At 41.1% G+C, this 57,368-nt stretch carries 57 protein-coding genes, 1 tRNA gene and 2 pseudogenes (2 of these 60 cut by a window edge); 48 read left to right on the top strand and 12 right to left on the bottom strand.

Annotation, left to right across the window (positions count from 1 at the left end):
* Positions 1–26: the 3' end of a YdcF family protein gene (locus FD735_RS07420; RefSeq protein WP_125414433.1), read on the top strand. The gene continues 997 nt to the left of window position 1, outside the view; only the last 26 of its 1,023 coding nucleotides appear in the window; the start codon falls outside the window, past its left edge; it ends in the stop codon at positions 24–26.
* Positions 27–312: 286 nt separating this feature from the next.
* On the opposite strand, the gene FD735_RS07415 is transcribed toward FD735_RS07420, so the two are convergent.
* The 5 genes from FD735_RS07415 to FD735_RS07395 form a co-directional block, all read right to left on the bottom strand.
* On the bottom strand, positions 313–1,095 hold the full coding sequence (locus FD735_RS07415; protein ID WP_125414432.1) for a DUF4037 domain-containing protein: 783 nt from the start codon (positions 1,093–1,095) through the stop codon (positions 313–315).
* 129 nt (positions 1,096–1,224) lie between these two features.
* Positions 1,225–1,884: an amino acid ABC transporter permease gene (locus tag FD735_RS07410; protein ID WP_139658861.1), complete on the bottom strand. Its 660-nt coding sequence runs from the start codon at positions 1,882–1,884 to the stop codon at positions 1,225–1,227.
* A 9-nt stretch (positions 1,885–1,893) separates the two neighbouring features.
* Positions 1,894–2,571 (bottom strand): amino acid ABC transporter permease, encoded by a 678-nt coding sequence (locus tag FD735_RS07405; protein WP_139658860.1) that lies wholly within the window; start codon positions 2,569–2,571, stop codon positions 1,894–1,896.
* Positions 2,572–2,584: 13 nt separating this feature from the next.
* The gene (locus FD735_RS07400) at positions 2,585–3,379 is read right to left on the bottom strand and encodes a transporter substrate-binding domain-containing protein (RefSeq protein WP_139658859.1); all 795 of its coding nucleotides are present in this window, start codon (positions 3,377–3,379) and stop codon (positions 2,585–2,587) included.
* A gap of 10 nt (positions 3,380–3,389) precedes the next feature.
* Positions 3,390–4,148 (bottom strand): amino acid ABC transporter ATP-binding protein, encoded by a 759-nt coding sequence (locus FD735_RS07395; RefSeq protein ID WP_139658858.1) that lies wholly within the window; start codon positions 4,146–4,148, stop codon positions 3,390–3,392.
* A 177-nt stretch (positions 4,149–4,325) separates the two neighbouring features.
* Between FD735_RS07395 and recJ the strand changes: the two genes are divergently transcribed.
* The 15 genes and pseudogenes from recJ (at position 4,326) to brnQ (ending at position 21,559) form a co-directional block, all read left to right on the top strand.
* Positions 4,326–6,545, top strand: a complete 2,220-nt coding sequence (recJ, locus tag FD735_RS07390) for a single-stranded-DNA-specific exonuclease RecJ (RefSeq protein WP_176553075.1) — start codon at positions 4,326–4,328, stop codon at positions 6,543–6,545.
* Positions 6,546–6,712: 167 nt separating this feature from the next.
* Complete coding sequence (locus FD735_RS07385) at positions 6,713–7,360, top strand: CHAP domain-containing protein (RefSeq protein ID WP_139658857.1); 648 nt, start codon at positions 6,713–6,715, stop codon at positions 7,358–7,360.
* A 505-nt stretch (positions 7,361–7,865) separates the two neighbouring features.
* On the top strand, positions 7,866–9,527 hold the full coding sequence (locus FD735_RS07380) for a ribonuclease J (RefSeq protein WP_139658856.1): 1,662 nt from the start codon (positions 7,866–7,868) through the stop codon (positions 9,525–9,527).
* Positions 9,528–9,595: 68 nt separating this feature from the next.
* Complete coding sequence (locus tag FD735_RS07375) at positions 9,596–10,375, top strand: alpha/beta hydrolase family protein (protein WP_049477615.1); 780 nt, start codon at positions 9,596–9,598, stop codon at positions 10,373–10,375.
* A gap of 103 nt (positions 10,376–10,478) precedes the next feature.
* Positions 10,479–11,177, top strand: coding sequence for a M57 family metalloprotease (locus FD735_RS07370; RefSeq protein ID WP_139658855.1), 699 nt, complete (start codon positions 10,479–10,481; stop codon positions 11,175–11,177).
* 235 nt (positions 11,178–11,412) lie between these two features.
* Positions 11,413–12,627, top strand: a complete 1,215-nt coding sequence (locus tag FD735_RS07365) for an aminoacyltransferase (RefSeq protein WP_139658854.1) — start codon at positions 11,413–11,415, stop codon at positions 12,625–12,627.
* 4 nt (positions 12,628–12,631) lie between these two features.
* Positions 12,632–13,864, top strand: coding sequence for an aminoacyltransferase (locus tag FD735_RS07360; protein ID WP_139658853.1), 1,233 nt, complete (start codon positions 12,632–12,634; stop codon positions 13,862–13,864).
* Between the two features lie 142 nt (positions 13,865–14,006).
* A pseudogene (locus tag FD735_RS09950) lies at positions 14,007–14,133 on the top strand (peptidase); the annotation flags it as partial.
* Positions 14,134–14,234: 101 nt separating this feature from the next.
* The gene (gene uvrC / locus FD735_RS07350) at positions 14,235–16,082 is read left to right on the top strand and encodes an excinuclease ABC subunit UvrC (protein ID WP_139658852.1); all 1,848 of its coding nucleotides are present in this window, start codon (positions 14,235–14,237) and stop codon (positions 16,080–16,082) included.
* Complete coding sequence (locus tag FD735_RS07345) at positions 16,072–16,926, top strand: metallophosphoesterase (protein WP_139658851.1); 855 nt, start codon at positions 16,072–16,074, stop codon at positions 16,924–16,926. The genes uvrC and FD735_RS07345 overlap by 11 nt, the downstream gene beginning before the upstream one ends.
* A gap of 176 nt (positions 16,927–17,102) precedes the next feature.
* On the top strand, positions 17,103–17,708 hold the full coding sequence (locus tag FD735_RS07340) for a nitroreductase family protein (protein WP_000670152.1): 606 nt from the start codon (positions 17,103–17,105) through the stop codon (positions 17,706–17,708).
* A gap of 12 nt (positions 17,709–17,720) precedes the next feature.
* A complete protein-coding gene (gene pepV / locus FD735_RS07335; protein WP_139658850.1) occupies positions 17,721–19,121 on the top strand; it encodes a dipeptidase PepV in 1,401 nt (466 codons plus the stop codon).
* A 53-nt stretch (positions 19,122–19,174) separates the two neighbouring features.
* The gene (locus FD735_RS07330; protein WP_139658849.1) at positions 19,175–19,765 is read left to right on the top strand and encodes a uracil-DNA glycosylase family protein; all 591 of its coding nucleotides are present in this window, start codon (positions 19,175–19,177) and stop codon (positions 19,763–19,765) included.
* A complete protein-coding gene (locus FD735_RS07325) occupies positions 19,762–20,049 on the top strand; it encodes a rhodanese-like domain-containing protein (protein WP_139658848.1) in 288 nt (95 codons plus the stop codon). Before FD735_RS07330 ends, FD735_RS07325 begins: the two co-directional genes overlap by 4 nt.
* 184 nt (positions 20,050–20,233) lie before the next feature.
* Positions 20,234–21,559, top strand: coding sequence for a branched-chain amino acid transport system II carrier protein (gene brnQ / locus FD735_RS07320; RefSeq protein WP_176553064.1), 1,326 nt, complete (start codon positions 20,234–20,236; stop codon positions 21,557–21,559).
* Positions 21,560–21,605: 46 nt separating this feature from the next.
* Here the strand turns inward: brnQ and FD735_RS07315 are convergent, their stop codons facing one another.
* Together FD735_RS07315 and FD735_RS07310 are read right to left on the bottom strand one after the other, a co-directional pair.
* Positions 21,606–22,145, bottom strand: a complete 540-nt coding sequence (locus tag FD735_RS07315) for a DUF1307 domain-containing protein (RefSeq protein ID WP_139659113.1) — start codon at positions 22,143–22,145, stop codon at positions 21,606–21,608.
* A 318-nt stretch (positions 22,146–22,463) separates the two neighbouring features.
* Positions 22,464–23,014, bottom strand: a pseudogene (locus FD735_RS07310) (DUF1307 domain-containing protein).
* A gap of 139 nt (positions 23,015–23,153) precedes the next feature.
* Here FD735_RS07310 and FD735_RS07305 point away from each other — a divergent pair.
* The 16 genes from FD735_RS07305 to FD735_RS07230 all read left to right on the top strand — a co-directional run bounded on the left by FD735_RS07305 (position 23,154) and on the right by FD735_RS07230 (position 35,276).
* Positions 23,154–24,191, top strand: coding sequence for a M42 family metallopeptidase (locus FD735_RS07305; protein ID WP_139658845.1), 1,038 nt, complete (start codon positions 23,154–23,156; stop codon positions 24,189–24,191).
* 1 nt (position 24,192) lies between these two features.
* Positions 24,193–24,654 (top strand): HIT family protein, encoded by a 462-nt coding sequence (locus FD735_RS07300; RefSeq protein WP_139658844.1) that lies wholly within the window; start codon positions 24,193–24,195, stop codon positions 24,652–24,654.
* A 14-nt stretch (positions 24,655–24,668) separates the two neighbouring features.
* Positions 24,669–25,385, top strand: coding sequence for an LD-carboxypeptidase LdcB/DacB (gene ldcB, locus FD735_RS07295; protein ID WP_139658843.1), 717 nt, complete (start codon positions 24,669–24,671; stop codon positions 25,383–25,385).
* 122 nt (positions 25,386–25,507) lie between these two features.
* Positions 25,508–25,933 carry a 50S ribosomal protein L11 gene (gene rplK / locus FD735_RS07290; protein ID WP_001085808.1) on the top strand — a complete coding sequence of 142 codons (426 nt, stop codon included), beginning with the start codon at positions 25,508–25,510 and terminating at the stop codon, positions 25,931–25,933.
* A 97-nt stretch (positions 25,934–26,030) separates the two neighbouring features.
* Complete coding sequence (rplA, locus tag FD735_RS07285) at positions 26,031–26,720, top strand: 50S ribosomal protein L1 (RefSeq protein ID WP_001085675.1); 690 nt, start codon at positions 26,031–26,033, stop codon at positions 26,718–26,720.
* 175 nt (positions 26,721–26,895) lie between these two features.
* Positions 26,896–27,408 carry an adenine phosphoribosyltransferase gene (locus FD735_RS07280; protein ID WP_001049316.1) on the top strand — a complete coding sequence of 171 codons (513 nt, stop codon included), beginning with the start codon at positions 26,896–26,898 and terminating at the stop codon, positions 27,406–27,408.
* Positions 27,409–27,594: 186 nt separating this feature from the next.
* Positions 27,595–28,539 (top strand): homoserine O-succinyltransferase, encoded by a 945-nt coding sequence (gene metA, locus FD735_RS07275; RefSeq protein ID WP_001122730.1) that lies wholly within the window; start codon positions 27,595–27,597, stop codon positions 28,537–28,539.
* Positions 28,540–28,547: 8 nt separating this feature from the next.
* Complete coding sequence (locus FD735_RS07270; RefSeq protein ID WP_061426933.1) at positions 28,548–29,225, top strand: DnaD domain-containing protein; 678 nt, start codon at positions 28,548–28,550, stop codon at positions 29,223–29,225.
* 96 nt (positions 29,226–29,321) lie between these two features.
* Positions 29,322–30,080 carry a triose-phosphate isomerase gene (tpiA, locus tag FD735_RS07265; protein WP_049490291.1) on the top strand — a complete coding sequence of 253 codons (759 nt, stop codon included), beginning with the start codon at positions 29,322–29,324 and terminating at the stop codon, positions 30,078–30,080.
* A 188-nt stretch (positions 30,081–30,268) separates the two neighbouring features.
* Positions 30,269–30,787, top strand: coding sequence for a Dps family protein (locus tag FD735_RS07260; protein ID WP_061426935.1), 519 nt, complete (start codon positions 30,269–30,271; stop codon positions 30,785–30,787).
* A 209-nt stretch (positions 30,788–30,996) separates the two neighbouring features.
* Complete coding sequence (locus FD735_RS07255; RefSeq protein ID WP_001061600.1) at positions 30,997–31,335, top strand: zinc ribbon domain-containing protein YjdM; 339 nt, start codon at positions 30,997–30,999, stop codon at positions 31,333–31,335.
* Positions 31,336–31,337: 2 nt separating this feature from the next.
* The gene (locus FD735_RS07250; protein WP_061426937.1) at positions 31,338–31,961 is read left to right on the top strand and encodes a Pr6Pr family membrane protein; all 624 of its coding nucleotides are present in this window, start codon (positions 31,338–31,340) and stop codon (positions 31,959–31,961) included.
* Positions 31,962–32,073: 112 nt separating this feature from the next.
* Positions 32,074–33,225 (top strand): MFS transporter, encoded by a 1,152-nt coding sequence (locus FD735_RS07245; protein WP_049505236.1) that lies wholly within the window; start codon positions 32,074–32,076, stop codon positions 33,223–33,225.
* Positions 33,226–33,324: 99 nt separating this feature from the next.
* A complete protein-coding gene (gene truA / locus FD735_RS07240; RefSeq protein WP_139658842.1) occupies positions 33,325–34,074 on the top strand; it encodes a tRNA pseudouridine(38-40) synthase TruA in 750 nt (249 codons plus the stop codon).
* The gene (locus FD735_RS07235; RefSeq protein ID WP_139658841.1) at positions 34,064–34,837 is read left to right on the top strand and encodes a bifunctional hydroxymethylpyrimidine kinase/phosphomethylpyrimidine kinase; all 774 of its coding nucleotides are present in this window, start codon (positions 34,064–34,066) and stop codon (positions 34,835–34,837) included. The genes truA and FD735_RS07235 overlap by 11 nt, the downstream gene beginning before the upstream one ends.
* Complete coding sequence (locus FD735_RS07230; RefSeq protein ID WP_139658840.1) at positions 34,815–35,276, top strand: ECF transporter S component; 462 nt, start codon at positions 34,815–34,817, stop codon at positions 35,274–35,276. The genes FD735_RS07235 and FD735_RS07230 overlap by 23 nt, the downstream gene beginning before the upstream one ends.
* A 40-nt stretch (positions 35,277–35,316) precedes the next feature.
* Here FD735_RS07230 and FD735_RS07225 read toward each other — a convergent pair whose 3' ends face one another.
* From FD735_RS07225 to FD735_RS07205, 5 genes are all read right to left on the bottom strand, one after another.
* Positions 35,317–36,399, bottom strand: a complete 1,083-nt coding sequence (locus FD735_RS07225) for a Xaa-Pro peptidase family protein (RefSeq protein ID WP_139658839.1) — start codon at positions 36,397–36,399, stop codon at positions 35,317–35,319.
* A 127-nt stretch (positions 36,400–36,526) separates the two neighbouring features.
* Positions 36,527–37,309: a lipid II isoglutaminyl synthase subunit GatD gene (gene gatD, locus FD735_RS07220; protein WP_139658838.1), complete on the bottom strand. Its 783-nt coding sequence runs from the start codon at positions 37,307–37,309 to the stop codon at positions 36,527–36,529.
* Entirely contained in the window at positions 37,309–38,652 is a 1,344-nt protein-coding gene (gene murT, locus FD735_RS07215) for a lipid II isoglutaminyl synthase subunit MurT (RefSeq protein WP_139658837.1), read from the bottom strand. The genes gatD and murT overlap by 1 nt, the downstream gene beginning before the upstream one ends.
* 291 nt (positions 38,653–38,943) lie before the next feature.
* Positions 38,944–39,699, bottom strand: a complete 756-nt coding sequence (locus FD735_RS07210) for a hypothetical protein (protein ID WP_033686809.1) — start codon at positions 39,697–39,699, stop codon at positions 38,944–38,946.
* A gap of 602 nt (positions 39,700–40,301) precedes the next feature.
* Positions 40,302–41,618, bottom strand: coding sequence for an FAD-containing oxidoreductase (locus FD735_RS07205; protein WP_139658836.1), 1,317 nt, complete (start codon positions 41,616–41,618; stop codon positions 40,302–40,304).
* A gap of 192 nt (positions 41,619–41,810) precedes the next feature.
* Here FD735_RS07205 and FD735_RS07200 point away from each other — a divergent pair, with 192 nt between their 5' ends.
* From FD735_RS07200 to FD735_RS07115, 16 genes are all read left to right on the top strand, one after another.
* Entirely contained in the window at positions 41,811–43,037 is a 1,227-nt protein-coding gene (locus FD735_RS07200) for an OFA family MFS transporter (RefSeq protein ID WP_139658835.1), read from the top strand.
* Positions 43,038–43,232: 195 nt separating this feature from the next.
* Positions 43,233–44,810 carry a DEAD/DEAH box helicase gene (locus FD735_RS07195; RefSeq protein WP_139658834.1) on the top strand — a complete coding sequence of 526 codons (1,578 nt, stop codon included), beginning with the start codon at positions 43,233–43,235 and terminating at the stop codon, positions 44,808–44,810.
* A gap of 282 nt (positions 44,811–45,092) precedes the next feature.
* Positions 45,093–45,881, top strand: coding sequence for a GTP-sensing pleiotropic transcriptional regulator CodY (gene codY, locus FD735_RS07190; protein WP_042902566.1), 789 nt, complete (start codon positions 45,093–45,095; stop codon positions 45,879–45,881).
* Complete coding sequence (locus FD735_RS07185; protein ID WP_084943806.1) at positions 45,881–46,456, top strand: cysteine hydrolase family protein; 576 nt, start codon at positions 45,881–45,883, stop codon at positions 46,454–46,456. The genes codY and FD735_RS07185 overlap by 1 nt, the downstream gene beginning before the upstream one ends.
* An 80-nt stretch (positions 46,457–46,536) precedes the next feature.
* Positions 46,537–46,622, top strand: a tRNA-Leu gene (locus FD735_RS07180).
* Between the two features lie 272 nt (positions 46,623–46,894).
* Positions 46,895–47,506 carry a CPBP family intramembrane glutamic endopeptidase gene (locus FD735_RS07175; RefSeq protein ID WP_084849468.1) on the top strand — a complete coding sequence of 204 codons (612 nt, stop codon included), beginning with the start codon at positions 46,895–46,897 and terminating at the stop codon, positions 47,504–47,506.
* Between the two features lie 122 nt (positions 47,507–47,628).
* Positions 47,629–48,906: an ABC transporter permease gene (locus FD735_RS07170; RefSeq protein ID WP_139658833.1), complete on the top strand. Its 1,278-nt coding sequence runs from the start codon at positions 47,629–47,631 to the stop codon at positions 48,904–48,906.
* A 12-nt stretch (positions 48,907–48,918) separates the two neighbouring features.
* Entirely contained in the window at positions 48,919–49,566 is a 648-nt protein-coding gene (vex2, locus tag FD735_RS07165; protein WP_000173735.1) for an ABC transporter ATP-binding subunit Vex2, read from the top strand.
* A gap of 161 nt (positions 49,567–49,727) precedes the next feature.
* Complete coding sequence (gene vex3 / locus FD735_RS07155) at positions 49,728–51,107, top strand: ABC transporter permease subunit Vex3 (RefSeq protein WP_000903002.1); 1,380 nt, start codon at positions 49,728–49,730, stop codon at positions 51,105–51,107.
* Positions 51,108–51,249: 142 nt separating this feature from the next.
* Positions 51,250–51,906 (top strand): response regulator transcription factor VncR, encoded by a 657-nt coding sequence (gene vncR, locus FD735_RS07150; protein WP_139658832.1) that lies wholly within the window; start codon positions 51,250–51,252, stop codon positions 51,904–51,906.
* Positions 51,903–53,225, top strand: a complete 1,323-nt coding sequence (gene vncS / locus FD735_RS07145) for a sensor histidine kinase VncS (protein WP_139658831.1) — start codon at positions 51,903–51,905, stop codon at positions 53,223–53,225. Before vncR ends, vncS begins: the two co-directional genes overlap by 4 nt.
* A 145-nt stretch (positions 53,226–53,370) precedes the next feature.
* A complete protein-coding gene (locus FD735_RS07140; protein WP_001018995.1) occupies positions 53,371–54,252 on the top strand; it encodes a class II fructose-bisphosphate aldolase in 882 nt (293 codons plus the stop codon).
* 128 nt (positions 54,253–54,380) lie between these two features.
* Entirely contained in the window at positions 54,381–55,313 is a 933-nt protein-coding gene (locus FD735_RS07135) for an alpha/beta fold hydrolase (RefSeq protein ID WP_176553063.1), read from the top strand.
* 51 nt (positions 55,314–55,364) lie between these two features.
* The gene (locus FD735_RS07130; protein WP_045613970.1) at positions 55,365–55,910 is read left to right on the top strand and encodes a histidine phosphatase family protein; all 546 of its coding nucleotides are present in this window, start codon (positions 55,365–55,367) and stop codon (positions 55,908–55,910) included.
* Between the two features lie 319 nt (positions 55,911–56,229).
* Positions 56,230–57,222: an ATP-binding cassette domain-containing protein gene (locus FD735_RS07120; protein ID WP_125328097.1), complete on the top strand. Its 993-nt coding sequence runs from the start codon at positions 56,230–56,232 to the stop codon at positions 57,220–57,222.
* Between the two features lies 1 nt (position 57,223).
* Positions 57,224–57,368, top strand: partial view of an ABC-2 family transporter protein gene (locus FD735_RS07115; RefSeq protein ID WP_125417886.1) — the 5' portion only. The gene runs 674 nt beyond the window's last position; 145 of the gene's 819 nt are visible here — the first part of the coding sequence; it begins with the start codon at positions 57,224–57,226; its stop codon lies off the right edge, out of view.

Below are 57,368 nucleotides of genomic sequence, written 5' to 3'. Positions count from 1 at the left end.
TCTCCTATAGAGGTGTTCTATGGTAATATGTAAAATTCATATTGTAATTCTTGTTAGAATCTCTAAAAAATCTTGTAGTAACCCTAAGGGAAAAATTGTCACTAGTAATGAAAGAGCAGGGTAAGTGATTGTGAGTGCGGTTTTTGGAACGGTTTCATAATTGCTCGTCAATCAATTGAACAATTTCCAACCTAGCTGCAGATTTTCAGAGAGAGTCAAAAATAGGCAACTGAATATGAGTAGACTAGAATTTTACAGTCAACGACAAATAAAAATGTGAACAGCAACAGAGGTTCACATTTCATTTTTTACTTATGGCAAAATGGCCTTTAGTTGGTTCAGGATGGTTTGTAAGGTCACGACCGCTTGTTCTCCTTGTTGTGGTTGGTAGAGTAGTTGGAAATACTTGCGAATAGTTTCTTCAAATTGTTTAGGGAGGAGAGTACAATGGGCCTTTGCGTACTCCAGCATTCGTTTTTCACCAGGATGGGTTTGCTCATTGAGCGCAAATAACAAGTCAAAGTAGGAAGCAAAAAACTCACTCGTACGATGATTCATGCTGAGTAGATCTTGACGCTTGATAGCTTTTTCTATTTGGTGAGAGAAGGCAGGCATGGCCTGGTCTAGCAAAAGGAGTTGCCTTTCGATGATATGCTTTTTGAGTTCCTGTGGATAGGGAATCTGGTAGGTTCTTTGGAGAGAAGCATAGTGTCCATTCGGGTCATATAGAATCTTGCTGTGGAGTAGATTATGCCACATGCAAGTTGTATAGGCATTTTGGGCTTGATGCTGAAAAACGGTTGAGTTCAATTCCTGTTCAAATGATTCTAGCGAACGATAAATCAACTCGATTTCGATACCGTTGTTTAGTACGCAGTCGTCCTCTAACTCCCAAAACTGGTTTCCAATTTCCATATAGGAGCAGTATTTGCTCAAAATTTTGAGGCGAGTCGCCTCATCAATAGAAGCGTTGAGATAGACATAAACGTCATAGTCAGAATTTTGATCGTAGGTTTGTCCTGCACGAGAACCACTAAGAGCAATAGCTTCTACTTGTTCCAGTTGAGAGAATTCTTTGAAAAGTTCGTGGATCATGATTTTTCTCCTTGCTTTATGGTTTTAAAGTCATTTTACCAAAAAGTAAAACGTTTGCATAGCATTGAGTTACTCTTTTTCATTTATAGCAAAAAATGTGAACCCTTGTTTTGAGTTCACATTTCGTTTTTATTCTGCGGCTTGTTGCCAATGTTTTGCTAGCTTATGAGAAAGGCTGGAAATGGCAAAGTTAAAGATAAAATAAATCAAGGCAATCAGGATATAAAGACTGAAGACCTGCTCTGGTTCGAAATAGCGTCCCATGAGAATTTGGCTGGCGCCAAAGAGTTCTTGTAGGGCGATAACAGAGTAGAGAAGACTGGTATCCTTGATTACAGTTACAAACTGAGAAATGATGGCTGGCAGCATTTTGCGGATCGCTTGTGGGAGAATGATGTAGTAGAGGATTTGCGTAGAGGTGAATCCTTGTGACATTCCTGCTTCGTACTGTCCCTTGTCCACGGCATTGAGACCACCTCGGATAATCTCAGCCAGGGCTGCTGAGGTAAAGAGGGTAAAGGCTGTAATACCAGCTGGTGTGGACTTCATCTTAAACACCAAAAAGATGGTGAAAATCCAGAGGAGGTTGGGAACGTTACGTACAAACTCTATATAAATGCTGGAGATGATCCGTAAAACAGGATTTTTCCCATTTCTCATGACGGCTAGTACTGTTCCGATAAGGGTCGAGAGGACGATAGCAATTAGAGAAATGTAGAGGGTCAAGCCAAATCCTTTAAAGATAAAGATTAGGTTATCTGGTGTCAAAACTTCTAAAATAGATTCCATAGTAACCTCCTAAAGTGAATAGGCTTTTTTGTTGGCTTGCTCCATCTTGCGACCAAACTGGGCAACAGGGAAGCATAGGGCAAAGTAGAGAAGAGCAGCGCCTAAAAAGGCTGGGATATAGTTTCCGTTGAGAGCCGACCAAGACTTGGTCACAAACATCAAGTCTACTCCAGAGATGATAGCTACGGTAGAGGTGTTCTTGATAAGGTTAACAATTTGGTTGGTCAATGGAGGGAGAATGATACGGAAGGCTTGAGGCAAGATAATCAAGCGCATGGCACTGATATAGGTAAAACCTTGCGACAAGGCGGCTTCCATCTGACCGCTAGGAATAGACTGAATCCCTGAACGAATAACCTCAGCAATATAAGCGCCATGATAGAGTCCCACACAAAGTACAGCTGTCCAATAAATCGGAATCATGATGGTGTGTTCACTGATAAGAGGCAAACCATAGAAGACGATGACAAACTGCACCAAGAGGGGAGTATTTTGGTAAAATTCGACAAAGATACGAGCCAAAAAACGCAAGAATGGGCGTTTGCTAGTTGACATGGCCCCAAAGAAGATGCCCAAAACCATAGCGAGGATAAAGGAACCAACCGCTAGGGCAAGGGTGAAGAGGAAACCATTGAAAAATTGTCCAAAATCCTGAAAATAGGCTGTCCAAGATGATAAATCTGTCATGGGGTGTCCCTCCTTAATCTGCAGTATGGCTAGATGGTTTGAGCTTGTAACGGTCATAAAGTTTCTGCAAACTACCGTCCTTGGTCCATTTAGTGACCAAGCTATCAAGATAGTTGTTTAGCTCGGTATTTGATTTCTTGGTGACGATACCGTAGTCAGATGGCTTGAAACTATCATCTAGTAGTTCTGTCCGTTTACTAATGTAGCCTGACAGGATAGAGCGGTCCACGGAAAAGGCATCAATACGGTGAGCGTGAAGGGAAGTAATCAATTCTGGGTAGGAACCAAGTTCGACAAATTTAAAGGTTAGACCTTTCTTTTTACCCAGTTCAGTAATCAGGCGTTGGGTGATGGAACCTTGGGCAACCCCAATGGTTTTACCGTTTAGATCTTCAATGCTTTTGATGTTGGCAGATTTATTGACCAAAAAGCCGGAAGCATCCGTATAGTAGGGACTGGTGAAGTTGTATAATTTTTTACGATCGTCTGTGATGGTGAAGGTTGCGATATCCATGTCGACCTGTTCGTTGTCTAGTAGTGGACCGCGGGTTTGAGCGGTAACAGGAACGTAGCGAACCTTGACCTTGAGTTCGTCTGCAATCATCTTGGCTAAGTCAGTTTCGATACCAGAATAAGTCCCTGTCTTGGGGTCCTTGTAGCCAAAATTGGGAACGTCTTGTTTGACACCGACAACTAGTTCGCCTCTTTTTTGAATGTCTGCGACGGTGGTATCAGCTTGGACTGGTTTGGCAGCAGCAAGGCTGAAAAGGCTAATCAATAATGCGGATAAAAAGAGTTTCTTTTTCATAGGCGCCTCCTTATTTGACTTTGTCACTTTCGTGGTTGATAATTTTGCTGAGGAATTGTTTGGCACGAGGTTCGCTTGGATTGTCGAAAAAGTCATCGACATCTGTCGTATCTACTAAAACTTCTCCGTCAGCCATAAAGATGATGCGGTCCGCAACTTCACGGGCAAAGCCCATTTCGTGGGTAACGATGATCATGTTCATCCCATCATGCGCCAGTTTCTGCATAACTGCTAGAACATCTCCGATAGTCTCAGGATCAAGAGCAGATGTTGGCTCATCAAAGAGGAGGAGTTCCGGATGCATGGCAAGACCACGTGCGATGGCGATCCGCTGTTTTTGTCCACCAGACAGCATAGCTGGGTAGGAATCTTTCTTGTCCCACATGTTTACAAATTCCAGATATTTTTGGGCTGTTTTTTCAGCTTCTTTTTTATCAATTCCTAGAACTTTTATGGGCGCGAGTGTTACATTTTCTAACACTGTTTTGTGTGGATAAAGGTTAAAATGCTGGAAAACCATGCCAACTTCCTTACGAAGAGGAACTAAATCTTTCTGGCTAGCACCTGCTACTTGGTGTCCATTGACTCGGAGACTTCCTTTGTCAACAGCCTCCAAACCATTGATCGTACGGATAAGAGTGGACTTCCCAGAACCGGAAGGTCCAAGCAGGACAACAACTTGTCCTTTTTCAAAACGGAGATTGATGTCGCGGAGTGCGTGGTAGTCTCCGTAATATTTTTCGACGTTTTTAAATTCTACTAAAGCCATGAGAGATCTCCTTTGTGTTAGATTTTATAACATGATTCTACAACAAAAGAATGTTCTTGTCAAATCATATCTGAAAAAAATTCACTAAAATATTATAAAAAAGCAATCTGGATAGAGAAAATGCCTAAATCATGTTATAATGAAACGATAGAATTCTTAGAAAGAGTGGATGTCTTTTTGATAACTCCTACTTATGAATGGCAGTTTGCCCCGCAGGTTGAAGATGCGGATTTTACAAAGATAGCCAAGAAGGCTGGGCTGGGTCCTGAGGTGGCTCGATTATTATTTGAAAGAGGAATTCAGGATGAAGAAAGTCTAAAGAAGTTTTTAGAACCTTCTTTAGAGGACTTGCATGACCCCTATCTGCTCCATGATATGGACAAGGCAGTGGAACGGATTCGTCAGGCCATTGAAGAAGGGGAAAACATTCTCATCTACGGAGACTACGATGCGGATGGTATGACTTCAGCGTCGATTGTGAAGGAAAGTTTGGAACAGCTTGGCGCCGAGTGTCGTGTTTACCTGCCCAATCGCTTTACCGATGGCTATGGCCCTAATGCCAGTGTCTATAAATACTTTATCGAGCAAGAGGGGATTTCCTTGATTGTGACAGTGGACAATGGGGTTGCAGGTCACGAGACTATTGAACTAGCTCAGTCTATGGGAGTAGATGTCATTGTGACCGACCACCATTCCATGCCGGAAACCCTTCCTGAAGCCTATGCAATTGTTCACCCTGAGCATCCGGATGCGGACTATCCCTTCAAACAGTTGGCTGGTTGTGGAGTGGCTTTCAAGCTAGCTTGCGCTCTTTTAGAAGAAGTGCAAGTAGAATTGCTTGATTTGGTCTCTATCGGAACCATTGCCGATATGGTGAGCTTGACAGATGAAAACCGTATCATGGTTCAATATGGTCTGGAAATGCTGGGGCATACTCAGCGTATTGGTCTACAAGAAATGCTGGACATGGCTGGGATTGCTGCGAATGAAGTGACAGAAGAAACGGTTGGCTTTCAGATTGCCCCTCGTTTAAATGCCTTGGGGCGCTTGGACGATCCTAATCCAGCTATTGATTTGCTGACTGGATTTGACGACGAGGAAGCTCACGAGATTGCCCTCATGATTCATCAGAAAAACGAAGAGCGCAAGGAAATCGTCCAATCAATCTATGAAGAAGCTAAGACCATGGTGGATCCTGAGAAGAAGGTCCAGGTTTTGGCCAAGGAAGGCTGGAATCCTGGCGTTCTGGGTATCGTTGCTGGTCGTTTGTTGGAAGAGCTAGGGCAGACAGTTATCGTTCTTAATATAGAAGATGGTCGTGCCAAGGGTAGCGCTCGTAGTGTGGAAGCAGTCGATATTTTTGAAGCTCTGGATCCCCATCGAGACCTCTTTATCGCCTTTGGCGGCCATGCTGGTGCAGCTGGAATGACGCTGGAAGTTGAGAAACTTTCAGATGTATCTCAAGTCTTGGAAGACTATGTCCGTGAAAAAGGCGCAGATGCTACTGGTAAGAACAAGTTAAATCTAGATGAAGAGCTAGACTTGGAGACGCTTAGCTTGGAAACGGTCAAAAGTTTTGAACGCTTGGCACCTTTTGGAATGGACAATCAGAAACCTGTCTTTTATATCAAGGATTTTCATGTCGAAAGTGCCAGAACCATGGGAGCAGGCAATGCCCACCTCAAACTAAAAATTTCCAAGGGTGAGGCGACTTTTGAAGTGGTGGCCTTTGGACAAGGTAGATGGGCGACAGAGTTTTCTCAAACCAAAAACCTAGAATTAGCAGTCACCCTGTCTGTCAATCAATGGAATGGCCAAACTGCCCTCCAGTTGATGATGGTGGATGCGCGTGTGGAAGGTGTTCAACTCTTTAACATTCGTGGGAAGAATGCAGTCTTGCCAGAAGGGGTTCCAGTTTTGGATTTCTCTGGAGAGTTGCCGGATTTGGCGAATAGTGATGCTGTGGTTGTGAAAACCATTCCTGAAGATATTACCTTGCTGAAGACCATTTTTCAGAAACAGGATTTCTCAGCTGTCTATTTCAAAAACGACATTGACAAGGCCTATTATCTAACAGGTTATGGGACCAGAGAACAGTTTGCTAAATTGTACAAGACCATTTACCAGTTCCCAGAGTTTGATATTCGTTACAAGCTGAAGGATCTGGCAACTTATCTCAATATCCAACAAATTTTGCTGGTCAAGATGATTCAGGTATTTGAGGAACTGGGCTTTGTGACGATCAAAGATGGTGTCATGACTGTCAATAAAGAAGCGCCGAAAAGGGAGATTGCTGAAAGTCATATTTACCAAAATCTCAAACAAACTGTCAAAAATCAAGAAATCATGGCCCTGGGGACCGTGCAAGAAATATATGACTTTTTGATGGAAAAATAGATGGAAAGAGGCTGAGATAACCTATCTCGGCTTTTTCTTTGTCTTTTCTTGAACAGATGTAGTAAAAGTATAACTATTTGTAACATGACTTAAATATAACTCTAAACGAACTGACATGTAAATCAGGTATGATTTCCTTATCAACAAAAAATAGGGAGAACATAGTTATGAAAAAAACAGTTACGAAACTGACTCTTGGTTTGACTTCTACCGCTATTTTAGCGACAGTTGGTGCTCAAACGGTTCATGCCAACTCTTACGTTGTCCAAGACGGAGATTCATTTTTTGCCATTGCTACTGCCAATGGTATGGATCCTTATGACTTGGCGGCTTTGAATGGGAAAACCATCTTTGATACCATCCACCCAGGAGATGTTCTCCAAGTGAGTGGTTCCGCTCAGGCTAGCTCAACCTACAGTGCTCCAGCTAGCACTGCGAACGTGGTATCTGATACAGAAGATGTTGTCGAAAAGACTCCGACAAACTATGGAAACTCTTATCCTGTTGGTCAGTGTACATGGGGCGTGAAAGAATTGGCACCTTGGGCTAGCAACTGGTGGGGAAATGCCAACACGTGGGCAATCTACGCGAGCGCTCAAGGCTATAAGACAGGAAGTGTTCCAGTAGTAGGAGCAATCGCCGTTTGGGATGGTGGTGAATATGGACACGTTGCTTATGTAACAGATGTTCAAAGTGAAAACTCTATCCAGGTATTGGAAGCAAACTACAGACGTCAAAAGCAGATTGCGAATTATCGTGGCTTCTTTAATCCACATGAATTTTTAGGTAACGTCACTTATATCTATCCAAACTAAAGATGATAAAAAGATTTAGAATTTCTAAGTCTTTTTTTCTGTGAAACTTTCTTTTTGTGATCTCGCTTCTAGTGGGTATTTGCCGAATAGTTTCTAGGCTTTATGGCGGACAGGAATTTCGTACTTTTGGATGTGGACAAGTGATGAATCCGTATAAAATTTTTTTAGAAAAGAGAAGTAAAAGGTAAGAAATCCTTTTATTATGAACTACAATAAACATTTTAGAATTCTAGAAATCTACCTGAAATCAAGTTGTATAGGAATTTGGCATGTCTGAAAGTTCAATCGTTTGATTTTCTACAGTCAGTCTTGAAAAGAGAGAACAAGGTAAAAGGGTTTGATTTTTAGTAGTGAACGATCTTAGGTTAAAATCCGATCTTCATTTTGAAAATAATCAAAAAAATGGTATAATGGTAGGAAAAGATTCGGCTGAAAGTTTGAGAACTTTTAGAATAAGAGGGTGAATTCGCCCTATAATCAAGATAAATTGAGTTTCGGAGGGAAAATGAGTAATATTAGTTTAACAACACTAGGTGGTGTACGAGAAAATGGGAAAAATATGTACATCGCTGAAATCGATGGTTCTATTTTTGTTTTGGATGCTGGGCTTAAATACCCTGAAAATGAACAACTAGGTGTTGATGTCGTCATTCCAAATATGGAATACCTTTTTGAAAATAGCGATCGTATCGCAGGGGTCTTTTTAACCCACGGACATGCGGATGCCATTGGTGCCCTGCCTTATCTTTTGGCAGAGGCTAAGGTGCCTGTGTTTGGTTCTGAGTTGACCATTGAGTTGGCCAAACTCTTTGTCAAAGGAAATGATACGGTTAAGAAATTCAATGACTTCCATGTGATTGATGAAGATACGGAGATTGATTTTGGAGGGACTGTGGTTTCCTTCTTCCGTACAACTCACTCTATCCCAGAAAGTTTGGGAATAGTCCTGAAAACAGCTGAAGGTAGCATCGTTTATACAGGGGACTTCAAGTTTGACCAGACAGCTAGCGAATCCTATGCGACGGATTTTGCTCGTTTGGCAGAAATTGGTCGTGATGGTGTCTTGGCACTCCTCAGTGATTCAGCCAATGCAGACAGCAATATCCAGGTGGCGAGCGAGAGTGAAGTTGGGGATGAAATTACCCAGACCATTGCAGACTGGGAAGGTCGTATCATCGTTGCCGCAGTTGCCAGCAACCTTTCTCGTATCCAGCAGGTTTTTGATGCTGCTGCAGATACAGGTCGCCGAGTTGTTTTAACTGGATTTGATATTGAAAATATCGTCCGCACTGCGATTCGTCTCAAAAAATTATCTCTAGCCAACGAAAGTCTCTTGATTAAACCAAAAGAAATGTCTCGTTTTGAAGACCATGAGTTGATTATCCTTGAGACCGGGCGTATGGGTGAGCCTATTAATGGACTTCGTAAGATGTCTATTGGACGCCACCGCTATGTGGAAATCAAAGATGGGGACTTGGTTTATATCGTAACGACTCCATCTATCGCCAAAGAAGCCGTCATGGCGCGTGTTGAAAACATGATCTACCAAGCTGGTGGTGTGGTGAAACTCATTACCCAAAGCTTGCGAGTATCCGGACATGGGAATGCGCGTGATTTGCAGTTGATGATCAATCTCTTGCAACCTAAGTATCTTTTCCCTATCCAAGGGGAGTACCGTGAGTTGGATGCGCATGCCAAGGCTGCTATGGCAGTGGGGATGTTGCCAGAACGTATCTTTATCCCTAAAAAGGGAACAACCATGTCCTACGAACACGGGGACTTTGTTCCTGCTGGCGGAGTTTCTGCAGGTGATGTCTTGATTGATGGAAATGCCATCGGAGATGTTGGAAATGTTGTCCTTCGTGACCGTAAAGTCTTGTCAGAGGACGGGATTTTCATCGTTGCCATTACCGTAAATAGACGTGAGAAAAAAATCATCGCCAAGGCGCGAGTTCACACGCGTGGATTTGTCTACCTCAAGAAGAGTCGAGATATTCTCCGTGAAAGTTCAGAATTGATCAACCAAATCGTGGAAGACTATCTCCAAGGTGAAGATTTCGACTGGGCTGATCTCAAAGGGAAGGTTCGTGATGGCTTGACCAAGTACCTCTTTGATCAAACCAAGCGTCGTCCAGCAATCTTGCCAGTCGTGATGGAAGCAAAATAATAAGCAGAATACCTACAGAAAAAGTCGAAATTCGGCTTTTTCTTATAGAATAGTAAAAGGAGACAACCATGGCAGTTATGAATATTGAGTATTACTCAGAAATTTTGGGTATGGAGTGGGGCGTTACGGTACTCTATCCAGATGCTAGTCGGGTGACTGAACCAGATTGCACAGATATTCCTGTTCTTTATCTTTTGCATGGAATGTCAGGAAATCAAAATAGCTGGCTCAAACGTACCAATGTCGAGCGCTTGTTGCGTGGAACCAATCTTATTGTCATCATGCCCAATACTAGCAATGGCTGGTACACAGATACTCAGTACGGCTATAACTACTATACTGCTCTAGCAGAAGAGTTACCTCAGGTAATGAAACGTTTCTTCCCCAATATGACCAGCAAGCGAGAAAAGACCTTCATAGCAGGTCTCTCCATGGGTGGTTACGGTTCCTTCAAACTCGCTCTATCGACGAATCGTTTTTCTCATGCGGCTAGTTTTTCTGGTGCGCTCAGTTTTCAGGAATTTTCTCCTGAAAGTCAGGATCTGGGGTCACTTGCCTACTGGCGAGGAGTTTTTGGAGAGATTAAAGACTGGACAGCTAGTCCTCATTCGCTTGAAAGCATGGCTACAAAATCCGATAAAAAGACTAAACTATGGGCTTGGTGTGGAGAGCAAGACTATCTCTACTCTGCCAATAATCTCGCAGTGAAAAATCTCAAAAAGCTTGGTTTTGAGGTGACCTATAGTCACAGTCCAGGTAAGCACGAGTGGTACTACTGGGAAAAACAATTGGAGCGTTTTTTGGCTGCCTTACCAATTGACTTTGTCTTGGAAGAACGTTTATCTTAGTTTTAGGTTTCTTTCAGCTTTCTTCAGTAAAATAGAGAATCTATCTTGATAAGGAGAATGTGATTTCAAGATAGGTTCTTATTTTTATGAAAGGTGGGGCGTCATGTTCTGGATTATTCGATTATTCTTCCGATTTCTTTTGGGAATTTGGCGTTTCTTCTGGCGTCTGGTTTGGACTGTGGTCATTCTACTGCTCATTGCCTTTGGAGTGGTTTGGTATCTGACAGGTGATTTTCATTCTGCGGTCAATCAGGTTGAAAAAATGAGTAAGATTAGTCAAGGTGGCTGGAATCAATGGAAGGAGACGGGAACGCTGGAAGTCTTGTCTCAGACAGACAGTCACCAACATGCAGAAGGCAAGTGGGCTCAGGCCTCAGCTCGCATCTATATTGAACCTCAAATGGATGAGACCTTCCAAGGTGCCTATGCAGAAGCTATAAAAAACTGGAATCAAACGGGAGCCTTTACCTTTGAGGTGGTTGCGGATCCTAGCCAGGCAGATATTGTGGCAAGTGAGATGAATGATGGATCGACCGCTGTAGCAGGTCAAGCCGAGAGTCAAACCAATTTGTTAACCAATCAATTTATATCTGTAACGGTTCGCCTGAATCACTATTATCTATCCAATCCAAACTATGGTTATTCTTATGAACGAATCGTGCACACGGCGGAGCACGAGCTGGGACATGCCATTGGATTGGATCATACCAACGAGACTTCTGTCATGCAGCCAGCAGGTTCTTACTATGGGATTCAGCCTCAGGATGTAAACAAAGTAATAGAATTGTATGTAGGTAATTGATAGATGAATAGCTTAATTTGCTTGTTCAAAAGCTAATTCAACGAATTTTATACTACTCGTTTTGTTGAAAAAGATTTTCTAAATGACATATTCTACCTTGTTTCTTCGAACTATTTATAGAACGAGTGACTGTTATTTAGTCTCTATACTGGGAGATTTTTGAAGATTATTTTTCTTTATTTTTTTAAAAAAAAATAGTAAAATAGGATTCATATTAGTAGAAAATGGAAAGTACATGTATTATTATCGAGTTGGTATTTCCGCTGAAGAACATGATGGCTTTGTTAGACGTAGTTCGTTAGTGAATCTATTGCAAAGTAGTGCTTGGGCAAGTGTAAAAAGTGAATGGGAAAATGAAAGAGTTGGATTTTATAGTGATAATAAAATAGTGGCGGTAGCTAGTTTACTTTATAGATCTTTACCCTTTGGTTTTACAATGTGCTATATTGCCAGAGGTCCAATTATGGATTATACGGACCAATCTTTGATGGATTTTGTATTTTCTTCACTTAAAACGATTGCAAAGAAAAAACGAGCACTTTTTATTAAAATCGATCCAGCACTTTGTTTGAGTAAAACTTATAATGACAATCAAGTTTATGATTGCTCAGAGAAAACTCTAGAAACGCTAAATTATTTGCAAAAACTAGGTTTTATTTGGTCTGGTCAGACAAGTGGAATGGTTGATACTATTCAGCCTCGTATACAGGCAAAAGTGTATAAAGAAAATTTTGATGAGAAGTACCTACCAAAATCGGCGAGACAAGCTATTCGAACTGCACAAAACAAAGGAATAAATACTCAGTTTGGTGGAATTGAATTATTAGAATTATTTTCTTTTCTAATGAAGAAGACGGAGGCAAGAAAAAGTATTCATTTGCGGAATGAAGCCTACTATCGAAATTTGCTATTGTCTTTTCCAGGCCATGCTTATATAACATTATCTACACTTGATTTGTCAAATCGATTGCATATTTTAAAAGAACAAAGAGATCAGAATCAAAAAATTCTAGAATCCTTATCAGATACTGTTAAGTCTTCGAAATATCAAAGTAGGCTACAAGAAAGCGAAAGGTTGAATGAAGAAATTCTATTTTTGGAGAAGCATATTTCTTCAGGTGTTCAAGTTGCTCCCTTATCAGCCACTTTGACTTTGGAATTTGGGCAGACATCTGTAAATTTATATGCAGGAATGGATGTAGAATTTAGACGTTATAATGCCCCAATTTTAACATGGTATCGAACACTACAACGTGCATTTGAAAGAGGTTCTCTCTGGCAAAATCTAGGAGGTATTGAACATACAAGAGATGGTGGACTTTATCGTTTTAAAGCTAATTTTAATCCAACTATTGAGGAATATTTAGGAGAGTTAACTCTGCCGATTCATCCTATGTATCCGTTAATAAATCTCCTATTTAATCTTCGAAAAAAATATCATAGAAAGTAAATGTATGACACTAACTGTACTTACTAAAGAAGACTTTCGCATTTATTCAGAATCAATTACCTCCCGCTCGTTTTTACAATCAATCCAGATGGGAGAATTGTTAGAGAAGCGAGGAGCAACGGTGACCTACCTTGCTCTAAAGCATACAGAGACCATTCAGGTTGCCGCATTGGTTTATAGTTTGCCAATGACAGGTGGACTGCACATGGAAATCAATTCTGGTCCAATTTATAGCGATTCAGCTTATCTAAAGGAATTTTACAAAGATCTCCAAGTGTATGCCAAACAACATGGGGCTCTGGAGTTGATTGTCAAACCTTACGATACTTTTCAAAGTTTTGATACTAATGGGAATCCAGTGACAGAGGAGCAACCAGAAATTATTCAGTGTCTGACGAATCTAGGATATTGTCATGATGGTTTACAGATTGGTTACCCAGGTGGGGAACCTGATTGGTTATATGTCAAGGACTTAGAAGGAATCACAGAGGAGAATTTAATTCGATCTTTTAGTAAAAAGGGAAAACCCTTGGTTAAGAAAGCTAGAAGCTTTGGCATTCAATTGAGACGATTAAAACGTGATGAATTATCTATTTTTAAAGATATTACTGCTACGACATCAAAAAGAAGAGAATACAGTGATAAAAGTTTAGAATATTACGAACATTTTTATGATGCATTTGGAGACCGGGCTGAATTTATGGTTGCGACTTTAAATTTTCAAGATTATCTTTCTCAACTGGAGAAGAATCAAGAAAATCTATCCAAAAAAATAGCAGATTTTGATGAGGCACTAAGAAAATCTCCTTATTCAGCTCAGAAGAAAAAAGAGCATAAAGAATTGCTACATCAATTTGAAACTTTTGAGGTTCGTAAAGCAGAAGCACATAAATTGATAGCCAAGTATGGGGAACAAAAGGTTGTATTGGCTGGTAGTCTTTTTATCTATATGCCTCAAGAGAGTACCTATCTTTTTAGTGGTTCTTATACAGAATTTAATAAGTTCTATGCACCAGCATTGCTTCAAGAGCATGTTATGTTAGAGAGTATAAAGCGTGGAATTCCTGTTTATAATTTCTTAGGGATTCAAGGAATATTTGATGGAAGTGATGGTGTTCTTCGCTTTAAGCAAAACTTTAATGGCTATATTGTAAGGAAGGCAGGAACTTTCCGTTATTATCCTTCTCCTCTCAAGTATAGAATTATTTGTCTGATAAAAAGGATGTTAGGCCGATAATTACGGCTACCCCAAAAAGTTAGTTGTTGTATAGCTTTTGGAGTGTAGTTCTGTACTTCTTTTTTCTGTGTTTTATTTGAGTCAAATGAATAAAAGGGGAAATTTAGGAAGTAGTATAGAAATTTTACTTATACAAAGAATATTAGGGTATCCTATAAATCTATAGCGACACCAACGAAACTTCTGTCATGCAGCCAGCAGGTTCCTATTATGGGATTCAGCCTCAGGATGTGAGAGCTGTTCAAGAACTCTATACCAGTAGCGACTAGCTGAAGTCGGTGTAATCTAAAATGAAATCCAAGCTCCTCCATCAAGTGATCGGTGGGGCTTTTTGTTCGTCCTGTCACGGCCTTTTTGCTATAATGGAACTATGAATAACTTGATCAAATCAAAACTAGAGCTCTTGCCGACCAGCCCTGGTTGTTACATTCACAAAGATAAAAACGGTACCATTATCTATGTTGGAAAGGCTAAAAATCTGCGCAACCGTGTGCGCTCCTATTTCCGTGGAAGTCACGATACCAAGACTGAGGCTCTGGTATCTGAAATTGTGGATTTTGAATTTATCGTCACTGAGTCCAATATTGAGGCACTTCTCCTAGAAATCAATCTTATCAAGGAAAATAAGCCCAAGTACAATATCATGCTCAAGGATGATAAGTCCTATCCCTTCATCAAAATCACCAATGAACGTTATCCTCGCTTGATTATCACCCGTCAGGTCAAAAAGGACGGAGGTCTTTATTTTGGCCCTTATCCAGATGTAGGGGCAGCAAATGAAATCAAGCGACTACTGGATCGGATTTTTCCTTTTCGGAAATGCACCAATCCGCCGTCTAAGGTTTGTTTTTATTACCATATCGGCCAGTGTGTGGCCCATACCATCTGTAAAAAAGATGAGGCCTATTTCCAGTCCATGGCTCAGGAGGTTTCTGACTTCTTAAAAGGACAGGATGACAAAATCATCGATGACCTCAAGGGAAAGATGGCATCCGCAGCACAAAGTATGGAGTTTGAACGTGCAGCGGAATATCGTGACCTGATTCAGGCCATTGGAACGCTTCGGACCAAGCAAAGGGTCATGGCAAAAGATTTGCAAAATCGGGACGTCTTTGGTTACTATGTGGATAAGGGCTGGATGTGTGTTCAGGTTTTCTTTGTCCGTCAAGGCAAGCTCATTGAGAGGGATGTCAATCTCTTCCCCTACTACAATGATCCGGACGAGGACTTCTTGACCTATGTGGGACAATTCTATCAAGAAAAATCTCACCTGGTTCCCAATGAAGTATTGATTCCGCAGGATATTGACGAAGAAGCAGTCAAGGCCTTGGTGGATACCAAGATTGTCAAACCCCAACGTGGAGAGAAAAAGCAACTGGTCAATCTAGCCATCAAAAATGCCCGTGTCAGTCTGGAGCAGAAGTTCAATCTGCTAGAAAAATCTGTCGAAAAGACACAAGGAGCTATTGAAAATCTAGGACGCTTGCTTCAAATACCAACTCCGGTTCGCATTGAGTCTTTTGACAACTCCAACATCATGGGGACCAGTCCTGTTTCGGCCATGGTGGTCTTTGTCAATGGCAAACCGAGTAAAAAAGACTACCGAAAGTACAAGATAAAAACGGTTGTTGGACCAGACGATTATGCCAGTATGCGTGAGGTTATTCGCAGACGTTATGGTCGAGTACAGCGAGAAGGTTTAACTCCGCCAGATTTGATTGTGATTGATGGGGGACAAGGTCAAGTCAATATCGCCAAGCAAGTCATCCAAGAAGAGCTAGGTTTGGATATCCCAATTGCAGGTCTGCAAAAGAATGATAAGCACCAAACCCATGAATTGCTCTTTGGAGATCCGCTGGAAGTGGTGGAGTTGTCTCGCAATTCTCAGGAATTTTTCCTCCTCCAACGCATCCAAGATGAGGTACACCGCTTTGCTATCACTTTCCACCGCCAACTGCGCTCCAAAAATTCTTTTTCATCTCAATTGGATGGGATTGACGGTCTGGGCCCTAAACGCAAACAGAATCTCATGAAGCATTTTAAATCTCTCACTAAAATCAAGGAAGCCAGTGTGGATGAAATTGTCGAAGTTGGGGTGCCAAGAGCAGTCGCAGAAGCTATTCAGAGAAAGTTGAATCATCAGGAAGAAGTGGAGTTGGCTCAAGTGGCGGAAGAGAGAGTAGATTACCAAACGGAAGGAAATCATCATGAACCATAAAATCGCAATTTTATCAGATATTCATGGCAATGCGACGGCGCTAGAAGCAGTGATTGCAGATGCTAAAACTCAAGGAGCCAGTGAATATTGGCTCATGGGAGACATTTTCCTCCCTGGTCCAGGTGCAAATGACTTGGTCGCTCTGTTAAAGGAACTTCCTATCACGGCAAGTGTTCGAGGCAATTGGGATGATTGTGTCCTTGAGGCTTTAGATGGGCAATATGGCTTGGAAGACCCACAGGAAGTCCAGCTCTTGCGTATGACGCAGTATTTGATGGAGCGAATGGATCCTGCAACGATTGACTGGCTACGAAGCTTACCTATGCTAGAAAAGAGAGAAGTTGACGGACTGCGTTTTTCTCTTTCTCATAATTTGCCAAATAAGAACTATGGTGGTGACTTGCTAGTTGAGAATGATACAGAGAAATTTGACCAACTCCTAGATGATGAAGTTGATGTGGCAGTCTATGGTCATGTTCACAAGCAGTTGCTTCGTTATGGCAGTCAAGGGCAACAAATCATCAATCCAGGTACCATTGGTATGCCTTATTTTAATTGGGAAAAGTTAAAAAATCACCGTGCCCAATATGCCGTGATAGAAGTGGAAGATGGGGAATTGGTAAATATTCTATTCCGAAAAGTTGCTTATGACTATGAAGCAGAGTTAGAATTGGCCAAGTCCAAGGGTCTTCCTTTTATCGAAATGTATGAAGAACTACGTCGAGATGACAACTATCGGGGGCACAATCTAGAACTCTTAGCTAGTTTAATTGAAAAGCATGGGTATGTGGAGGATGTGAAAGATTTCTTGGAGGCTATAAAGTCAGAATATAAGGTAGACTAGTTTCTTTACCCCCCCTTGAAAAATAGTTGGTACTGGATGAGGGGAAACCTGATTTTAATAATAAGTTTAAATCCAGGGCTTCATCCGTGTTCCAATTTCTTTCTATGAAAAATCTCTGCAAGCTCTTTCAAAATATGGTAGAATGGATGCAGTAGAATTAGAAAAGGAAATCGATTATGAAATTTCTTGAATTAAATAAAAAACGTCATGCGACTAAGCATTTTACTGATAAACCGGTAGATCCCAAAGATGTGCGTACGGCTATCGAAATCGCAACCTTGGCCCCAAGTGCCCATAACAGCCAGCCATGGAAGTTTGTGGTGGTTCGTGAGAAAAATGCTGAATTGGCAAAATTAGCTTATGGTTCGAACTTTGAGCAGGTATCATCAGCGCCAGTGACCATTGCCTTGTTTACAGATACAGATCTTGCCAAACGTGCCCGCAAGATTGCCCGAGTTGGTGGTGCAAAGAATTTCTCAGAAGAGCAACTTCAATATTTCATGAAGAATTTGCCTGCCGAGTTTGCGCGTTACAGTGAACAACAAGTCAGCGACTACCTAGCACTCAATGCAGGTTTGGTTGCCATGAATTTGGTTTTGGCTCTGACAGACCAGGGAATCGGTTCTAACATTATTCTTGGTTTTGACAAATCAAAAGCCAATGAAGTTTTGGATATCGAAGACCGTTTCCGCCCAGAACTCTTGATTACAGTGGGTTACACAGACGAAAAATTGGAACCAAGCTATCGCTTGCCAGTAGATGAAATCATCGAGAAAAGATAGAAGGAAGAAAAAATGACAGCAATTGATTTTACAGCAGAAGTAGAAAAACGCAAAGAAGACCTCTTGGCTGACTTGTTTAGTCTTTTGGAAATCAACTCAGAACGTGATGATAGCAAGGCCGATGCTGAGCATCCATTTGGACCTGGGCCAGTAAAAGCCTTGGAAAAATTCCTTGAAATCGCAGACCGTGATGGCTATCCAACTAAAAATGTTGATAACTACGCAGGACATTTTGAGTTTGGTGAAGGAGAAGAAGTTCTCGGAATCTTTGCTCACATGGACGTGGTGCCAGCTGGTAGCGGTTGGGACACGGACCCTTATACACCAACTATCAAAGACGGTCGCCTTTATGCGCGTGGGGCTTCAGATGATAAGGGACCTACAACTGCTTGTTACTATGGTTTGAAAATCATCAAAGAATTGGGACTTCCAACTTCTAAGAAAGTTCGTTTCATCGTCGGAACAGACGAAGAATCAGGCTGGGCAGACATGGACTACTACTTTGAACATGTAGGACTTGCGAAACCAGACTTCGGTTTCTCTCCAGACGCTGAATTCCCTATTATCAATGGTGAAAAAGGGAATATCACGGAATACCTCCACTTTGCAGGTGATAATACAGGTGCTGCTCGCCTTCACAGCTTCACAGGTGGTTTGCGTGAAAACATGGTACCTGAATCAGCAACAGCAGTTGTTTCAGGTGACTTGGCTGACTTGCAAGGGAAACTAGATGCTTTTGTTGCAGAACACAAACTCAGAGGAGAAATTCAAGAAGAAGCTGGCAAATACAAGGTTACCATCATTGGTAAATCAGCTCACGGTGCTATGCCTGCTTCAGGTGTCAATGGTGCGACCTACCTGGCCCTCTTCCTCAGTCAGTTTGACTTTGCTGGACCAGCCAAAGACTACCTCGACATCGCTGGTAAGATTCTCTTGAATGACCATGAGGGTGAAAATCTCAAGGTTGCTCATGTGGATGAGAAGATGGGTGCCCTTTCTATGAATGCTGGTGTCTTCCGCTTTGACGAAGCAAGTGCTGACAATACCATTGCTCTCAACTTCCGTTATCCAAAAGGAATAAGTCCAGAGCAAATCAAGTCAATCCTTGAAAACTTGCCAGTTGCTTCTGTTAGCCTTTCTGAACACGGTCACACCCCTCACTATGTGCCAATGGAAGATCCACTTGTGCAAACTTTGTTGAATGTCTATGAAAAACAAACTGGGCTTAAAGGTCACGAACAAGTCATCGGAGGTGGAACCTTTGGTCGCTTGCTGGAACGTGGGGTTGCCTACGGTGCGATGTTCCCAGACTCAATCGATACCATGCACCAAGCCAACGAATTTATCGCCTTGGACGATCTCTTCCGAGCAGCAGCAATCTATGCAGAAGCTATTTATGAATTGATCAAATAAAACGATAGAAGTCTGAGATTTTATGCTTGGACTTCTTTTTGGAGGGAAAACAGATGTCTCAAATTGAAAGAATCAAGCAAGCCATTATGGCGGATCCGCAAAATACCAGCTATACAGAACGCGGAATCGAACCTCTCTTTGCGGCGCCAAAAACTGCCCGTATCAATATTGTCGGTCAGGCTCCTGGGCTTAAAACGCAAGAAGCTGGGATTTATTGGAAGGATAAGAGTGGCGATCGCTTGCGTGAGTGGCTAGGTGTGGATGAAGACACCTTTTACAATTCAGGTTATTTTGCAGTTCTGCCCATGGATTTTTACTTTCCTGGACATGGCAAGTCAGGCGACCTTCCACCTCGTACAGGTTTCGCAGAAAAATGGCATCCGCAACTCTTGCAAGTGTTGCCCAATATCCAATTAACTCTCTTGATTGGACAGTATGCCCAAGCCTACTATTTACAGGAGAAAGTTAGTGGCAAGGTAACAGAGCGGGTGAAACACTACAAAGACTATTTACCAGAATTTTTCCCTCTGGTGCATCCGTCACCTCGTAATCAAATCTGGATGGCTAAGAATCCTTGGTTTGAGTCAGAAGTGGTGCCCGATTTGAAAAAAAGAATTCAAAAGATTCTTGGAAAAACAAAATGAAAGAAATTACTTTTAACGATTTTTACCAGCTTTACCAGAATAGCTCACTTTCTGTGCTGGATGTGAGAGAAGTAGAAGAGTTCGAGACGCTTCATTTAGAAGGTGCTCAGAACCTACCACTTAGTCAATTGGCTGATACTTATGATCAATTGGGCAAGGACCTCTTGTATTATGTCATTTGCAAATCTGGGATGAGGTCAGCGCGTGCTTGTCAATTTCTAGCTGAACAGGGTTATGACGTTATCAATGTCCAAGGTGGAATGACGGCCTTTGAAAATCTTTAAACCTATATGGCGATAGATCCTAGTCTTCCCTTGCTCGGTTCCAACTGAGTGAGGGATTTTGTTTTTAGATAATTCTTATTTTTAAAAATATTGAAAACATTCAATGATTAATTTTGGATACTTTTTTCAGAGTCTTAATCATGGTATACTAGGTCAGTATTTTAGAAATATGAAGGAGATTTTTATGGCTAAAAAAGGTGCCCTAACAGGCTTGCTCCTGTTTGGAATATTTTTTGGTGCGGGGAACTTGATTTTTCCGCCTTCTCTAGGTGCCTTATCTGGAGAACAGTTTCTTCCTGCCATCGCAGGTTTTGTCTTTTCAGGTGTCGGTATTGCCGTCTTGACACTTATCATCGGAACGCTCAATCCTAAAGGATACATTTATGAGATTTCTAAGAAAATCTCACCTTGGTTTGCGACTCTTTATCTTGCAGTCCTCTATCTATCGATTGGCCCATTCTTTGCTATCCCACGTACAGCAACAACAGCTTACGAGGTCGGCATCAGCCCTCTCTTGTCTGAAGCAAATAAAGGCCTAGGATTGATTATCTTTACCGTGCTTTACTTTGCCGCAGCCTATCTGATTTCGCTCAATCCATCAAAGATTTTGGATCGTATCGGACGAATCTTGACGCCAGTCTTTGCTTTGCTTATCGTTATCTTAGTTGTACTAGGTGCCTTTAAATATGGCGGAACAAGTCCTCAAGTAGCTTCAGAAGCCTATCAAGCATCTGCTTTCGGAACAGGATTCTTAGAGGGGTATAACACCTTGGATGCCCTTGCCTCAGTTGCCTTCAGTGTCATCGCTGTTCAAACCTTGAAACAACTTGGATTTTCAAGTAAGAAAGAATACATCTCAACTATTTGGGTTGTTGGTATTGTGGTAGCTCTTGCCTTCAGTGCTCTCTATATTGGTCTAGGATTCCTTGGAAATCACTTCCCAGTTCCGGCAGAAGTCATGAAGGGTGGAACTCCAGGTGTTTATATCTTGTCACAAGCAACTCAGGAAATCTTTGGTTCAACGGCTCAACTCTTCCTTGCTGCCATGGTAACTGTAACCTGCTTCACAACGACAGTTGGCTTGATCGTATCTACAGCTGAGTTCTTTAACGGACGCTTCCCACAAATCAGCTACAAGGTCTATGCAACTGCCTTTACCATGATTGGATTTGCCATTGCTAATCTTGGTCTTGATGCAATCATTAAGTACTCAGTGCCAGTACTGGTAATCTTGTACCCAATCACCATCGCCATTGTGATGATCGTGATTGTTAATAAGTTTGTCGCCCTATCAAAACCGGGCATGCAGTTAACTATTGGGCTTGTTACCGCTATTGCTCTTGCAAGCGTCCTTGGAAGTTCCTTTAAGATTGAGTTTCTAGAAAATCTGATTAATGCCCTTCCGTTTGCGTCAGCCTCTCTTCCATGGCTAGTGCCAGCTATTATCGGAATCTTGCTTTCATTGGTTCTACCAAACAAACAAGAGAGTGATGTTTTTGAGATGGAATAAAAAAACCTTGGCATAAGCCGAGGTTTTTTATTTTTGTAAAAGACACTTAGTTAGTTTTTTCAGTATATCCAAGATCTTTTAACATTTTCTTAGAAGCAGTAAAGCTAACATAGTTACCTACGCCTGAGTATTCTTCTGGTAAGGCTTTTCTAAGTTCGTCAATACTTGCGACTGTGAAGTCGACTTCAGCATCTTGAACGACCTTTCCATCTTTGATTTTGATGCTATGAGTAACACCTTTGAGGCCTTGATATCCTTTATAAGTTTTTTCAACAAATGCTTTAAGAGTTTCAGCAGTAGTATCAAGAGCCTCTGGATCATAGACATTATGACCTGATTGTTTCAATACTTTGTCTCCATCTACAGTGTAGGTTAAAGTAGAATTAAAGCCAGTACGAGTATCATTTACAAAGGTCACAGTTTTTACTTCAGATTTGTTTTCTGTAGCTTGCTGGCTAGTAGATTCTACCTGAGTAGTTTCACTTTTTGCTGAGCTAGTTGATGAGGTTGTTGATTTTTTTGAACATCCCAATAAGATAGCTAATGGTAGAGCTATACAAAGAGTCATTTTAAAATATTTGTTCATGTCTTTTCCTTTCATAATCAAAGTATTTTGTATTATAACATGATTCTACTTCAAAATCAACTAGACCTCCCCTCTCATCTGACCTGACATGACAACGAATAGAAACTAGTCTGACGGTTAAAGTTTTGTCTCTATCTGTTTCAAAAATCTTTTATCATATGGCTTTATAAGGGTGTGAAGTTTTAAATGCACTTTTTATGGGATTGGGAGGAATCTATTGGACTCATCGGTTAGGGATGTAATAAAATACCCCAAGAGTTAGAGTTGTGTCTAACTTTTGGGGTGGACCTACACTAGTCTATATGAAATTTTAGGAGATTAGTTCGTCTTTTCTGTGAATCCCATTTTTCCAGTGCTTTTTTAGAGTTTGAGAAACTCACACGATTACCGATACCAGAATATTCTTCAGGAAGTGCTTTTCTAAGTTCGCTAATGCTTGCAACTGAGAAATCAACTTCTAGATCTTGAACAACTTTTCCATCTTTGATTTCAATCGTTTGTTTAACACCTTTGAGTCCATTATAACCTTTGTACTTTTCTTCGATAAAACTCTTGACATCTTCTGGAGTTGCACCAAGGATTTCAGGATCAGCAATGTTATTAGCTGATTGCTTGATAACATTGTCGCCTTCTACAGTATAAACCAAGGTAGAAGTGATTCCAGAATTATTTTTGTTTACAAAAGTATGTGTTTTAGTTGTTTCTTTCTTTTCAGATGATTGTTGACTGCTTTGTTTGCTCTCACTTGACTGAGTTGTTGTGTCTTCTTTGCTACTGCTGTTGGTAGGTGTTGATGCTTGTTTGGAACATCCGAGCAGGAGAACAAGTGAAGCCACAAGGGCTAGTGATACTTTAAAGTATGATTTCATATTTGTTACTTTCCTTTCATAATCAAAGTATTTGTATTATAACATGGATCTATAGTGAAAGCAACTAAACACAGTTTTTCTCCTTTTGAGAAGGAGTCTGACTAGAAAAATGTTATAATGGTAGGAAAGAGGTGAAGAAATGAATCAGACTATAAACTATATCAAAGAACTAACCGCTATTGCATCTCCAACAGGCTTTACTCGTGAGATTTCAGACTACCTAGTCCATACTTTAGAAGAGCTTGGTTACCAGCCTGTTCGCACAGCCAAGGGTGGTGTCAATGTGACCATTAAAGGTCAAAATGATGAACAACACCGCTATGTGACTGCCCACGTGGATACGCTGGGTGCTATTGTTCGTGCAGTCAAACCAGATGGCCGTCTCAAATTGGATCGTATCGGTGGTTTTCCTTGGAACATGATTGAAGGAGAAAACTGTACGGTTCATGTGGCTAGCACAGGTAAAAAGGTATCTGGAACCATTCTCATCCATCAAACTTCTTGCCATGTCTACAAAGATGCGGGAACTGCTGAACGCACACAGGACAATATGGAAGTGCGTTTGGATGCAAAAGTAACCAACGAAAAAGAAACCCGCGCCTTGGGCATCGAGGTCGGTGATTTTATCAGCTTTGACCCGCGAACTGTCGTGACAGAGACTGGTTTTATCAAGTCACGTCACTTGGATGACAAAGTCAGCGCAGCGATTTTGCTCAATCTTCTTCGTGTTTATAAGGAAGAGGGAATTGAGTTGCCAGTAACAACTCATTTTGCTTTTTCAGTCTTCGAAGAGGTGGGCCACGGTGCTAACTCCAATATTCCAACTCAAGTGGTGGAATATCTAGCTGTCGATATGGGGGCAATGGGAGATGACCAGCAGACGGATGAGTATACAGTGTCTATCTGTGTCAAGGACGCTTCAGGTCCCTATCACTATGACTTCCGTCAACACTTGGTAGCTTTGGCGAAAGAGCAAGATATTCCATTTAAGCTCGACATCTATCCATTTTACGGTTCGGATGCTTCAGCGGCTATGTCTGCAGGAGCAGAGGTCAAACACGCCCTCCTTGGAGCTGGTATTGAGTCCAGTCACTCTTACGAACGAACACACATTGATTCGGTCGTGGCGACTGAGCGTATGGTTGATGCCTATCTCAAGAGTGCATTGGTAGACTAATATGTGCTTGATTTGTCAAAGAATTGAATGGATCAAGGCAGGGGAAAATCCCTACTTTGTAAAAGAACTAGAAACAGGCTATGTTGTCATTGGAGACCACCAATACTTTAAGGGCTATACCTTATTTCTGGCAAAAGAGCATGTCACAGAACTCCACCATATGGAAACTTATGTAAAACTTCGTTTTCTAGAGGAAATGAGTTTGGTCCAAGAAGCTGTCGCCAAAACGTTTAAAGCTGAAAAGATGAACATCGAACTTCTAGGAAATGGAGATGCCCACGCTCACTGGCACCTCTTTCCAAGACGATCAGGTGATATGAGAGGGCATGGATTGAATGGCCGTGGTCCAGTCTGGTGGGTGCCCTGGGAAGAAATGGCGGCAGAAGATTGCCAAGTGAAATCCCATGAGTTGGAACAAATGATTAAAGCCCTATCCGATGAATTAGAGAAGCACTTGGTATAAGAGAGGAAGAAAAAATGAAAAAAAGATACATCGTTTTATCTGGTTTGCTAGCAGTAACCCTAGCAGCATGTTCTCAAGAAAAAACTAAAAATGAAGAAAACACTCAAAAAACGGAACAAACTAGTCAACCTGAAGGAACTGTAGGGAGCAAATCTCAAGCCTCTAGTCAGAAGAAGGCAGAAGTTGTCAATAAGGGAGACTACTATAGTATTCAAGGGAAGTACGATGAAATCGTCATAGCTAATAAGCACTATCCTTTGTCAAAAGACTATAATCCAGGAGAAAATCCAACAGCTAAAGCAGAGTTGCTGAAGCTCATTGCAGCAATGCAAGCAGCTGGCTACCCAATCAGCGATCACTACAGTGGTTTTAGAAGTTATGAAACTCAAACCAAACTTTATCAAGACTATGTGAATCAAGATGGTAAGGAAGCTGCTGATCGCTACTCAGCTCGCCCAGGTTATAGTGAACACCAAACAGGTCTTGCATTTGACCTTATTGGGACAGATGGAGATTTAGTTACTGAAGAAAAGGCGGCCCAGTGGCTCTTGGATCATGCGGCTGACTATGGCTTTGTTGTTCGCTATCTCAAAGGCAAGGAAAAAGAGACTGGCTATATGGCAGAAGAATGGCATCTTCGCTACGTCGGAAAAGAAGCCAAAGAAATTGCTGCTAGCGGTCTCAGTTTGGAAGAGTACTATGGCTTTGAAGGTGGCGATTACGTCGATTAAAAAAGTGATTTTTCTCTTGCATTTTTAGATAAATAGTGTATAATAGAAAAGTATGTGTAAAGCATACTTGTGGGAGGTAAAAATCTTTAATTACCGCCAAAACCACAAAGGAGGATTTAAAAATGGCTAAAAAAGTCGAAAAACTTGTAAAATTGCAAATCCCTGCTGGTAAAGCTACACCAGCTCCACCAGTTGGACCTGCTCTTGGTCAAGCTGGTATCAACATCATGGGATTCACAAAAGAGTTCAACGCTCGTACAGCTGACCAAGCTGGTATGATTATTCCAGTTGTTATCTCAGTATACGAAGACAAATCATTTACTTTCGTTACAAAAACACCACCAGCTGCTGTTCTTTTGAAAAAAGCTGCAGGTGTTGAAAAAGGATCAGGTACACCTAACAAAACTAAAGTTGCTACAGTTACTCGTGCACAAGTACAAGAAATTGCAGAAACTAAGATGCCAGATTTGAACGCAGCAAACATTGAGTCTGCAATGCGTATGATCGAAGGTACTGCTCGTTCTATGGGATTCACTGTTGTTGACTAATCAATAACACCCCCAATATAACCCGCAAGACTTCATCATTTCGAGAAGTGACGTGGGAGATGAAAATCGATTGAACCACTTACAAGGAGAATAGAAAATGGCTAAAAAAAGCAAACAACTTCGTGCTGCTCTTGAGAAAATCGACAGCACAAAAGCATACAGTGTAGAAGAAGCTGTAGCACTTGCAAAAGAAACTAACTTTGCAAAATTTGACGCAACTGTAGAAGTTGCTTACAACTTGAACATCGACGTTAAAAAAGCTGACCAACAAATCCGTGGAGCAATGGTATTGCCAAACGGTACTGGTAAAACTTCACGCGTTCTTGTTTTCGCACGTGGTGCAAAAGCTGAAGAAGCAAAAGCTGCTGGTGCAGACTTTGTTGGTGAAGATGACCTTGTTGCAAAAATCAACGACGGTTGGTTGGACTTCGACGTAGTTATCGCTACACCTGACATGATGGCTCTTGTTGGACGTCTTGGACGTGTCCTTGGACCACGTAACTTGATGCCAAACCCTAAAACTGGTACTGTAACAATGGATGTTGCTAAAGCAGTTGAAGAGTCTAAAGGTGGTAAAATTACTTACCGTGCAGACCGTGCAGGTAACGTTCAAGCAATCATCGGTAAAGTATCATTTGAAGCTGAAAAATTGGTTGAAAACTTCAAAGCTTTCAACGAAACAATCCAAAAAGCAAAACCAGCTACAGCTAAAGGAACTTACGTAACAAACTTGACAATCACAACTACTCAAGGTGTTGGTATCAAGGTTGACGTAAACTCACTTTAATTAACAGATTTTTAAAAACGAGTACGAATGTGCTCGTTTTTTTGATGATAAGTTCACACCAGGGGAAATAACTCCATTAATAGCCTGATGGAGCAATAGAATAGTGCTTTTCCTTTTTTCTTTCTTAAAAAATGTGCTATAATAGAGAGTAAAAAACTTTGAAAGAAAGAAAAAGATGAATTTAAAAGATTATATCGCAACGATTGAAAATTATCCTAAGGAAGGCATCACCTTCCGTGATATCAGCCCTTTGATGGCAGATGGAAATGCATATAGCTACGCTGTTCGTGAAATCGTTCAGTATGCAACCGATAAGAAAATCGACATGATCGTGGGTCCAGAGGCTCGCGGATTTATTGTTGGCTGCCCAGTTGCTTTTGAGTTGGGAATTGGTTTTGCACCCGTTCGTAAACCAGGGAAATTGCCACGTGAAGTCATTTCTGCTGATTATGAGAAAGAGTACGGTATTGATACCTTGACCATGCATGCGGATGCCATCAAACCAGGTCAACGTGTTCTCATCGTAGATGATCTCTTGGCAACAGGTGGAACTGTCAAGGCAACGATTGAGATGATTGAAAGACTTGGTGGAGTTGTAGCCGGTTGTGCTTTCTTGATTGAGTTGGATGAGCTTAAAGGCCGTGAAAAAATCGGAGATTACGATTACAAGGTACTTATGCATTATTAATGAAAAACAGTCCTTGGGGCTGTTTTCTCTTCATCTGCTATATAAATTAACTATAGCTAGTTAGAGAAAAACTATAATTGAAAACTATATCTTCATACAGTATAATAAAGGGAAGAAGTATTTGGAGGTTTTTGCTTTCACACAGACAACATCATTCCCGAAATAGAGAACTGTTAGGAGGGTATTATGCCGATTCGAATTGATAAGAAATTACCAGCTGTGGAGATTTTAAGGACAGAAAATATCTTTGTTATGGATGACCAAAGGGCCGCTCATCAGGATATTCGCCCCTTGAAGATTTTGATTTTAAATCTCATGCCTCAAAAAATGGTAACAGAAACGCAACTCTTACGGCATTTGGCTAATACCCCTTTGCAATTAGATATTGATTTCTTATATATGGAAACACATCGTTCCAAGACAACTCGTGCCGAACATATGGAAACCTTCTATAAGACCTTTCCAGAGGTCAAGGATGACTTTTTTGATGGAATGATTATCACAGGAGCTCCAGTGGAGCACTTGCCTTTTGAGGAGGTGGACTACTGGGAGGAGTTTAAACAGGTCATCGAATGGTCCAAGACGCATGTTTTTTCAACCCTCCATATCTGTTGGGGAGCACAAGCAGGTCTTTATGTTCGCTATGGCGTTGAAAAGCACCAGATGGATCGGAAACTATCAGGCATTTATCCACAGGACACCTTGAAAGAAGGGCACCTTCTTTTTAGAGGTTTTGATGATCGCTATGTAGCTCCTCATTCTCGTCATACGGAGATTTTAAAAGAAGAAATCTTAAACAAGACCAATCTGGAGATTCTGTCAGAAGGTCCTGAGGTTGGGGTTTCCATTCTAGCTAGTCGAGATTTGCGTGAGATTTATAGTTTTGGTCATTTGGAGTACGATCGTGACACTTTGGCAAGAGAGTATTTTCGTGATTATGAGGCGGGACTCAATCCTCATATTCCAGAGAACTACTTTAAAAATGATGATGTAAATGAGACGCCCTGTCTCTGTTGGTCTTCATCAGCCGCCCTCTTTTTCAGCAATTGGGTAAACTATGCAGTTTATCAAGAAACCCCTTTTGACTGGAGAAAGGTAGAGGATGATGCGGCTGCATTTGGATATCTATAAGAGGAATTATGACATATTTTGACGCTTTTAAATCAGGGAACTTGGTTTTGCCAAGTGCCCTGCTCTTGCATTTTAAGGAACTCTTTCCTTCCAGCGAAGATTTTTTGGTCTGGCAATTTTTCTATTTACAAAATACCACAGCCTTAGGAGATGTTTCACCTAGTCAGATTGCTGAAATCATTGGGAAAGAGGTGGCAGATGTCAACCAATCTATTTCGAATTTGACAGAAAATGGTTTGCTACAATATCGGACCATTGAACTAAATGGGGAAATTGAGCTGATTTTTGATGCTAGTTTGGCTTTTGAACGCTTGGATAGCTTGCTAGATAGACAAACTCCATCTGCAACTGCCCCAAACCCGCAGAATCAGTTGAAGGATCTGGTTGAAACTTTTCAGCAGGAATTGGGACGCTTATTAACACCATTTGAAATCGAAGACCTTTCTAAGACTGTCAAAGAAGACGGAGTTAAGGCGGATTTGATCAAGGAAGCTCTCCGAGAGGCCGTTCTCAATGGCAAGCCAAACTGGAAATATATTCAGGCAATCCTACGAAACTGGCGCCATGAAGGTATTCAGTCTGTGACTCAGGTAGAGGCCAAACGAGCAGAGCGAGAAGTCAACAATCCCAAACAAGTTCAGGCTTCGGCTGATTTCCTCGATGCCATGAATTTGTGGCAAGATTAGTCGCTTGAAAAATCTTGAAAATTAGAGTAAGGTTTGCAAGCTCCTTATAAATATGATAAAATAATAGAAAATAAAATGAAAAAAGAGGTATGTGAAATGTCACGTAAACCATTTATCGCTGGTAACTGGAAAATGAACAAAAATCCAGAAGAAGCAAAAGCATTCGTTGAAGCCGTTGCATCAAAACTTCCTTCATCAGACCTTGTTGAAGCAGGTATCGCAGTTCCTGCACTTGACTTGACAACTGTTCTTGCTGCTGCTAAAGGAACTAACCTTAAAGTTGCTGCTCAAAACTGCTACTTTGAAAATGCAGGTGCTTTCACTGGTGAAACTAGCCCACAAGTTTTGAAAGAAATCGGTACTGACTACGTTGTTATCGGTCACTCAGAACGTCGTGACTACTTCCATGAAACTGACGAAGATATCAACAAAAAAGCAAAAGCAATCTTTGCAAACGGTATGCTTCCAATCATCTGTTGTGGTGAGTCACTTGAAACTTACGAAGCTGGTAAAGCTGCTGAATTCGTAGGTGCTCAAGTATCTGCTGCATTGGCTGGATTGACAGCTGAACAAGTTGCTGCATCCGTTATCGCTTATGAGCCAATCTGGGCTATCGGTACTGGTAAATCAGCTTCACAAGACGATGCACAAAAAATGTGTAAAGTCGTTCGTGACGTTGTAGCTGCAGACTTTGGTCAAGAAGTTGCGGACAAAGTTCGTGTTCAATACGGTGGTTCTGTTAAACCTGAAAACGTTGCTTCATACATGGCTTGCCCAGACGTTGACGGTGCCCTTGTTGGTGGTGCGTCACTTGAAGCTGAAAGCTTCTTGGCATTGCTTGATTTTGTAAAATAATCTCAGTTATTCCAGACAGTCTGCTAAGACTGTCTTTTTTTTAAAGACTGTATATTTTTCTTAAATTATCAGTCAATTACAACTTTTTTAATATGGGTTAATTTTCTTGCTTTTGTCTACTAGGAGTAGTATACTGAGATAGTAATCAATAAATATGGTTGCAAAAATAATATTATGAGGTGATCAATATGGTTGAATTGAAAAAAGAAGCAGTAAAAGACGTAACAACATTATCTAAAACAGCGCCAGTAGCATTGGCAAAAACAAAGGAAGTATTGAACCAAGCAGTAGCAGACTTGTATGTGGCTCACATTGCCCTTCACCAAGTTCACTGGTATATGCGTGGTCGTGGTTTCCTCGTATGGCATCCAAAAATGGATGAATACATGGACAGCCTTGATGGCTATCTTGACGAAATCAGCGAACGTTTGATCACCCTTGGCGGCAAACCTTACTCAACTTTGACAGAATTCCTTCAACACAGTGAAATCGAAGAAGAAGAAGGAGAATTCCGTAACGTTGAAGAAAGCTTGGAACGTGTTCTAGCGATTTATCGCTACCTCATCGCTCTTTTCCAAAATGCTTTGGATGTGACTGATGAAGAAGGCGATGATGTTACAAACGATATCTTTGTTGGTGCTAAGGCTGAACTTGAGAAAACAGTTTGGATGCTTGCAGCAGAACTTGGACAAGCTCCTGGTTTGTAAAATATAGTTGCTACCCCTTTTATCATGAGGTGCTTGATAAGTGCCCATGACCAATCATCTTTTAAAAGTCATGTAACTGTAAACAGTTGCATGATTTTTTTGTTTGCTGGACTTAGGACACATTGTCAAAAGTAGGATTTTACGGTATAATAGTTGCTGTTCAATAACATATGAATTTTAAAGAATAATTGTTAGTTTAAGGAGGACTTATGAACAACTTACCAAATTGCCCAAAATGTAATTCAGAATATGTCTACGAAGACGGAAGTCTCTTGGTCTGCCCAGAGTGTGCCTATGAGTGGAATCCTGCAGAAGTTGCAGAAGTAGAAGAAGGTGTTGTTGCTATCGATGCCAATGGAAATAAATTGGCTGACGGCGATACTGTAACCTTAATCAAGGACTTGAAAGTAAAAGGTGCGCCAAAGGATTTGAAACAAGGAACTCGCGTTAAAAATATCCGTATCGTAGAAGGTGACCACAACATCGACTGTAAGATTGATGGTTTTGGAGCTATGAAACTCAAGTCAGAATTTGTTAAGAAAATCTAGCCATGAAACTGAATTATAAATTTATCTTTTATAGTCGTGTCCTCTTGTTCTTAGCGGCATTTACAGGAGTTTATTTGGAGATTACCAAGCACGGTGGCTTTGGTATGCTCCTTTACTACACAGTGTTGTCCAATCTTTTGGTAACGATTTTCACGGGTTATCTGCTCCGTGTGATGAGCCGTTCAGATGAAAATTGGCAAAGTCCGACCTTGCTTCGTCTCAAGGGTGGTGTTACCATGAGTATCATGATTACCTGTGTGATTTACCATTTTATGCTTGCTCCGATTGCGACAGACTTTTACCGTGTGGAAAATTTCCTTTGCCACTATATCGTTCCACTCTGGTTTTTAGCCGACACCCTTTTCTTTGATAAACGGGGTCAATACAAGATCTGGGATCCAGTCTTGTGGACTATCTTGCCCTTGGTTTATATGATTTTTGCCTTGTTTAATGGCTTGGTCTTAAAACTCAATATTCCGAATTCCAAGGACAATCCCTTCCCTTATTTCTTTTTAAATGTGAACAAGGGTTGGGACGTGGTTATCAAATGGTGTTTGATCATTTTTGCGGCGTATATGGTTGCAGGCTTCATCTTCTATCTGATCAAGCAAATCAAGCGAAAATAGTCTTCCTATTAGGAAAGTTAGGACGGAGTCTCTAGTTCAATTGGGCTCCTTCTTTTCTTGCCATCTTCCTTTTAAAAGGATCAACAGTGAGAAATATACAGAAAGAAAATTCATGAAACAATATTTAGAACGGGCTAGTATTTTGGCCCTCTCCCTCGTTTTGATTACCTCCTTCTCCATCTCAAGTGCTCTGCCAGCCATGTTTGACTACTATCAAGGATACCCCAAAGAACAAATCGAGCTCCTGGTCAGTCTTCCTTCTTTTGGAATCATGATTATGCTGGTTTTAAATGGGTTTTTGGAGCGGTTATTTCCTGAGCGTCTTCAGATTAGTCTAGGGCTTCTCATCCTCTCTATAGGAGGAACAGCCCCTTTCTGGTATCAGGAATACAACTTTGTCTTTGCGATGCGGATTTTATTTGGCTTGGGTGTTGGGATGATCAATGCCAAGGCTATTTCTATCATCAGCGAACGCTATCATGGAAAGACACGGATTCAGATGTTGGGTCTTCGCGGGTCAGCAGAAGTTGTCGGGGCATCGATTTTGACTCTAGTGGTCGGTCAACTCTTATCCTTGGGATGGACAGTGACCTTCTTGGCCTACAGTGCGGGATTTTTAGTATTGATCCTTTATCTGCTCTTTGTCCCTTATGGGAAAGAAAAGAAAGAAACAAAGAAAAAAGAGGCCGAAACGACTCGTTTGACAGGACAGATGAAAAGCTTGATTTTTCTATTGGCTGTCGAAGCAGCAGTTGTTGTCTGCACCAATACAGCTATCACTATTCGTATTCCTAGTCTGATGGTGGAAAGAGGTCTAGGGGATGCCCAGTTATCGAGCTTGGTTTTAAGTATCATGCAGTTGATTGGTATCTTGGCAGGTGTGAGTTTTTCTTTCTTTATCTCTCTGTTTAAAGAAAGGTTGCTCCTTTGGTCAGGTATCACCTTTGGATTGGGGCAGATTGTGATTGCCTTGTCTCCGTCATTGGGTGTGATGGTAGTTGGAAGTGTTGTGGCAGGTTTTTCTTACAGTGTGGCCTTGACCACTGTCTTTCAGCTTCTTTCTGAAAGAATCCCAGCCAAGCTCCTTAATCAGGCAACATCTTTTGCAGTGCTAGGATGTAGCTTTGGAGCCTTCACGACACCTTTCATTCTTGGAGCGATTGGTTTGGTGACTCAAAACGGTATGTTGGTCTTCACCATTCTAGGCTGCTGGTTGATTGTCACTTCTATCTTTGTTATGTACGCACTTCAAAAGAGAGCTTAGGATTAATTTCCTAAGTTTTTCTTTTTAGGAATTTTGTACCCAGACAATTATTAGTTTTTAAACTTGTTTACACTTTTATTTCCTGATAAAATAGAAGTTATGACAAGATATAAAGCAACTATTTCTTATGATGGTTTTGCCTTTGCTGGTTTTCAGCGCCAGCCTCATGTGCGGAGCGTTCAAGAGGAAATCGAAAAAACCTTAACGAGATTGAATAAGGGGCAAGCCATCACTGTTCACGGTGCTGGTAGGACGGATAGTGGGGTCCATGCTCTGGGACAGGTCATTCATTTTGATCTGCCCTATCAGATGGATGAGGAAAAACTCCGTTTTGCTCTGGATACCCAATCTCCAGAAGATATCGATGTGATTTCGATTGAGATTGTGGCAGATGATTTTCATTGCCGTTATGCCAAACACAGCAAGACCTATGAGTTTATCGTGGATAGAGGACGTCCCAAAAATCCTATGCGTCGTCACTACGCTACTCACTTTCCCTATCCGCTTGATGTAGAGCGGATGCAGATGGCAATCAAAAAGCTAGAGGGAACTCATGATTTCACCGGTTTTACAGCATCTGGAACCAGTGTAGAGGACAAGGTTCGAACTATTACAGAAGCCAGTTTAACAGTCGATGAGACAGGGCAGTTTTTGACCTTTACCTTTTCAGGAAATGGCTTCTTGTATAAGCAGATTCGCAATATGGTGGGGACGCTGCTCAAAATCGGAAATAATCGAATGCCAGTTGAGCAGATTGACTTGATCTTGGAAAAAAAAGACAGACAGCTTGCAGGTCCAACAGCAGCACCGAATGGCTTGTATTTAAAGGAGATTCGTTATGAAGAATAATCGCATTTTAGCCCTTTCTGGGAATGATATTTTTAGTGGTGGTGGTTTGTCAGCTGATTTGGCTACCTATACCTTGAACGGCTTGCATGGCTTTGTAGCTGTCACTTGTTTGACGGCCTTGACCGAAAAGGGCTTTGAAGTCTTCCCTCCGGATGATACTATTTTTCAACATGAGTTGAACAGCTTGCGTGATGTCGAGTTTGCAGGGATTAAGATTGGCCTTCTTCCTACTGTCAGTGTGGCTGAGAAGGCACTGGACTTTATCAAGCAACGTCCTGGAGTGCCGGTGGTATTGGACCCCGTCTTGGTCTGCAAGGAAACGCACGATGTGGCAGTCAGTGAACTCTGTCAAGAGTTGATTCGTTTTTTCCCTCATGTTAGCGTGATTACGCCTAATCTCCCTGAAGCAGAATTATTGGCTGGTCAGGAAATTAGAACCTTGGAAGATATGAAAGCTGTAGCGCAGAAATTGCATGATTTAGGAGCGCCAGCAATTATTATCAAGGGAGGCAATCGCCTCAGTCAGGACAAGGCTGTAGATGTCTTTTATGATGGACAAACTTTCACTGTCCTAGAAAACCCAGTCATTCAAGGCCAAAATGCTGGTGCAGGTTGTACCTTTGCCTCAAGCATCGCCAGTCACTTGGTTAAAGGTGATGAACTTTTACCAGCAGTAGAGAGTTCTAAAGCTTTCGTTTACCGTGCTATTGCACAAGCAGATCAATATGGAGTAAGACAATATGAAGCAAACCAAAACAACTAAAATCGCCCTTGTATCCCTTTTAACCGCTCTTTCAGTAGTTCTAGGTTATTACTTGAAAATTGGAACGGCAACAGGAATATTGACTCTCTTGGATGCAGGTATTTTCTTTACTGCCTTTTACTTTGGCAGTAAAGAAGGGGCCGTCGTTGGAGGACTAGCAGGTTTCTTGATTGACCTCTTATCAGGCTATCCACAGTGGATGTTCTTCAGCTTGGTAAACCATGGCTTGCAAGGATTTTTTGCAGGTTTTAAAGGCAAATGGCAATGGCTCGGCCTTGTCTTGGCGACTATCGTCATGGTAAGTGGCTATGCTCTGGGCTCAACTCTAATGAATGGCTGGTCAGCAGCCTTACCAGAAATTCTTCCAAACTTCCTGCAAAACACCTTGGGGATGGTTGTGGGATTTGTAGTCTTTCAGAGCGTCAAGAAGATAAAATAAAAAAGTCAGCTTCAATAGCTGACTTTTTGCTTGTCTATATTTAATCAAAATAAAGCAAATCTTTGCTGGTGCTGGTAAAGAGGTCAAATCCATCCTTAGTGACAACACCACAGTCTTCGATGCGAACACCGACTTTTCCAGGGATATAGATACCTGGTTCAACAGAGAAGCACATGCCTTCTTCGATGACCATGTCGTTTCCTTCCATGATAGATGGGAATTCGTGGACATCCATACCGATACCGTGACCGAGACGGTGGTTAAAGTACTCACCGTAACCAGCTTTTTCGATGACTTCACGGGCAGCGCGGTCTACTTCATGAGCAGTCACACCAGGTTTGATAAAGTCAAGGGCAGCTTGTTGGGCTTCAAGGGTCAAGTTGTAAATATCTTTTTTGAATTGGTCTGGTTTGCCGACAGCGACCGTACGAGTCATATCTGAGGCGTATCCATTGACCATGACACCGAGGTCAAAGAGGAGAAGGGAGTCCTTTTCAACCTTGTTTGCACCAGGAATTCCGTGCGGATTTGCAGCGTTATCGCCAGTCAAGACCATGGTATCAAAGCTCATTTCATAGCCTTCACCTTTCATGGCAAAGTCGATTTGTGCAATGATATCTGTCTCAGTCTTATCAAGAGAAATGTTGTCAAAACCAACTTTTACAGCCTTATCAGCATAGAGCCCTGCAACCATCATTTTTTGGACTTCGTCAGCTGATTTGATGAGGCGCATGCGTTGAATGCGAGGAGTGAGGTTTTCAAACTCAGCAGTTTCAAAGACCGTTTTCAAACCATGATATTTGGTCAAGATGAGATTGTCAAACTCAACAGCGACACGTTTGAAATCAAGCTGTGGAAGAACATTTTGGATTTTCTTCCATGGGTTTTCAGAGTCCACATAACCAACTACTGGGAAGGAAACAGTGCTACTTGCACGCTCTACTTCAAGGGCTGGAACGAATAGAAGCGGTTCCAGCTCCGCTAGGACAAAGAGGAACATTTGGCGTTCATGGGGATCACTGTAAAAGCCAGTGAGGTAATTAATAGTGACGGGGTCAGATATGACAGCGACGTCTAGTTTTTCTGATTCAAGATATGTTTCGATTTGTTGTAATTTAGACATATGCTACCTTCTTTCTACCCCTCTATTTTGGCAAAAAATGAGAGAAAATGCAAGGGAGAAGGGTAAAAGAACAGGCAAAAAGAACTCCGACAAGATAGGGGAGTTCTTTGATATAATTTTTCTTGGTTTAAGAAAAGTCAGCCTTGCTTTTGACGTCACTGTACTCTTCAGCGATTTCTTGGCTGAGAATGTCTTCATAGGCAGGGAGTTGGATGTCCTGACCGTATTTTTTCTTGAGAGCAATAGTGACTAGGCGATAAGCCAGATTGGCATTACGAGAAAGGATAGGTCCGTGGAAGTAGGAACCAAAGACATTCTTATAATGAACTCCTTCGCCGATCTTTTCTTCGTTGTTTCCATTTCCATAGACAACCAGTCCCAGTGGTTTTTGGTCATCAGAGAGGAAGGTGCGACCTTGGTGATTTTCAAATCCATAGTAGGTTTCATTGAAATCTTCATTGTGAATCTTGATATCACCGATAAAGCGGTTATTGGTCTGGTTGAGGGTGTAGTGGCCCATGACCCCTAGCCCTTCGATACGTTTGCCTGAAGCTTCAACATAATATTGACCCAATAGTTGGAAACCACCGCAGATGGCTAAAACCACACCATCATTTTGGATGTAGTTGTCAATGCTCTCTTTTTTAGCAGGAAGGTCGCCTGCGATGATGCTTTGTTCAAAGTCTTGACCCCCACCGAAAAAGGCGATGTCGTAGTGGTTTTCATCAAAGTCATCATGGAGAGAAACGATGTCAACTGTTACATGAGCTCCGAGTTTCTCAGCCACATACTTGAGCATAAGGATATTTCCATTGTCCCCGTAGGTATTCATGAGGTTTCCATAGAGGTGGGCAATGTTGAGCTGATAAGGGTAGTTGCCAGCTTTTGAGGAAAGTGAAGTATAAACCATTAGTTCATCTCCTTTCTAACAATCTGACGACTAGCCAGTAGTTCACGAAATTCCAGCATGGCAGTATAGGTTGCTAGGATATAGGCATGCTTGCAGTCTTGCTTCTCAATGGTTTTGAGAACTTGCTCCAGATTGCTTGTCTCAGTGATTTTATTAGCTGGGTATCCTGTCACCCGTAGACGACGCGCGATTTCAGAATGACGAACACCACCAGCGTTGATTTCAGGAATGTCCATGTCAGTGATTTGTTCAAAGTCAGCATCCCAGATCCAGCTAGTATCAATCCCATCAGCATAGTTGGCATTGAGGAGGACAGATAGGCTAAATGGATAAGGAGCTAGTTTAATCATCTCGATGGCTTGAGTTGCACCGACTGGATTTTTAATCAAGACAAGGGTGCATTCTTTATCACCGATATGGAAGGTTTCCTGACGACCAAAGACAGCGCGACTCTTATCAAATCCTTGCTTGATCAATTGCGAGTCTGCACCGAGGAATCGAGCAATGGCAACCGCAGCAAGGGCATTGTAGATGTTGTAAAGTCCACCGATTTGGATTCCGTATTCTTGTCCGTCAATGACAAAGCGAGAGCGATTGTTGGTCAACTCAACTAAATCTGTCAGACGGTAGTCCAAGTCAGGTCGTTTGCAACCACAATTTTCACAGATATAGGCACCCAAGTTGGCATAGGTATTGTGCTCATATTTGAGGATACCTTTACAGTCAGGGCAGAGAATCCCTTCGGTATTGTAGTGAGCCAGTTGGGCTGGCCCTTTCTCCAAGTCAAAACCAAAATACTGTACAGGATTTGGAATAGCTGGCTTGTAGAAAAGTGGACTGTCACCATTGAGGAGAACAGTAGCCGTAGGCACCTTACGAATGGCATCCAAAATCATGTTATAAGTTGTGTAAATCTCACCATAGCGGTCCATCTGGTCACGGAAAATATTAGTAATGACAAAAAGGCTAGGATGGATGTAGTCACAGATACGAGATAGACTGGCCTCGTCAATTTCTAGAACGGCAATGTTTTTCCCAGTTTTAGAGGATTTGGCCGTCAAGAAGGTTGTCGTAATCCCTGTAATCATATTGGCACCGCTTGGATTGGTCAGAACCTGACCATAAACTTCTTTTAAAATGCCGACAGTGAGGGCAGTTGTCAGGGTTTTCCCGTTGGTTCCAGTGACCACGACAATCTCGTAGTTCTTAGCTAGATTTTGTAAAATATCTTTATCAAATTGGAGGGCGAGTTTTCCTGGGAGCGTACTTCCACGGCCAAGACGGCTCAAGATGAAGTGAGAAGAACGCCCAGCTAGGAGGCTCAAAGTAGTTTTTAATTTCATGTTTCTATTATATCATACTGCGCCCGGCAGTCCAATAACTAAAGTAAACTCTAAGATCAACTAAAGAAGTAACCTTAGAGGTGCTTTTTAGGTTCTGATTAAACCAATCAAATATAATATCTTTGAATTTGATAACTTTGGCAACTTTAAGAAATAAATCTTTCTTGCTCTGAACATAAGAAAGGAGAGGACATCGATTACCTTCTACAGGCTTTAAAATTTCATTAATCCATTATAGTTGACAAAGATACCTAACTTTTGGGATTTAGATTATTTTTTGGAAAGTCTCTTTTATAATAAATTACGAATTTTTTCTTTTATAAATGCGTTAAGAGGATAGTGTTTATCAAGATATTCTAGGAGTGCCTGAGCAGATTCAGAAATTCGTTCGTAACCTTGCAAAAAGTAGGGTAATTGTTTGGCTTCATTTGGATAACCTTTTTCAAATCGTCTGTTGCTGTTAAAAATATCTATAAAATTAGATTTAGAAGTTTTTTCCAAATTGATTAGTTCAGTCCAGAGCTTGACAGATCTGTTTTGGATGAAATCATAAGCAGCCAATTTTTCCCCTCGTTGATAGCGACCTAGTCCTATATATAGGTTGCATAAAATTTCTCCCAACAGCCATTCACGATCTCTATTTTCTTTTGATGGCAATCTTTGTGGCTGGCAGATTGTTCCATCAAAACCGACCTCCTTCCAGATAATTTTGCCTTCAGCGAAGGGAATGTTTACTAGTTCGTGAGCTTCAAAGATAGCAAATTCACAAAAAACATCATCTTCAAATAGAACTTTATGTCCGTCCACTGTATTTTGGTAGTGAAATGCAATTGGTTCTAGATTACTTAACCAGGTTAGGTCCTGGATATAGGCCTGCTTGTAGCCATCTTTTACAATAACAAAGAAATCCAAATCGGAGTACTGATCCAATCGTTCTCTTTCTGCTCCGCAAGAACCAAGTGCCAGCAAAGCTAGTGCTTGTCTAGAATCTTTTAGAGACTGACCAATATCATCTAGTCTTTGTAATAGTAATTCTGTTTTATTCATATCGTTACCTCATTATTTCTTGTTTACAGACATTATATAGTTAATATTTTCGAAAGTCAATTTCATCCCATACCAAATATATACTAATGTAATATGGGATTTCTTTCGATATTTTTTACAATGATAAAGTTTAAACATTTTGCAGAGTATTGCTCATATTATCAAGAACGAAGAAATTTGAAGTATCCTTTGATTGATTAGAAAGTGATTCTTATCTTTAAAAAGATTAAATAATTTGGAAAATATTTAAGAAGAAAAAATATATCGACTTAACTATCAATTTGCAAACGGTAAAATCTTCTCACAAACGATGAAAATACACATACGACCCGTGCAAAGAGTGGATAATTTACTAATTAGGCATGAAACAATCATTGCAAAATATACTTTTTAAATTACCCATAAAACGATGTGCTGAAGCGAGTTATTCAAAGTCATATGTATTGCTGATATTTGAAAGAGTGACCTGAAACTCAATATATAATTAGGACTGCTAAATAAAGTTTGGATACTATATCACAAAAGAGGGAAAAGACAGATTTGAGATTTCGCAGAAACAAAAACAGCCCGATGAGGGCTGTGAGATACGAAGAAGTCTTAACTTAAATCGCAAACAAGTCATTCAAGTTCTCAGCCAAGGTTGGGTGAGTGAAGATTTGTTTTGTGAAGTAAGTGTAAGGAATCTTGTTGTCCATAGCAACAGTGATGATGTTGATGATTTCTTGTGATCCTTCTGAGAAGATGCTTGCACCAAGAATCTCTTTAGTTTCAGTATTGACAACAGCTTTGAAGGCTCCACGAAGATCTCCATTGACGTGACCGCGAGGCATGGCTGCAACAGGGATTTCCTTCACTGCGTATGGAAGTTTCAAATCAGCTGCTTGGCTTTCCGTCAAGCCAACTTGAGAAAGTGCAGGTGTGATGAATATAGTGTTTGGTACATTGAGACGGTCTTCAAGAGTGTAGCTGCCATCTCCAGCAAGATAGCTGTAGACAACACGGAAGTCATCAAGTGAAATGTAGGTAAATTGAGGTCCACCGTTGACATCCCCAACTGCAAAGACACCAGGAACGTTTGTTTGACAATGTTTGTCTACTTTGATAGCACCGCGTTCAGTTAGTTCAATATCGGTATTCTCAAGTTGAAGTGGTTCTACGTTTGGCTTACGTCCAGTTGCGTAGAGAAGGGCGTCGAAACGGTACGTTTCGTTTTCAGTTACGACGAGAACTTGGTCACCGTCGTTTTTGATTTCAGTAGTACGGATGTTTTGAAGCAATTCAATACCGTCTTCTTCCATGTACTGTTTAGCAAGAGCTGCGATGGAAGGTTCTGCTCGAGGTAGAAAAGTATCCAAGGCATCTAGGACTGTAACTTTGCTGCCAAGTTTGTTGTAAAGGCCTGCAAATTCAAGACCGATATTTCCGCCACCAAGGACACCAAGTTTTTCAGGCAATTTGTCCAAGTTTTGGATACCTGTTGAGTCAAAGACATTCTTGCTTGTAGCAAGTCCAGGGATTGGCAAGACGTTTGAAACAGCACCAGTGTTGATAACGATAGTTTCAGCAGTCAGTTCTTGTTTTTCATCACCAGCCTGGATTTCGATGACTTTGTTTGAAAGGAAGTGAGCTTCCGCATCAAAGATATCTACACCTGTTCCCGCAACAGTAGCATAGTTTTTACCGTTAAGGCGACCAGTGATGGTATTTTTGGTAGCAATGACTTCTTCAAAAGACAAATCCTTTTCAGCAGCAACTAACAAGGTCTTAGTTGGGATACAGCCGATGTTGATACAAGTTCCACCGTACATAGCTTTGCTTCGTTCAATGAGGGCAACTTTTTTGCCAGCTGAAGCCAATTTACCAGCTAGTGTTTTCCCAGCTTTACCAAATCCAATAACGATTAAATCATATGTTAACATTTATAGTCCTCCTATTCGAATTTCATTCTAGCACAAGAAAAAAACTTTTGCACAATTCTGCTACGAAAAAGACAGAAAAAGATAAAAACGCTTTCCAGACAAAAAACTAGTAATTTTTTGACAAGCTTGATAAACTAAAATCCTATCTATTTTTATGTAAAATAGAATAAATGTTCGAAAATAGGAGCTTTTATGAAATTGAATCGTTATATTATTGCCTTTGCTGGGGTCATTTTACACTTAATGCTGGGTTCGACTTATGCTTGGAGTGTTTATCGCAACCCTATTATTGAAAAAACGGGATGGGATCAGGCTTCTGTTGCCTTTGCCTTTAGTCTAGCAATCTTTTGTTTGGGATTATCGGCTGCATTTATGGGGCGTTTGGTAGAAAAATTTGGTCCGAGAGTCATGGGGAGTCTATCTGCTTTTCTATACGCAGGTGGAAATATCTTAACAGGATTTGCAATAGACCGTCAGGAGCTGTGGTTGTTGTATCTCGCTTATGGCATTTTAGGTGGGCTTGGTTTGGGAGCAGGCTATATTACCCCTGTGTCAACGATTATAAAATGGTTTCCTGATAAACGTGGTCTCGCAACAGGTTTAGCGATTATGGGGTTTGGTTTTGCTTCTTTATTGACTAGTCCCATAGCGCAACATCTCATCGCAGGGGTAGGGCTTGTAGAAACTTTTTATATTTTAGGTGCAAGTTACTTTATTATCATGCTCCTAGCTTCACAATTCATTAAGCGTCCAAATGAGCAAGAGCTTGCAATTTTATCTGTTTCAGGGAAAGAAAAAACAGCCTCTTTGACGCAAGGAATGGCTGCGAATCAGGCCCTGAAAAGCAATCGGTTTTATATACTTTGGATTATTTTCTTTATCAACATAGCTTGTGGTTTAGGCTTAATATCAGCGGCATCGCCAATGGCACAGGAGATGGCTGGCTTGTCTACAAGTCATGCAGCAGTTATGGTGGGCGTTTTAGGGATTTTCAATGGGTTTGGTCGTTTGCTCTGGGCGAGTTTATCTGACTATATCGGTCGCCCTCTAACCTTTAGTATATTACTGCTTGTCAATCTTTTCTTTTCTCTCTCACTTTGGCTCTTTACAGATTCCGTTTTATTTGTAGTCGCTATGTCTATTTTGATGACTTGCTATGGAGCTGGTTTTTCATTGATTCCGGCTTATCTCAGTGATATTTTTGGAACCAAGGAATTGGCCGCTCTGCATGGATATATTTTAACAGCTTGGGCAATGGCTGGTTTAGCAGGGCCTATTTTATTAGCAGAGACTTATAAAATAGCTCATTCTTACACACAAACCTTGTTCGTTTTTCTCATTTTATATAGTATAGCCTTGGCTTTGTCTTATTATCTAGGTCGTTCAATCAAAAAGGAAATCCAAAAACCGCTTACATGATTTTTCTAATGGATTCTACTATCTTTTGCCCCGCTCTTGTGTTATACTAGATAGGTTGCAAAGAAACTCGTACTTTTCTTTCGTGGAAAAGAAGCAACACGGTATCTCGTTTTTTAAGAAGATACATCATGAAAAGAAAAGTATAAACTAAGCGCTATAGGATGGCTTCGCACCATCTTTAGAAAGAAGAAAAACGTGAATTTTAATGAATTTAACTTGTCTGCTGAATTGCTAGCAGAGATTGAAAAAGCTGGATTTGTAGAAGCAAGTCCTATCCAAGAGCAAACTATTCCTTTGGCTCTTGAAGGAAAAGACGTTATCGGTCAAGCTCAGACTGGTACAGGAAAAACTGCAGCTTTTGGCTTGCCAACCCTTGAAAAAATCCGTACAGAAGAAGCGACCATCCAAGCCTTGGTCATCGCTCCAACTCGTGAACTCGCTGTTCAAAGCCAAGAGGAACTCTTCCGATTTGGCCGTAGCAAGGGAGTGAAAGTTCGCTCAGTTTACGGTGGTTCCAGCATTGAAAAACAAATCAAGGCCCTTAAATCTGGTGCCCATATCGTGGTAGGAACACCAGGCCGTCTCTTGGACTTGATTAAACGCAAGGCCTTGAAATTAAAAGACATTGAAACCCTCATCCTTGACGAAGCGGATGAAATGCTCAATATGGGCTTCCTTGAAGACATCGAAGCTATTATCTCGCGTGTCCCTGACAGTCGTCAAACCTTGCTCTTTTCAGCAACCATGCCTGAAGCCATCAAACGTATCGGCGTTCAGTTTATGAAAGATCCTGAGCATGTGAAGATTGCTGCCAAAGAATTGACAACAGAGCTGGTGGACCAGTACTATATCCGTGTCAAGGAACAAGAGAAATTTGATACCATGACACGTCTTATGGATGTGGAACAACCTGAACTTTCTATTGTATTTGGTCGTACCAAACGCCGTGTGGATGAATTGACTCGTGGACTTAAAATCCGTGGCTTCCGTGCAGAAGGAATTCATGGTGACTTAGACCAAAACAAACGTCTTCGTGTCCTTCGTGATTTTAAAAATGGCAATCTTGATGTTCTAGTTGCGACAGACGTTGCAGCACGTGGTTTGGATATCTCGGGTGTGACCCATGTCTACAACTACGATATTCCACAAGATCCTGAAAGTTATGTTCACCGTATCGGTCGTACAGGTCGTGCTGGTAAGTCAGGTCAATCTATTACCTTTGTTTCTCCAAATGAAATGGGCTATCTCCAAATCATTGAAAACTTAACTAAGAAACGCATGAAAGGCTTGAAACCAGCAACAGCAGAAGAAGCCTTCCAAGCTAAGAAACAAGTAGCGCTCAAGAAAATCGAACGAGACTTCGCAGACGAAGCAATCCGTGGGAACTTTGAAAAATTTGCTAAAGATGCTCGTAAGTTAGCTGCAGAATTTAGTCCAGAAGAATTGGCTATGTATATCTTGAGTCTGACAGTCCAAGATCCAGACAGCCTTCCTGAAGTGGAGATTGCGCGTGAAAAACCACTGCCATTTAAACCATCAGGTAATGGATTCGGTGGCAAAGGTAAGGGAGGTCGTGGAGGCCGTCGTGGAGACGACCGTCGAGATCGTGATCGTCGTGGCAATGGTCGCCGTGATGAGTTCAAGAAAGGCAGTCGTGGAAACGACCGTTTTGATAAAGACAGACGTTACCGTAATAAAGACAATAAAAAACCTCGCAACACTTCAAGCGAAAAGAAAACCGGCTTTGTTATTCGTAACAAAGGAGACAAATAGAAAAAAGCGATTCACATTGTGAATCGCTTTTATATATAAGGAGACCGATAGTAAAAGAAGATGGTGATAGTAAAGGATAGGTGAAACGGAAAGGGATTTATCATGTCATCTTCTTATAATGTTATAATATCAAAAATAAAATAGGATGTCAATAAAAAAATCGCTTTTTTTCTAAAATATTTTTGCTGTTCAAAATTGCAATTAAATAAGCAATTTTCAGATAATTATTGAAATAAAGACTTTTCTATGTTATAATGGAAGCGATTATATGCGAGGTAAAAAATGGCACATTTATTAGAAAAAACAAGAAAAATCACGTCTATTCTAAAGCGCTCTGAGGAGCAACTCCAAGATGAACTTCCTTACAATGCAATAACACGCCAGTTAGCTGATATTATTGACTGTAACGCTTGTATTGTAAATAACAAGGGACGTCTCTTGGGTTACTTTATGCGTTATAAGACCAATAATGACCGTGTAGAACAATTCTTCCAAACCAAAACCTTCCCTGACGTCTATGTACAAGGGGCAAACATGATCTATGATACGGAAGCCAATCTTCCTGTTGAACATGATTTGACCATTTTCCCTGTAGAGAGTCGTGCGGACTTTCCAGATGGGTTGACGACCATCGCTCCGATTCATGTATCAGGGATTCGTTTGGGTTCCTTGATTATTTGGCGCAATGATAAGAAATTTGAAGATGAAGATTTGATTCTTGTCGAGATTGCGAGCACGGTTGTGGGAATTCAACTATTGAACTTCCAACGTGAAGAAGATGAGAAAAATATTCGCCGTCGTACGGCTGTTACCATGGCGGTCAACACCCTTTCCTATTCAGAACTTCGTGCCGTATCAGCTATTTTAGCTGAATTGGATGGAAATGAAGGGCAGCTGACTGCATCAGTTATTGCAGATCGTATTGGCATTACGCGCTCAGTGATTGTCAATGCGCTTCGTAAATTGGAGTCGGCGGGAATTATTGAGAGTCGTTCACTAGGAATGAAGGGGACCTATCTCAAGGTATTGATTTCAGATATTTTTGAGGAAGTGAAAAAGAGGGACTACTAATGGCAAAGGCTTTAATCTCGATTGACTATACAGAGGATTTCGTAGCAGACCATGGAAAGCTAACTGCTGGCGCACCTGCTCAAGCGATATCAAAAGCCATTGATCAGGTAACTAGATTAGCTTTTGATCGTGGAGACTATGTCTTTTTTACCATTGATGCTCATGAAGAGAAGGATACATTCCACCCAGAAAGCAAGCTCTTTCCACCGCACAACATCATCGGAACTAGTGGGCGTAACCTTTATGGCTCCCTAGCTGATTTTTATGCTGAGCATGAGGCGGATAGTCGTGTCTTTTGGATGGATAAGCGTCACTATTCAGCTTTTTCAGGAACGGACTTAGATATCCGTTTGCGGGAACGTCGGGTTGACACTGTTATCTTAACAGGTGTTTTGACGGACATTTGCGTCCTTCATACGGCTATTGATGCTTATAATTTAGGTTATCAAATTGAGATTGTTAAGCCTGCAGTTGCCTCTATTTGGCCAGAAAATCATCAGTTTGCTCTTGGGCATTTTAAGAACACATTGGGAGCAAAATTACTGGATGAAAACCTTGCTGAAATTGAACTATAAGCCTGTTGGAAAAATGAAAAAAATCTGCAAAAAGTGTTGACAAAGATTTTGAAAGTTGATATACTAGTAAAGTAATCGACGCGGGGATGGCGGAATTGGCAGACGCGCAGGACTAAGGATCCTGTGACCGCTTTAGGTCGTGAGGGTTCAAGTCCCTCTCTCCGCATAGGGTAAGAGTTGGCTTTAGCTAGCTCTTTTTTTGTCAGCACGCATAGTGATTATTCAACAAGAGAGGTCTACCTTTCTTGTTTTTTTCTTTTCTTTTAAATAGTGCTACAATATAGATAGAAAGTAACTGCAAAAAGTCTTATATGAAAGATCATCGAGTAATGGATACTAATAGGCTTGGTTAAAACGGATATATAAGGTAGGAAAGGAGGAGTAGATAGTCGTTTGGTATTTGAAATGAGTATTTCAAAAGTGTAAAGGAGGATTACGATGGTTAATGAACTTCAACGAATAATGAGCGCCTTTATTCAAATTCTCTTTATTATTTTACTACCTTCTATCTGGTGGTTTATGACTATGAGGGGGAAAGTTCCATTTATGGAATGGATCGGACTAAAAGCTATCAAAAGAGTAAAAACTTTGCATCTGATTTTATGGATGGTGGGGGGATTTTCTTTATTTACTATTTTTTCTATCCTTATCTTTCCTCTTTCTCGTGGTCTAGAAACAGCTACTTCGGCTTTTTCTGCTATGGGTTCTAAGGCTTTACCAAGTATTCTAATTTACAGTATTTTGCAAACATCTTTACCAGAGGAATTATTATTTAGAGGTTTTCTACTGAAACGAATGGCAAATCACATGCCGTTTGTCTTTGCAAATACCATACAGGCCTTCGCTTTTGGATTGCTTCATGGAGTGTTGTTTGCTTCAGTAGTGAGTTTGGGAGTCACTTTTTTCATTGTATTTTTTACTGGAGCAATAGCAGCTTATCTTGGCTTTGTTAATGAAAAGATAGCAGGAGGATCAATTTTACCAAGTTGGCTAATGCATGCCACAGCCAACATCCTCTCTGGTTTAGTTTCTGCATTTTCTTTGCTTTGAGTGGATGCAGTTATAAAAATGGAGCTGGTAGAAATACCAGCTTTTTTTCAAAAAATATTTTTGATTTCATAAACATTTCATATTTGGATTTTATAATAGTCTTACAAATATGGAGGTGACAAATGAATCCAATCCAAAGAGCTTGGGCTTATGTCAGCAGAAAACGACTGAGAAGTTTTATTTTATTTCTGATTTTATTTGTCCTTTTAGCAGGAATTTCAGCCTGTTTGACTCTGATGAAGTCCAACAAAACAGTAGAAAGCAATCTTTACAAATCACTCAACACATCTTTTTCTATCAAAAAGATAGAAAATGGACAGACCTTCAAGTTATCGGACCTAGCATCAGTTAGCAAGATTAAGGGACTGGAGAATGTCTCTCCTGAACTCGAGACGGTCGCAAAACTAAAAGACAAGGAAGCGGTCAGTGGTGAGCAGAGCGTCGAACGTGATGACTTGTCAGCTGCGGACAAGAATTTAGTTAGCTTAACGGCTCTTGAGGATTCATCCAAGGATGTTACCTTTACTAGTTCGGCTTTCAACCTAAAAGAAGGGCGACACCTTCAAAAAGGGGATTCCAAGAAAATCCTTATCCACGAAGAGTTGGCCAAGAAGAACGGTCTTTCGCTTCACGACAAGATTCGCTTGGATGCTGGTCAGTCCGAAGCTGGAAAGGGGCAAACAGTTGATTTTGAAATTGTCGGCATCTTTTCTGGTAAAAAACAAGAAAAGTTCACAGGCTTGTCTTCCGACTTCAGTGAAAACCAGGTCTTTACAGACTATGAAAGTAGCCAAACCCTTCTGGGAAATAGTGAACCGCAAGTCAGTTCAGCGCGCTTCTATGTAGAAAATCCTAAGGAAATGGACAAACTCATGAAGCAGGTGGAAAACTTGGCTTTGGAAAGTCAAGGTTACCAAGTTGAGAAGGAAAACAAGGCCTTTGAACAAATCAAAGACTCAGTGGCAACCTTCCAAACCTTCCTGACCATCTTCCTTTATGGGATGTTGATAGCAGGAGCAGGAGCCTTAATTTTGGTCTTGTCTCTCTGGTTGAGAGAAAGGGTCTACGAAGTGGGGATTCTACTCGCACTTGGAAAAAGCAAGATCTCAATCTTCCTACAATTCTGTTTAGAGGTAGTTTTGGTATCTCTTGGAGCTTTGCTTCCAGCATTTGTTGCAGGAAATGCCATCACATCCTATCTACTCCAAACTGTACTAGCCAGTGGAGATCAGGCAAGCTTACAAGACACGCTGGCAAAAGCAAGTGGTCTGTCAACCAGTCTCCTATCCTTTGCAGAATCCTATGTCTTTCTGCTCCTGATTGGTTGCTTATCAGTAGCCCTTTGTTTCGTATTTCTATTTAGAAAATCGCCAAAAGAAATTTTATCATCTATTAGTTAAGAAGGAGAAATCATGACTTTATTACAATTGCAAGATGTTACCTACCGTTATAAGAACACTGCTGAAGCAGTTTTATATCAGATCAAGTATAATTTTGAACCCGGAAAATTTTATAGTATCATTGGTGAGTCAGGAGCAGGAAAATCCACTCTCTTGTCCCTCCTGGCTGGTCTAGATAGTCCTGTTGAAGGTTCTATCCTTTTCCAAGGAGAGGACATTCGGAACAAGGGATATTCTTATCATCGCATGCACCATATTTCCCTGGTCTTTCAAAATTATAACTTGATAGATTATCTTTCTCCGCTGGAAAATATCCGCTTGGTCAACAAAAAAGCAAGCAAGGATACACTTCTTGAGCTTGGTTTGGATGAAAGTCAGATCAAGCGGAACGTTCTCCAGTTATCAGGTGGTCAACAGCAACGTGTAGCCATCGCTCGCAGTTTAGTATCAGAAGCTCCAGTTATTCTAGCTGATGAGCCAACAGGAAATCTGGACCCTAAAACTGCCGGAGATATTATCGAACTGCTCAAATCACTTGCCGAGAAAACAGGTAAATGTGTGATCGTCGTCACCCACAGTAAAGAAGTGGCACAAGCGTCAGATATTACACTTGAGTTGAAGGACAAGAAACTAACTGAAACTCGCAATACTACGAAATAATACTCTTCGAAAATCAAATTCAAACTACGTCAGCGTCGCCTTGCCGTACTCAAGTACAGCCTGCGGCTAGCTTCCTAGTTTGCTCTTTGATTTTCATTGAGTATAATACGAGCTTTTTCTGTTAGAACTATAAAATAGAACAACATCTAGAAAGGGAACCTATGTTACACAACGCATTTGCCTATGTTACAAGGAAGTTTTTCAAATCGATTGTTATCTTCCTGATTATTCTCCTCATGGCGAGCTTGAGTTTGGTCGGCTTGTCGATCAAGGGAGCTACTGCCAAGGCTTCTCAGGAGACTTTTAAAAATATCACCAATAGCTTCTCCATGCAAATCAATCGTCGCGTCAATCAAGGGACGCCACGTGGTTCTGGGAATATCAAGGGTGAGGATATCAAAAAAATCACCGAAAATAAGGCCATCGAGTCTTATGTTAAACGCATCAACGCTATCGGAGATTTGACTGGATATGACCTTATTGAAACGCCAGAAACCAAGAAAAATCTCACTGCAGACCGTGCCAAACGGTTTGGAAGCAGCTTGATGATTACAGGTGTCAATGACTCCTCTAAAGAAGATAAGTTTGTCTCTGGCTCATATAAGCTGGTTGAAGGTGAGCACCTAACCAACGACGACAAGGACAAGATCCTCATGCACAAGGACTTGGCAGCCAAACACGGTTGGAAAGTCGGAGATAAGGTCAAACTGGACTCCAATATCTACGATGCAGACAATGAAAAAGGTGCCAAGGAAACAGTTGAAGTGACTATCAAGGGACTCTTTGATGGGCACAATAAGTCAGCAGTAACCTACTCACAAGAACTCTATGAAAATACAGCCATCACAGACATTCACACTGCTGCAAAACTTTATGGATACACAGAAGACACAGCTATTTATGGGGACGCAACCTTCTTTGTAACAGCAGACAAGAACTTGGATGACGTCATGAAAGAGTTGAATGGCATCAGCGGTATCAACTGGAAGAGCTACACACTTGTGAAGAGCTCCTCTAACTACCCAGCTCTAGAGCAATCCATCTCTGGTATGTACAAGATGGCCAACCTCCTCTTCTGGGGTAGCTTGAGCTTCTCAGTTCTTCTCCTTGCACTCTTGCTCAGCCTTTGGATCAACGCCCGTCGCAAGGAAGTGGGAATTCTCCTCTCTATCGGTCTCAAGCAGGCAAGTATCTTGGGGCAATTCATCACTGAATCTATCCTGATTGCCATCCCTGCTCTTGTTTCTGCTTACTTCCTAGCCAACTACACAGCTCGAGCAATCGGAAATACTGTTCTTGCCAATGTCACTTCAGGTGTTGCCAAGCAAGCCAGCAAGGCTGCTCAAGCCTCTAATCTTGGTGGTGGTGCAGAAGTAGACGGCTTTAGCAAGACCTTGTCGAGCCTAGATATTTCTATTCAGACATCGGACTTTATCATCGTCTTTGTACTTGCTCTGGTTCTAGTGGTTCTCGTTATGGCTCTTGCCTCAAGCAATCTCCTCAGAAAACAACCAAAAGAGCTCTTGCTCGATAGCGAATAAAAAACTTGCTACCTATTCTCCCCTAAATGGGGTATAATATAGGTAGCATTTTTATCTGTTTTGTCTTGATAAGGACTCTTCTTATCAGGATGAAATAGAGAAGATTTACAAGAAATTTAAAGGAATGTGAAACGTTTTTTCTATGAAAATTTTAATTGTAGAAGATGAAGAGATGATCCGTGAGGGGATCAGTGATTATCTGACAGATTGTGGTTATGAAACCATTCAGGCTGCGGACGGCGAGGAAGCCCTAGAACAATTTTCCAGCTATGAAGTAGCACTAGTTTTACTGGATATCCAGATGCCTAAGCTCAATGGTTTAGAAGTTCTAGCTGAGATTCGTAAGACCAGTCAGGTTCCTGTCCTGATGCTAACCGCCTTTCAGGATGAGGAATATAAGATGAGTGCTTTTGCCTCTCTGGCAGACGGCTATCTGGAAAAACCCTTCTCCCTGTCTCTCTTAAAAGTGAGGGTGGATGCAATTTTCAAGCGCTACTACGATACAGGACGAGTCTTCTCCTATAAGGATACCAAAGTGGACTTTGAGAGCTACAGTGTAAGCCTAGCAGGCCAAGAAGTGGCCATCAATGCCAAAGAGTTGGAAATTCTGGACTATCTGGTGAAAAATGAAGGCCGAGCCTTGACTCGTTCTCAGATAATCGATGCTGTCTGGAAGGCGACAGATGAGGTTCCTTTTGATCGTGTTATTGATGTTTATATCAAGGAACTGCGGAAAAAGCTAGACTTGGATTGTATCCTCACAGTGCGCAATGTTGGTTATAAATTGGAGCGAAAATGAAACGAACAGGTTTGTTTACAAAGATTTTTAGCTATACCTTCTCGATTTTTAGTGTTCTGGTGATTTGTCTTCATTTAGCCATTTATTTTCTCTTTCCCTCAACTTATCTGAGCCATCGTCAGGAAACCATTGGCCAGAAAGCGACAGCCATTGCCCAGTCCCTAGAAGGAAAGGATAGGCAGAGTATCGAGCAAGTCTTAGACTTGTATTCCCAGAGCAGTGATATCAAAGGAGCTGTCAAGGGAGAGATGACTGAGGACAAGTTAGAAGTCAAGGATAATCTTCCACTAGACGCGAATCGCCAGACCACTTCCCTCTTTATTGAGGAGCGTGAGGTGAAAACGCAAGATGGTAGCACCATGACTCTTCAATTTCTAGCTTCCATGGACCTGCAAAAGGAAGCAGAGCAGATTAGTCTCCAGTTTCTTCCCTATACCTTGCTGGCATCCTTTCTGATTTCTCTTTTGGTGGCCTACATCTACGCTCGGACCATTGTTGCCCCGATTTTGGAAATCAAGCGGGTGACCCGTAGGATGATGGATTTGGATGCCCAAGTACGATTGCGCGTGGATTCTAAGGATGAGATAGGTGATCTCAAGGAACAAATCAATAGCCTTTACCAGCATCTCTTGACTGTCATTGCGGACTTGCATGACAAGAATGAAGCTATTCTTCAGCTGGAGAAGATGAAGGTTGAGTTCCTACGAGGGGCTTCTCATGAATTGAAAACACCTCTGGCTAGTTTGAAAATCCTAATCGAAAATATGAAAGAAAATGTCGGCCGTTATAAGGATAGAGATCACTATCTTGGAGTTGCCTTGGGAATTGTGGATGACCTCAGTCACCACGTTCTCCAGATACTTTCTCTTTCTTCTGTTCAGGAATTGCGAGAGGAGAAGGAGAACATTGACCTAGTCCAGATGACGCAAAGTTTGGTCAAGGATTATGCTTTGCTCGCCAAGGAGCGAGAACTTCAGGTAGACATTAGCCTAACCCATCAGCAGGCTTACATAAACCCATCTGTCATGAAACTGATATTATCGAATCTCATCAGCAATGCTATCAAGCACTCCACTCCAGGTGGTTTGGTTCATATCGGCGAGAGAGAAGGAGAACTCTTTATCGAGAATAGCTGTAGTCCTGAAGAACAAGAAAAACTGGCCCAGTCTTTTTCTGAAAATGCTAGTCGTAAGGCCAAGGGTTCGGGGATGGGACTCTTTGTGGTCAAAAGTTTATTAGAACACGAGAAATTACCTTATCATTTTGAGATGCAGGATGCTCGATTGACCTTCTTCATACGTTATCCCAAAGTCACTTAGGACTAAGAAAAAGAAAGGGTTTACATTGATTGGATTGGAAGAAATTCAATCTAAAGTATGGGAAAAACTAGCTTTTTTTATCAAAAAGTGATAAAATGAACAATGTAAATGGGATGTCCCAAAAAATATATAGGAGGCCTGACAAATGGCAATCGTTTCAGCAGAAAAATTTGTCCAAGCAGCTCGTGACAACGGTTATGCAGTTGGTGGATTTAACACAAACAACCTTGAGTGGACTCAAGCTATCTTGCGTGCAGCAGAAGCTAAAAAAGCTCCAGTTTTGATCCAAACTTCAATGGGTGCTGCTAAATACATGGGTGGTTACAAAGTTGCTCGCAACTTGATCGCTAACCTTGTTGAGTCAATGGGTATCACTGTACCAGTAGCTATCCACCTTGACCACGGTCACTACGAAGATGCACTTGAGTGTATCGAAGTTGGTTACACTTCAATCATGTTTGATGGTTCACACCTTCCAGTTGAAGAAAACCTTAAATTGGCTAAAGACGTTGTTGAAAAAGCACACGCTAAAGGTATCTCAGTAGAAGCTGAAGTTGGTACTATCGGTGGTGAAGAAGACGGTATCATCGGTAAAGGTGAATTGGCTCCAATCGAAGACGCTAAAGCAATGGTTGCAACTGGTATTGACTTCTTGGCAGCTGGTATCGGTAACATCCACGGTCCTTACCCAGCAAACTGGGAAGGTCTTGACCTTGACCACTTGAAGAAATTGACAGAAGCTCTTCCAGGCTTCCCAATCGTATTGCACGGTGGTTCAGGTATTCCTGATGACCAAATCCAAGCAGCTATCAAACTTGGTGTTGCGAAAGTTAACGTTAACACTGAATGCCAAATCGCATTCGCTAACGCAACTCGTAAATTTGCTCGTGACTACGAAGCAAACGAAGCAGAATACGACAAGAAGAAACTCTTCGACCCACGTAAATTCTTGGCTGACGGTGTAAAAGCTATCCAAGCATCAGTTGAAGAACGTATCGACGTATTCGGTTCAGAAGGTAAAGCTTAATCTAGCTGAACAATACAGATGAAACCTGCCCATTGGGTGGGTTTTTTGTGTCTGGATATATAGCGAATATACTGTAGAAGAACCAATCTTAAGTTGCTAAAAGGTTCTATTTTTTGTACAATAATGCTATGAAAATACTGAAAAAATGGTTTCTTGGCATTCATAGTTTCATTCTTTTGTTTTTACTCGCTACATTCATCTTTCACCGTATCAGTTTGGAAAAGGAAGAAGCCTCACTATCACCTATGGGACAACAAGTTCTTGTCAATGGACATCAAATAAATATTTACGTTGAAGGGGATGGACCTGAGACTATAGTAGTTCTCTCAGGTGCTGGTATTGCTTCTCCCATATTGGACTTTAAAAATGTATCGGAATCCTTATCGAAACGGTATAAGGTAGTCATCGTGGAGCGAGCGGGATATGGTTATAGTGATGATAGCAATCATTCAAGAGATGTGATGGAGGTTTTGTCTGAGACTCGCCAAGCTCTTTCGCAAGCAAATATCACAGGGCCGTTTATCATTCTGTCTCATTCCATGGCTAGTTTAGAGAGTCTGGCTTGGCAGGAGAAGTTTCCTGATGAAGTGAAAGCTTTGATTGGTTTAGATTGGGCATTGCCATCAAGTTATGAGAATTTAAAGCAAAATCAGACCTTACTCACTGTAGCATATTGGAGCAGCAATATTGGCTTATTACGCTACTTCCCTGAGTCCTTTTATATAAAAAATCAAACTTTGACCGAAAATGAACGAAAACAATATAAACTTCTAGCTTATAAGCAGTTGATGTCACAAGCCATGCTTCATGAATCCCAAACGGTAAAGGAAAATGCCAAGAAAGTTACTTCTAGCATCAATCCGAAAATTCCCACCTTACTACTAGTGTCTAACGGTGAAGGTACTAGTTTTAGCCAATCTGAGTGGCAACGTTATGCAGAGAGATTTGCAAGCGACCAGTCTAATGTTCAAGTCGTCTATATGGATGCGCCTCATGACCTCTATCATTATAAAAGTCATGAAATAGTTTCTCAGATTGAAGATTTTTTAAAGAGTAATTGAGGGCTTAAAAATCCATTGAGACTGATGATAATAATTGAAAGGTAGTGACTTATGAATAATTCTTATATTTTACTTAGACATGCTCATTCAAGATTTTCAAGTGATGATTTTAATAGAACTTTATCAGAAAAAGGATTTTCATCTCTTGATCAGTTAGAGTTTTTGAATTCTTTTAATATTGATTATTATTTTTCTAGTCCTTATAAACGAGCATTTGAAACGATTAATAGCTCGCCAATTCAATTTGATAAAATAGTTCTTGATAATCGGTTACGAGAGAGAAAATTATCTTCAACATTTATAAAAGATTCTGAGTTTGAAGACAGTATTAAATATTTATGGCAAAATCCCAGTGAATCTCTTTCAGAAGGGGAATCAAATCAAGATGCACTAGCTAGAGTACTAAATTTTTTAATGGAATTGGAAGAGAGATACTCAGAAAAAACGATTTTACTTAGTTCACACGGGAATTTGATAGGAATACTACTACATCACTTTGATTCCAGTTTTGATTATGAAAAATGGGAGCAGATGACCTTTCCAGATTGTTTTCTAATTGATAGAAATGGGATTGTGAAAAGAATTATGAAAGATTAGTTCTTTGATTAAATAGTGATTCATATTGATCAAAATAGTTTGCTTTTTATAATTCGTAACCTGCCCATTGGGCAGGTTTTTTTGATGTTTTAAGGAAAATATCAAACCAGAATTTTTGATTAAAACTATTATTTTAAGAGTGAAATTTCTAATTTTATAATCTACAGGCAAACGCTTGCATTCCGTTTTTTATTGGACTATAATAGTTTGGTATAAGGCCTTCTGTAATAATAAAATGTAGAGGGTTTAGAAGGTAAGGATTTAGAATTTTTGTAGTCAAAAATACAATGTTGCTATTCCTTGCGACAGGGAGATAGATATGGCAATGATAGAAGTGGAACATCTTCAGAAAAATTTTGTGAAGACAGTAAAGGAACCTGGATTAAAGGGGGCTTTGCGCTCCTTTATTCATCCTGAAAAGCAGACTTTTGAAGCGGTCAAGGATTTGACCTTCGAGGTACCAAAGGGCCAGATTTTAGGCTTTATCGGAGCCAATGGTGCTGGGAAGTCGACAACCATCAAAATGCTGACAGGGATTTTGAAACCGACATCTGGTTTTTGTCGGATTAACGGCAAGATTCCGCAGAACAATCGTCAAGACTATGTCAAGGATATTGGGGTGGTCTTTGGTCAACGTACTCAGCTATGGTGGGATTTGGCTCTTCAAGAGACCTACACGGTCTTGAAAGAGATTTACGATGTGCCAGACTCGCTCTTCCATAAGCGCATGGACTTTTTGAATGAGGTCTTGGATTTAAAGGAATTTATCAAGGATCCCGTGCGGACTCTTTCACTTGGCCAACGGATGCGGGCGGACATTGCGGCTTCCTTGCTCCACAATCCTAAAGTTCTCTTTTTAGATGAACCGACTATTGGTTTGGATGTTTCCGTTAAGGATAATATTCGTCGCGCCATTACTCAGATCAATCAAGAGGAAGAGACCACTATTCTCTTGACCACTCACGACTTGAGCGACATTGAGCAACTTTGTGATCGGATTTTTATGATTGATAAGGGGCAAGAGATTTTTGATGGAACGGTGAGTCAGCTCAAGGAAACTTTTGGCAAGATGAAGACTCTTTCTTTTGAACTGGTGCCAGGTCAAAGTCATCTCGTCTCTCACTATGAAGGCCTGTCTGATATGACTATTGATAGACAAGGAAATAGCCTCAACATTGAATTTGATAGTTCCCGCTACCAGTCAGCTGAGATTATCAAGCAAACCCTGTCTGATTTTGAAGTCCGTGATTTGAAGATGCTGGATACGGATATTGAGGATATTATCCGTCGCTTCTACCGAAAGGAGCTCTAAGATGGTCAAATTGTGGAGACGTTATAAACCCTTTATCAATGCAGGGATTCAGGAGTTGATTACCTATCGAGTCAACTTTCTTCTCTATCGGATTGGCGATGTTATGGGGGCTTTTGTCGCTTTCTATCTCTGGAAGGCCGTCTTTG

Origin of the sequence: Streptococcus sp. 1643 (genome assembly GCF_006228325.1) — a bacterium.
GTDB lineage: Bacteria > Bacillota > Bacilli > Lactobacillales > Streptococcaceae > Streptococcus.
This window is presented reverse-complemented; position numbering and strand designations above follow the sequence as displayed.

What these genes read in the sequence shown, in the direction of transcription:
- vncS (WP_139658831.1), top strand. Translation starts at nt 51,903, where the DNA reads ATGAAACGAACAGGTTTGTTTACAAAGATTTTTAGCTATACCTTCTCG.
- FD735_RS07205 (WP_139658836.1), bottom strand. Translation starts at nt 41,618, where the DNA reads ATGTTAACATATGATTTAATCGTTATTGGATTTGGTAAAGCTGGGAAA.
- FD735_RS07200 (WP_139658835.1), top strand. Translation starts at nt 41,811, where the DNA reads ATGAAATTGAATCGTTATATTATTGCCTTTGCTGGGGTCATTTTACAC.
- FD735_RS07365 (WP_139658854.1), top strand. Translation starts at nt 11,413, where the DNA reads ATGTATTATTATCGAGTTGGTATTTCCGCTGAAGAACATGATGGCTTT.
- FD735_RS07135 (WP_176553063.1), top strand. Translation starts at nt 54,381, where the DNA reads ATGAAAATACTGAAAAAATGGTTTCTTGGCATTCATAGTTTCATTCTT.
- tpiA (WP_049490291.1), top strand. Translation starts at nt 29,322, where the DNA reads ATGTCACGTAAACCATTTATCGCTGGTAACTGGAAAATGAACAAAAAT.
- vex2 (WP_000173735.1), top strand. Translation starts at nt 48,919, where the DNA reads ATGACTTTATTACAATTGCAAGATGTTACCTACCGTTATAAGAACACT.
- FD735_RS07400 (WP_139658859.1), bottom strand. Translation starts at nt 3,379, where the DNA reads ATGAAAAAGAAACTCTTTTTATCCGCATTATTGATTAGCCTTTTCAGC.
- FD735_RS07305 (WP_139658845.1), top strand. Translation starts at nt 23,154, where the DNA reads ATGAATCAGACTATAAACTATATCAAAGAACTAACCGCTATTGCATCT.
- metA (WP_001122730.1), top strand. Translation starts at nt 27,595, where the DNA reads ATGCCGATTCGAATTGATAAGAAATTACCAGCTGTGGAGATTTTAAGG.
- FD735_RS07370 (WP_139658855.1), top strand. Translation starts at nt 10,479, where the DNA reads ATGTTCTGGATTATTCGATTATTCTTCCGATTTCTTTTGGGAATTTGG.
- FD735_RS07120 (WP_125328097.1), top strand. Translation starts at nt 56,230, where the DNA reads ATGGCAATGATAGAAGTGGAACATCTTCAGAAAAATTTTGTGAAGACA.
- murT (WP_139658837.1), bottom strand. Translation starts at nt 38,652, where the DNA reads ATGAAATTAAAAACTACTTTGAGCCTCCTAGCTGGGCGTTCTTCTCAC.
- FD735_RS07360 (WP_139658853.1), top strand. Translation starts at nt 12,632, where the DNA reads ATGACACTAACTGTACTTACTAAAGAAGACTTTCGCATTTATTCAGAA.
- codY (WP_042902566.1), top strand. Translation starts at nt 45,093, where the DNA reads ATGGCACATTTATTAGAAAAAACAAGAAAAATCACGTCTATTCTAAAG.
- brnQ (WP_176553064.1), top strand. Translation starts at nt 20,234, where the DNA reads ATGGCTAAAAAAGGTGCCCTAACAGGCTTGCTCCTGTTTGGAATATTT.
- FD735_RS07235 (WP_139658841.1), top strand. Translation starts at nt 34,064, where the DNA reads ATGAAGAATAATCGCATTTTAGCCCTTTCTGGGAATGATATTTTTAGT.
- FD735_RS07280 (WP_001049316.1), top strand. Translation starts at nt 26,896, where the DNA reads ATGAATTTAAAAGATTATATCGCAACGATTGAAAATTATCCTAAGGAA.
- FD735_RS07175 (WP_084849468.1), top strand. Translation starts at nt 46,895, where the DNA reads ATGGTTAATGAACTTCAACGAATAATGAGCGCCTTTATTCAAATTCTC.
- FD735_RS07315 (WP_139659113.1), bottom strand. Translation starts at nt 22,145, where the DNA reads ATGAACAAATATTTTAAAATGACTCTTTGTATAGCTCTACCATTAGCT.
- FD735_RS07140 (WP_001018995.1), top strand. Translation starts at nt 53,371, where the DNA reads ATGGCAATCGTTTCAGCAGAAAAATTTGTCCAAGCAGCTCGTGACAAC.
- vex3 (WP_000903002.1), top strand. Translation starts at nt 49,728, where the DNA reads ATGTTACACAACGCATTTGCCTATGTTACAAGGAAGTTTTTCAAATCG.
- FD735_RS07245 (WP_049505236.1), top strand. Translation starts at nt 32,074, where the DNA reads ATGAAACAATATTTAGAACGGGCTAGTATTTTGGCCCTCTCCCTCGTT.
- FD735_RS07345 (WP_139658851.1), top strand. Translation starts at nt 16,072, where the DNA reads ATGAACCATAAAATCGCAATTTTATCAGATATTCATGGCAATGCGACG.
- FD735_RS07255 (WP_001061600.1), top strand. Translation starts at nt 30,997, where the DNA reads ATGAACAACTTACCAAATTGCCCAAAATGTAATTCAGAATATGTCTAC.
- FD735_RS07340 (WP_000670152.1), top strand. Translation starts at nt 17,103, where the DNA reads ATGAAATTTCTTGAATTAAATAAAAAACGTCATGCGACTAAGCATTTT.
- FD735_RS07225 (WP_139658839.1), bottom strand. Translation starts at nt 36,399, where the DNA reads ATGTCTAAATTACAACAAATCGAAACATATCTTGAATCAGAAAAACTA.
- vncR (WP_139658832.1), top strand. Translation starts at nt 51,250, where the DNA reads ATGAAAATTTTAATTGTAGAAGATGAAGAGATGATCCGTGAGGGGATC.
- FD735_RS07250 (WP_061426937.1), top strand. Translation starts at nt 31,338, where the DNA reads ATGAAACTGAATTATAAATTTATCTTTTATAGTCGTGTCCTCTTGTTC.
- FD735_RS07270 (WP_061426933.1), top strand. Translation starts at nt 28,548, where the DNA reads ATGACATATTTTGACGCTTTTAAATCAGGGAACTTGGTTTTGCCAAGT.
- ldcB (WP_139658843.1), top strand. Translation starts at nt 24,669, where the DNA reads ATGAAAAAAAGATACATCGTTTTATCTGGTTTGCTAGCAGTAACCCTA.
- pepV (WP_139658850.1), top strand. Translation starts at nt 17,721, where the DNA reads ATGACAGCAATTGATTTTACAGCAGAAGTAGAAAAACGCAAAGAAGAC.
- FD735_RS07330 (WP_139658849.1), top strand. Translation starts at nt 19,175, where the DNA reads ATGTCTCAAATTGAAAGAATCAAGCAAGCCATTATGGCGGATCCGCAA.
- FD735_RS07415 (WP_125414432.1), bottom strand. Translation starts at nt 1,095, where the DNA reads ATGATCCACGAACTTTTCAAAGAATTCTCTCAACTGGAACAAGTAGAA.
- FD735_RS07385 (WP_139658857.1), top strand. Translation starts at nt 6,713, where the DNA reads ATGAAAAAAACAGTTACGAAACTGACTCTTGGTTTGACTTCTACCGCT.
- uvrC (WP_139658852.1), top strand. Translation starts at nt 14,235, where the DNA reads ATGAATAACTTGATCAAATCAAAACTAGAGCTCTTGCCGACCAGCCCT.
- FD735_RS07395 (WP_139658858.1), bottom strand. Translation starts at nt 4,148, where the DNA reads ATGGCTTTAGTAGAATTTAAAAACGTCGAAAAATATTACGGAGACTAC.
- FD735_RS07380 (WP_139658856.1), top strand. Translation starts at nt 7,866, where the DNA reads ATGAGTAATATTAGTTTAACAACACTAGGTGGTGTACGAGAAAATGGG.
- rplK (WP_001085808.1), top strand. Translation starts at nt 25,508, where the DNA reads ATGGCTAAAAAAGTCGAAAAACTTGTAAAATTGCAAATCCCTGCTGGT.
- FD735_RS07375 (WP_049477615.1), top strand. Translation starts at nt 9,596, where the DNA reads ATGGCAGTTATGAATATTGAGTATTACTCAGAAATTTTGGGTATGGAG.
- FD735_RS07405 (WP_139658860.1), bottom strand. Translation starts at nt 2,571, where the DNA reads ATGACAGATTTATCATCTTGGACAGCCTATTTTCAGGATTTTGGACAA.
- truA (WP_139658842.1), top strand. Translation starts at nt 33,325, where the DNA reads ATGACAAGATATAAAGCAACTATTTCTTATGATGGTTTTGCCTTTGCT.
- FD735_RS07210 (WP_033686809.1), bottom strand. Translation starts at nt 39,699, where the DNA reads ATGAATAAAACAGAATTACTATTACAAAGACTAGATGATATTGGTCAG.
- FD735_RS07300 (WP_139658844.1), top strand. Translation starts at nt 24,193, where the DNA reads ATGTGCTTGATTTGTCAAAGAATTGAATGGATCAAGGCAGGGGAAAAT.
- FD735_RS07260 (WP_061426935.1), top strand. Translation starts at nt 30,269, where the DNA reads ATGGTTGAATTGAAAAAAGAAGCAGTAAAAGACGTAACAACATTATCT.
- gatD (WP_139658838.1), bottom strand. Translation starts at nt 37,309, where the DNA reads ATGGTTTATACTTCACTTTCCTCAAAAGCTGGCAACTACCCTTATCAG.
- FD735_RS07170 (WP_139658833.1), top strand. Translation starts at nt 47,629, where the DNA reads ATGAATCCAATCCAAAGAGCTTGGGCTTATGTCAGCAGAAAACGACTG.
- FD735_RS07230 (WP_139658840.1), top strand. Translation starts at nt 34,815, where the DNA reads ATGAAGCAAACCAAAACAACTAAAATCGCCCTTGTATCCCTTTTAACC.
- FD735_RS07325 (WP_139658848.1), top strand. Translation starts at nt 19,762, where the DNA reads ATGAAAGAAATTACTTTTAACGATTTTTACCAGCTTTACCAGAATAGC.
- FD735_RS07130 (WP_045613970.1), top strand. Translation starts at nt 55,365, where the DNA reads ATGAATAATTCTTATATTTTACTTAGACATGCTCATTCAAGATTTTCA.
- FD735_RS07185 (WP_084943806.1), top strand. Translation starts at nt 45,881, where the DNA reads ATGGCAAAGGCTTTAATCTCGATTGACTATACAGAGGATTTCGTAGCA.
- rplA (WP_001085675.1), top strand. Translation starts at nt 26,031, where the DNA reads ATGGCTAAAAAAAGCAAACAACTTCGTGCTGCTCTTGAGAAAATCGAC.
- FD735_RS07410 (WP_139658861.1), bottom strand. Translation starts at nt 1,884, where the DNA reads ATGGAATCTATTTTAGAAGTTTTGACACCAGATAACCTAATCTTTATC.